At 70.0% G+C, this 57,671-nt stretch carries 45 protein-coding genes and 2 pseudogenes (2 of these 47 running past the window's edge); 20 read left to right on the forward strand and 27 right to left on the reverse strand.

From position 1 onward, the window contains the following. Window positions 1-1,911, reverse strand: partial view of an MMPL family transporter gene (locus tag ACRSBM_RS32710; RefSeq protein WP_434449398.1) — the 5' portion only. 291 nt of this gene lie to the left of the window's left edge; only the first 1,911 of its 2,202 coding nucleotides appear in the window; it begins with the start codon at window positions 1,909-1,911; the stop codon falls past the left edge of the window. 211 nt (window positions 1,912-2,122) lie between these two features. Here ACRSBM_RS32710 and ACRSBM_RS32715 point away from each other — a divergent pair, with 211 nt between their 5' ends. The 4 genes from ACRSBM_RS32715 to ACRSBM_RS32730 are packed head-to-tail and all read left to right on the forward strand — an operon-like array spanning window position 2,123 to window position 6,519. Continuing rightward, a complete protein-coding gene (locus tag ACRSBM_RS32715; RefSeq protein ID WP_434449401.1) occupies window positions 2,123-3,106 on the forward strand; it encodes a TauD/TfdA family dioxygenase in 984 nt (327 codons plus the stop codon). 44 nt (window positions 3,107-3,150) lie between these two features. Then, a complete protein-coding gene (locus ACRSBM_RS32720; protein WP_434449404.1) occupies window positions 3,151-4,746 on the forward strand; it encodes a tryptophan halogenase family protein in 1,596 nt (531 codons plus the stop codon). A 7-nt stretch (window positions 4,747-4,753) separates the two neighbouring features. Continuing rightward, window positions 4,754-6,019: a cation:proton antiporter gene (locus ACRSBM_RS32725; RefSeq protein WP_434449407.1), complete on the forward strand. Its 1,266-nt coding sequence runs from the start codon at window positions 4,754-4,756 to the stop codon at window positions 6,017-6,019. Continuing rightward, window positions 6,016-6,519 carry a flavin reductase family protein gene (locus ACRSBM_RS32730; protein ID WP_434449410.1) on the forward strand — a complete coding sequence of 168 codons (504 nt, stop codon included), beginning with the start codon at window positions 6,016-6,018 and terminating at the stop codon, window positions 6,517-6,519. Before ACRSBM_RS32725 ends, ACRSBM_RS32730 begins: the two co-directional genes overlap by 4 nt. Here ACRSBM_RS32730 and ACRSBM_RS32735 read toward each other — a convergent pair whose 3' ends face one another. From ACRSBM_RS32735 to ACRSBM_RS32785, 11 genes and pseudogenes are all read right to left on the reverse strand, one after another. Further along, on the reverse strand, window positions 6,520-7,398 hold the full coding sequence (locus tag ACRSBM_RS32735) for an ArsR/SmtB family transcription factor (protein WP_434449413.1): 879 nt from the start codon (window positions 7,396-7,398) through the stop codon (window positions 6,520-6,522). Window positions 7,399-7,402: 4 nt separating this feature from the next. Next, window positions 7,403-8,341, reverse strand: coding sequence for an ATP-binding cassette domain-containing protein (locus ACRSBM_RS32740; protein ID WP_434449416.1), 939 nt, complete (start codon window positions 8,339-8,341; stop codon window positions 7,403-7,405). A 4-nt stretch (window positions 8,342-8,345) separates the two neighbouring features. Further along, window positions 8,346-8,543 (reverse strand): MbtH family protein, encoded by a 198-nt coding sequence (locus ACRSBM_RS32745; RefSeq protein ID WP_434449419.1) that lies wholly within the window; start codon window positions 8,541-8,543, stop codon window positions 8,346-8,348. After that, a complete protein-coding gene (locus ACRSBM_RS32750) occupies window positions 8,540-9,748 on the reverse strand; it encodes a cytochrome P450 (RefSeq protein WP_434449422.1) in 1,209 nt (402 codons plus the stop codon). The genes ACRSBM_RS32745 and ACRSBM_RS32750 overlap by 4 nt, the downstream gene beginning before the upstream one ends. 19 nt (window positions 9,749-9,767) lie before the next feature. Beyond that, window positions 9,768-10,526 carry an ABC transporter permease gene (locus ACRSBM_RS32755; protein WP_434449425.1) on the reverse strand — a complete coding sequence of 253 codons (759 nt, stop codon included), beginning with the start codon at window positions 10,524-10,526 and terminating at the stop codon, window positions 9,768-9,770. Next, the gene (locus ACRSBM_RS32760) at window positions 10,523-17,674 is read right to left on the reverse strand and encodes an amino acid adenylation domain-containing protein (protein WP_434453309.1); all 7,152 of its coding nucleotides are present in this window, start codon (window positions 17,672-17,674) and stop codon (window positions 10,523-10,525) included. Before ACRSBM_RS32760 ends, ACRSBM_RS32755 begins: the two co-directional genes overlap by 4 nt. Beyond that, window positions 17,657-18,982, reverse strand: a pseudogene (locus ACRSBM_RS32765) (condensation domain-containing protein); the annotation flags it as partial. The gene ACRSBM_RS32760 and the pseudogene ACRSBM_RS32765, both read right to left, overlap by 18 nt. Before the next feature lie 21 nt (window positions 18,983-19,003). Beyond that, window positions 19,004-22,018, reverse strand: a pseudogene (locus tag ACRSBM_RS32770) (amino acid adenylation domain-containing protein); the annotation flags it as partial. Between the two features lie 436 nt (window positions 22,019-22,454). Then, window positions 22,455-23,705, reverse strand: coding sequence for a purine-cytosine permease family protein (locus ACRSBM_RS32775; RefSeq protein ID WP_434449428.1), 1,251 nt, complete (start codon window positions 23,703-23,705; stop codon window positions 22,455-22,457). A gap of 183 nt (window positions 23,706-23,888) precedes the next feature. Then, window positions 23,889-24,521 carry a hypothetical protein gene (locus tag ACRSBM_RS32780; RefSeq protein ID WP_434449431.1) on the reverse strand — a complete coding sequence of 211 codons (633 nt, stop codon included), beginning with the start codon at window positions 24,519-24,521 and terminating at the stop codon, window positions 23,889-23,891. 62 nt (window positions 24,522-24,583) lie between these two features. After that, window positions 24,584-24,976, reverse strand: coding sequence for a hypothetical protein (locus ACRSBM_RS32785; RefSeq protein WP_434449433.1), 393 nt, complete (start codon window positions 24,974-24,976; stop codon window positions 24,584-24,586). 124 nt (window positions 24,977-25,100) lie between these two features. Here ACRSBM_RS32785 and ACRSBM_RS32790 point away from each other — a divergent pair, with 124 nt between their 5' ends. From ACRSBM_RS32790 to ACRSBM_RS32815, 6 genes are all read left to right on the forward strand, one after another. Further along, entirely contained in the window at window positions 25,101-25,292 is a 192-nt protein-coding gene (locus ACRSBM_RS32790; RefSeq protein WP_434449436.1) for a hypothetical protein, read from the forward strand. A gap of 77 nt (window positions 25,293-25,369) precedes the next feature. Next, a complete protein-coding gene (locus ACRSBM_RS32795; protein ID WP_434449438.1) occupies window positions 25,370-25,606 on the forward strand; it encodes a hypothetical protein in 237 nt (78 codons plus the stop codon). After that, a complete protein-coding gene (locus ACRSBM_RS32800) occupies window positions 25,603-25,674 on the forward strand; it encodes a hypothetical protein (RefSeq protein ID WP_434453311.1) in 72 nt (23 codons plus the stop codon). The genes ACRSBM_RS32795 and ACRSBM_RS32800 overlap by 4 nt, the downstream gene beginning before the upstream one ends. A 55-nt stretch (window positions 25,675-25,729) precedes the next feature. Continuing rightward, complete coding sequence (locus ACRSBM_RS32805; RefSeq protein WP_434449441.1) at window positions 25,730-27,124, forward strand: TIGR02677 family protein; 1,395 nt, start codon at window positions 25,730-25,732, stop codon at window positions 27,122-27,124. After that, the gene (locus ACRSBM_RS32810) at window positions 27,121-28,197 is read left to right on the forward strand and encodes a TIGR02678 family protein (protein WP_434449443.1); all 1,077 of its coding nucleotides are present in this window, start codon (window positions 27,121-27,123) and stop codon (window positions 28,195-28,197) included. The genes ACRSBM_RS32805 and ACRSBM_RS32810 overlap by 4 nt, the downstream gene beginning before the upstream one ends. Continuing rightward, window positions 28,190-31,960, forward strand: a complete 3,771-nt coding sequence (locus ACRSBM_RS32815; RefSeq protein WP_434449446.1) for a TIGR02680 family protein — start codon at window positions 28,190-28,192, stop codon at window positions 31,958-31,960. Before ACRSBM_RS32810 ends, ACRSBM_RS32815 begins: the two co-directional genes overlap by 8 nt. Here the strand turns inward: ACRSBM_RS32815 and ACRSBM_RS32820 are convergent. Next, entirely contained in the window at window positions 31,944-34,220 is a 2,277-nt protein-coding gene (locus ACRSBM_RS32820; RefSeq protein ID WP_434449449.1) for a LuxR C-terminal-related transcriptional regulator, read from the reverse strand. The genes ACRSBM_RS32815 and ACRSBM_RS32820 overlap by 17 nt on opposite strands. 99 nt (window positions 34,221-34,319) lie before the next feature. On the opposite strand from ACRSBM_RS32820, the gene ACRSBM_RS32825 reads away from it, so the two are divergent. Continuing rightward, entirely contained in the window at window positions 34,320-35,372 is a 1,053-nt protein-coding gene (locus ACRSBM_RS32825; RefSeq protein ID WP_434449452.1) for a cytochrome P450 family protein, read from the forward strand. Here the strand turns inward: ACRSBM_RS32825 and ACRSBM_RS32830 are convergent. From ACRSBM_RS32830 to folP, 3 genes are read right to left on the reverse strand one after another with little or no spacing between them, the layout of a single operon-like run. Beyond that, entirely contained in the window at window positions 35,329-35,613 is a 285-nt protein-coding gene (locus ACRSBM_RS32830; protein WP_434449455.1) for a hypothetical protein, read from the reverse strand. The two genes, ACRSBM_RS32825 and ACRSBM_RS32830, sit on opposite strands and share 44 nt — an antisense overlap. Window positions 35,614-35,661: 48 nt before the next feature. After that, on the reverse strand, window positions 35,662-36,600 hold the full coding sequence (locus tag ACRSBM_RS32835) for a hypothetical protein (protein ID WP_434449457.1): 939 nt from the start codon (window positions 36,598-36,600) through the stop codon (window positions 35,662-35,664). A gap of 14 nt (window positions 36,601-36,614) precedes the next feature. Then, window positions 36,615-37,439 (reverse strand): dihydropteroate synthase, encoded by an 825-nt coding sequence (gene folP, locus ACRSBM_RS32840; RefSeq protein WP_434449460.1) that lies wholly within the window; start codon window positions 37,437-37,439, stop codon window positions 36,615-36,617. 62 nt (window positions 37,440-37,501) lie between these two features. Here folP and ACRSBM_RS32845 point away from each other — a divergent pair, with 62 nt between their 5' ends. From ACRSBM_RS32845 to ACRSBM_RS32855, 3 genes are all read left to right on the forward strand, one after another. Continuing rightward, the gene (locus ACRSBM_RS32845) at window positions 37,502-38,548 is read left to right on the forward strand and encodes a DUF2786 domain-containing protein (protein WP_434449463.1); all 1,047 of its coding nucleotides are present in this window, start codon (window positions 37,502-37,504) and stop codon (window positions 38,546-38,548) included. A gap of 99 nt (window positions 38,549-38,647) precedes the next feature. After that, window positions 38,648-39,130 (forward strand): hypothetical protein, encoded by a 483-nt coding sequence (locus ACRSBM_RS32850; RefSeq protein WP_434449466.1) that lies wholly within the window; start codon window positions 38,648-38,650, stop codon window positions 39,128-39,130. A gap of 832 nt (window positions 39,131-39,962) precedes the next feature. Then, on the forward strand, window positions 39,963-42,149 hold the full coding sequence (locus ACRSBM_RS32855) for an esterase-like activity of phytase family protein (RefSeq protein WP_434449469.1): 2,187 nt from the start codon (window positions 39,963-39,965) through the stop codon (window positions 42,147-42,149). Between the two features lie 204 nt (window positions 42,150-42,353). Here ACRSBM_RS32855 and ACRSBM_RS32860 read toward each other — a convergent pair whose 3' ends face one another. Next, window positions 42,354-43,181 (reverse strand): SWIM zinc finger family protein, encoded by an 828-nt coding sequence (locus tag ACRSBM_RS32860; RefSeq protein WP_434449472.1) that lies wholly within the window; start codon window positions 43,179-43,181, stop codon window positions 42,354-42,356. Then, window positions 43,174-46,149, reverse strand: a complete 2,976-nt coding sequence (locus ACRSBM_RS32865; RefSeq protein WP_434449475.1) for a DEAD/DEAH box helicase — start codon at window positions 46,147-46,149, stop codon at window positions 43,174-43,176. Before ACRSBM_RS32865 ends, ACRSBM_RS32860 begins: the two co-directional genes overlap by 8 nt. 30 nt (window positions 46,150-46,179) lie before the next feature. Here ACRSBM_RS32865 and ACRSBM_RS32870 point away from each other — a divergent pair, with 30 nt between their 5' ends. Continuing rightward, a complete protein-coding gene (locus ACRSBM_RS32870) occupies window positions 46,180-47,646 on the forward strand; it encodes an aromatic amino acid ammonia-lyase (protein ID WP_434449478.1) in 1,467 nt (488 codons plus the stop codon). A gap of 109 nt (window positions 47,647-47,755) precedes the next feature. Continuing rightward, entirely contained in the window at window positions 47,756-48,772 is a 1,017-nt protein-coding gene (locus ACRSBM_RS32875; protein WP_434449481.1) for a zinc-binding dehydrogenase, read from the forward strand. Window positions 48,773-49,171: 399 nt separating this feature from the next. Here ACRSBM_RS32875 and ACRSBM_RS32880 read toward each other — a convergent pair whose 3' ends face one another. From ACRSBM_RS32880 to ACRSBM_RS32890, 3 genes are read right to left on the reverse strand one after another with little or no spacing between them, the layout of a single operon-like run. After that, on the reverse strand, window positions 49,172-49,456 hold the full coding sequence (locus ACRSBM_RS32880) for a MoaD/ThiS family protein (protein ID WP_434449483.1): 285 nt from the start codon (window positions 49,454-49,456) through the stop codon (window positions 49,172-49,174). Continuing rightward, on the reverse strand, window positions 49,453-49,689 hold the full coding sequence (locus tag ACRSBM_RS32885; RefSeq protein WP_434449486.1) for a hypothetical protein: 237 nt from the start codon (window positions 49,687-49,689) through the stop codon (window positions 49,453-49,455). Before ACRSBM_RS32885 ends, ACRSBM_RS32880 begins: the two co-directional genes overlap by 4 nt. Beyond that, window positions 49,686-50,765 (reverse strand): WD40/YVTN/BNR-like repeat-containing protein, encoded by a 1,080-nt coding sequence (locus tag ACRSBM_RS32890; RefSeq protein WP_434449488.1) that lies wholly within the window; start codon window positions 50,763-50,765, stop codon window positions 49,686-49,688. Before ACRSBM_RS32890 ends, ACRSBM_RS32885 begins: the two co-directional genes overlap by 4 nt. A gap of 146 nt (window positions 50,766-50,911) precedes the next feature. On the opposite strand from ACRSBM_RS32890, the gene ACRSBM_RS32895 reads away from it, so the two are divergent. Further along, on the forward strand, window positions 50,912-52,594 hold the full coding sequence (locus ACRSBM_RS32895) for an acyl-CoA dehydrogenase family protein (RefSeq protein WP_434449491.1): 1,683 nt from the start codon (window positions 50,912-50,914) through the stop codon (window positions 52,592-52,594). On the opposite strand, the gene ACRSBM_RS32900 is transcribed toward ACRSBM_RS32895, so the two are convergent. Beyond that, window positions 52,591-53,220, reverse strand: coding sequence for a TetR/AcrR family transcriptional regulator C-terminal domain-containing protein (locus ACRSBM_RS32900; protein ID WP_434449493.1), 630 nt, complete (start codon window positions 53,218-53,220; stop codon window positions 52,591-52,593). The two genes, ACRSBM_RS32895 and ACRSBM_RS32900, sit on opposite strands and share 4 nt — an antisense overlap. 68 nt (window positions 53,221-53,288) lie before the next feature. Here ACRSBM_RS32900 and ACRSBM_RS32905 point away from each other — a divergent pair, with 68 nt between their 5' ends. Then, window positions 53,289-53,729 carry an ester cyclase gene (locus tag ACRSBM_RS32905; protein WP_434449496.1) on the forward strand — a complete coding sequence of 147 codons (441 nt, stop codon included), beginning with the start codon at window positions 53,289-53,291 and terminating at the stop codon, window positions 53,727-53,729. On the opposite strand, the gene ACRSBM_RS32910 is transcribed toward ACRSBM_RS32905, so the two are convergent. The 5 genes from ACRSBM_RS32910 to ACRSBM_RS32930 form a co-directional block, all read right to left on the reverse strand. Next, a complete protein-coding gene (locus tag ACRSBM_RS32910; protein ID WP_434449499.1) occupies window positions 53,726-54,625 on the reverse strand; it encodes an asparaginase in 900 nt (299 codons plus the stop codon). The two genes, ACRSBM_RS32905 and ACRSBM_RS32910, sit on opposite strands and share 4 nt — an antisense overlap. Then, complete coding sequence (locus tag ACRSBM_RS32915) at window positions 54,606-55,373, reverse strand: amino acid ABC transporter permease (RefSeq protein ID WP_434449502.1); 768 nt, start codon at window positions 55,371-55,373, stop codon at window positions 54,606-54,608. Before ACRSBM_RS32915 ends, ACRSBM_RS32910 begins: the two co-directional genes overlap by 20 nt. Next, the gene (locus tag ACRSBM_RS32920; RefSeq protein WP_434449504.1) at window positions 55,373-55,987 is read right to left on the reverse strand and encodes an amino acid ABC transporter permease; all 615 of its coding nucleotides are present in this window, start codon (window positions 55,985-55,987) and stop codon (window positions 55,373-55,375) included. Before ACRSBM_RS32920 ends, ACRSBM_RS32915 begins: the two co-directional genes overlap by 1 nt. Further along, window positions 55,984-56,865: a glutamate ABC transporter substrate-binding protein gene (locus ACRSBM_RS32925; RefSeq protein WP_434449506.1), complete on the reverse strand. Its 882-nt coding sequence runs from the start codon at window positions 56,863-56,865 to the stop codon at window positions 55,984-55,986. Before ACRSBM_RS32925 ends, ACRSBM_RS32920 begins: the two co-directional genes overlap by 4 nt. A 107-nt stretch (window positions 56,866-56,972) precedes the next feature. Next, window positions 56,973-57,179, reverse strand: coding sequence for a cold-shock protein (locus ACRSBM_RS32930; RefSeq protein ID WP_030468404.1), 207 nt, complete (start codon window positions 57,177-57,179; stop codon window positions 56,973-56,975). A gap of 238 nt (window positions 57,180-57,417) precedes the next feature. On the opposite strand from ACRSBM_RS32930, the gene ACRSBM_RS32935 reads away from it, so the two are divergent. Beyond that, complete coding sequence (locus ACRSBM_RS32935; RefSeq protein ID WP_434449509.1) at window positions 57,418-57,636, forward strand: hypothetical protein; 219 nt, start codon at window positions 57,418-57,420, stop codon at window positions 57,634-57,636. Window positions 57,637-57,667: 31 nt separating this feature from the next. Beyond that, on the forward strand, window positions 57,668-57,671 hold the beginning of the coding sequence (locus ACRSBM_RS32940; protein ID WP_434449510.1) for a hypothetical protein. It continues 734 nt past the right edge of the window; 4 of the gene's 738 nt are visible here — the first part of the coding sequence; the start codon lies at window positions 57,668-57,670; its stop codon lies beyond the right edge, outside the window.

Here is a 57,671-nt window from a genome sequence, read left to right on the forward strand (position 1 = left end):
CGTGACGGCCTCCCGCGTGGACGCGCCTCGCTGGACCGCCTCCCTGATCCGGCTGACCACGAAGATCTGGTAGTCGATCGACAGGCCGAACAGGATCACGACCAGGAACAGCGGCACACGCGACCCGATGAACCCGACGGACGAGAACCCGAACAGGCCCTCGGCCCAGGTGCCCTGGAACACCAGCACCAGCGCGCCGAACGCACCCGCCGCGGACAGCACGGTGAGCAGCGTGCCGATGAAGGCGATCACCAGCGAACGCAACGCGATCGCGGTCATCACGAACGTCACCAGCAGCACGAATCCCAGCACCAGGGGGAGCTTCCCGTTCTGGTGCGTGACGTAGTCCCTGTTCTGCGCGACGTCACCGGACACCGCGTACTCGGCCCCCGGCAGCCCGGCGAACGCCTGCGGCACCAGGTCGGCACGCAGCCGGTCCAGCGCCTGCGCCGCCTCTGGGGAGCTGACCTTGTTCGGCGTGCCGAGGTCGAGCGTGCCCGTGTGCCCGTCCGCGGAGAGCTTGATCTCGGGCTTGTCGTTGCCCGCGAACAACGGGTCCGCGCCTGCCTTGTCCGCCAGGCCTTCCAGTGCCGCGCGGATGTCAGCGGACGACGCCGAGGCCGAGCGCACCGCGATCGAGTTGTTCGCCCGCTCGGTCGGGAACGCCTCCGAGACGCGGTCGGCGACCTGCAGTGCCGGGACGCTCCGCGAGTACGTGTCGTTGCCGGGCACGCCGAGCTTCAGTCCCAGCGCGGGCAGCGACAGCAGCAGCATGAACAGCAACGACACCAGCAGTGTCAGGCCGGGCTTGCGCATCGCCGGACGCAGCAACTTCTCCCACATCCTGCCCTGCGCACCCGCGTCGGACCGCCGCCGCAGGAACCGCACCTGCTTGTCGACCCGGTTGCCGAGCTTCGCGAGCAGCGCCGGCAACACGGTCAGCGAGCTCACCACCGCCACCGCGATGACGATGATCGTGCCGGCCGCCAGCGACGAGAAGATCACGTCGTCGGCCAGGAACAGGCACGCCGTGGAGAGGATCACGGCGAGGCCCGACATCACGATCGCCCGGCCGGACGTGGCCGCCGCGAGCTCGATGGCCGCCGTCGTGCTGATCCTGCCGCCGGACGCCTCGCGTTCCTCCCGTTCTCGCTTGAGATAGAACAGGGCGTAGTCGACGCCGACCGCCATTCCCATCATCACGATCACCTGGCTGCCCACGCCCGCGTCCGGGAACAGGTACGACGCGAGGCCGTACAGCCCGGTGGCACCCGCGATCGACGTGATGGCGAGCAGCACCGGCACGCCGGCCGCGAGCAGCGAGCCGAAGACGACGAACAGGATCAGCAACGTGATCGGCAGCGTGATCCCCTCGGACAGCGCGAGGTCCGCCGACCGCTGGTCCGAGAGTCCCTTGCCGGTCGAGCCCTTGCCGGTCTCCTCGACGACCAGGTCCGGGTTCGCCTTCTGCACCTCGGCCGTCTGCGCCTGCAGTGGCTCGACGAACTGGCTCGCGTACCGCTGGTCGCCCTTCATGGTGACCTTGACCATCACCGCCTGACCGTTCGGTGAGACCACCGGCTCGGCCACGGACGACACCTCGGGCAACACCCGCATCCGCGCACTCACGTCCGCGGCCGCCCGGTCGGCGGCCGCGCGGTCCAGGGACCCGGACCGGGCTGTGATCAGCACCTTCTCGATCGCGGCGGGCGCGAGACCTCCGTCGTCGGCGATCTGCTCCATCCGGCCGGCCTCACCGACCCGGAAGTCCGCGCTGGTCGCGTCCTTGCCGCCGGCGAAGCTGCCGGCCATGACGCACAGCACCACGAACAGGATCCATCCGATGATCGCTTTCCAGGGGTTACCGGCACTCCAGCCGGCCACCCGCACGATCAGTGCACGCTTGCGCACGCCTTCCATCCCCTCACCAGCCACTGTCCGAGCTACCCTCCACCTGTAAGACGAGACTGACAGATGGCAGGACGACGTGTCAACGCGGGTTCCGCAGGGGCCATGCTGACCAGGGAATTTCATCCTGCGCTTAAGCAGGTGGTCAGTCGAGATGGTGAAACCTAGGCTCGAAAGCGCGTCGCATCGCCTGTTGTTCAGTGGGGGGAAATGGATGCCCGCTCTCTTTGACGCCGAGGTTCCGCCCGACGTCTTCACGTTGGGATCAATCGAGACGAAAGCCATGGAGCAGGTCGCCAACGACTTTCTCGCGGTCGCCGGTGACGAGGTCGGTTCACCCGCGTGGACGACCGCGTCGAGCGATTTCTGGCACGACGTTCCGGCTTCGGTCCGCAAACGCATCGCTCGGTTCCGGCGCGACTCCGGCGAGTCCGGGGCATTGCTGGTCCAAGCATTACCGGTTGATGAGCTGCTGATTCCCGACACGCCGGCGCACAGCGGTTCCGTACAGCGCGAGGCGACCGTGCCCGCCGCACTGCTGTCGCTGTTCACGAGCGGACTCGGCGACCCGGTGGCGTTCCTCGCCGAGAAGTCCGGCGCGCTCGTGCAGGACGTGGTGCCGGTACCCGGCAGCGAGAGCTTCCAGGGCAACGAAGGCTCGGTGATGCTGTCGTTCCACAACGAGAACGCCTTTCACCCGCACCGGCCCGACTACGTGCTGCTGCTGTGCCTGCGGGCTGACCACGAACGTGTGGCCGGACTGCGCATCGCCAGCATCCGCCGGGCGTTTCCGCGGCTCAGTACCGAGTGCCGGGAGGCGCTGTTCCGCGCCGACTTCGTGACCGCGCCACCCCCGTCGTTCGGCGGAGGTGACGCCACCGAGCCGCACGCGGTGTGCAGCGGCGATCCGGAGGACCCGGACATCGTGGTCGACTTCGCCGCGACGACCCCGTTGCACGACGCCGCGGGCAAGGCGCTGCAGGAGCTCGGAGCGGCGCTGGAGGAAACGTCGGTGGCGTTCTGCCTCGCGCCCGGCGACATGGCGGTGGTGGACAACCGCATCTCGCTGCACGGCCGCACGGCGTTCGTCCCCCGCTACGACGGACGGGACCGCTGGCTGCAGCGCAGTTTCTCGCTGCGCGATCTGCGAGCTTCCCGGCGCTATCGGCCAAACGACGGCCACGTTCTCGTCAAATGACCTTCCACTCCCACGAGTGGTAACCGACTTGGAGCTTCGTAGCGATGACAGGCAACCAAATCAGGAACATCGTCGTTCTCGGTGGCGGAACAGCGGGCTGGATGAGCGCGTCCTATCTCGGCAAAGCGCTCGGACCGGCCGTGAACATCACGGTACTGGAAGCACCCGCCATTCCTAAGATCGGCGTCGGCGAGGCCACCATTCCCAATCTGCACAAGGTGTTCTTCGACTTCCTCGGCCTGTCCGAGGAGGAGTGGATGCGTGAGTGCAACGCCAGTTTCAAGATGGGTATCAGGTTCGTCAACTGGCGCACTCCCGGAGCGGGCGAGGCCACCGCGCGACCGCACGGTGAGGGCCGCAAGGACCACTTCGACCACCTCTTCGGCCTGCTGCCGGAGCACGGCAACCTGCCGCTGTCGCACTACTGGGCGAACAAGAAGCTGGCCGGCGAGACGGACGAGCCGTTCGACTACGCCTGCTACCGCCAGCCCCCGGTGTTCGACAGGAAGCTGTCGCCGCGTTACCTCGACGGCACCCGCTGGGCCAGCTACGCCTGGCACTTCGACGCCAACCTGGTCGCCGACTTCCTGCGCCGCTTCGCCACCGAGAAGCAGGGCGCGGTGCACATCCAGGACAAGTTCACCGAGGCCGAGGTCGACCACGGCGGGTACATCACCGCGATCAGGACCGAGACGGGCCGCCGGCTCGAGGCCGACTTGTTCGTCGACTGCTCAGGGTTCCGCAGCCTGCTGATCAACCAGGTGATGAAGGAACCGTTCCTGGACATGAGCGACCACCTGCTCAACGATCGCGCCGTCGCCACGGCCGTGCCGCACGACGACGAGGCCGACGGAGTCGAGCCGTACACCTCGGCGATCGCGATGTCGTCCGGCTGGACGTGGAAGATCCCGATGCTCGGCCGGTTCGGCACCGGTTACGTGTACTCCAGCCGGTTCGCCTCCCAGGACGAGGCCACCGAGGAGTTCTGCCGGATGTGGGGACTGGACCCGGAGACGCAGAAGCTCAACCACGTGAAGTTCCGCGTCGGCCGCAACCGGCGGGCGTGGGTGAAGAACGTCGTCGGCATCGGGCTGTCCTCGTGCTTCCTGGAACCGCTCGAGTCCACCGGTATCTACTTCGTCTACGCGGCGCTGTACCAGCTGGTGAAGCACTTCCCGGACAAGAACTTCGAGCCGATCCTGCTCGACCAGTTCAACCGCGAGATCGAGACGATGTTCGACGACACGCGGGACTTCATCCAGGGCCACTTCAGCTTCGCCCCGCGCGACGACACGCCGTTCTGGCGTGCCTGCAAGGAACTGGAACTCGCGAGCGACTTCCGCGAGAAGGTCGCGATGTACAAGGCGGGTCTCGCGGTGAACATGCCGGTGACCGACGAGGGCAACTACTACGGCAACTTCGAGGCCGAGTTCCGGAACTTCTGGAGCAACGCCAACTACTACTGCGTGTTCTCCGGCCTCGACTTCCTGCCGGAGCACCCGTTGCCCGCGCTGGGTTTCCGCCAGGAGACGGTGGAGTCGGCCGAGGCGGTGTTCGCCAGAGTCAAGAAGGAACAGGAAGAACTGGTTCGCACCCTGCCGAGCACCTACGAGTACCTCCGCCAGCTGCACGGGAGGTGACGGAACCTTGACCGCATGGGATGTCCTGCACGTCGCGGGCGTCGCAGGCGTCGCGGTGGTGATCGCCGCGGGCGGGCGGTACGTCGCCGGCCGCGCTCGCCAACCGGCGGTCATCGGTGAGATCACGGCCGGGCTGCTCGCCGGTCCGGCCGTGATCTGGCTGGCCGGGGACGACGTGTTCCACACCGTGTTCCCCGCCCACGTCCAGTCCGCACTGGGCATCGTCGCGAAGCTGGGGCTGGCGCTGTTCCTCGTCGGGGTCGCGCACGAACTGCGGCCGCACCACCGGTTCACGTCGCCGGCGCTGGGCTGGATGACGGCGGGTGCCCTGCTGCCCGCGCTCGTCGCCGGCGCGTTGCTGGCGGGGTGGGTGCTCGTCGCCGGTGACCCGCTGGTGCGGGGCACCGCCTCCGCCCCGGCCTTCGTGCTGATGACCGCGGTGTCGCTGTCGATCACGGCCGTGCCGGTGCTGGCCAGGATCCTGGACGACCGCGGCATGACCGGCACCAGGATCGGGCAGCTCGCGCTGACCGCCGCGATCGTCATCGACGCGATCTCGTGGCTGCTGCTCACCGTCGCGGTGGGACTGGCGTCCGGCAGGGTGGACGGGTTCGTCCGCACCGCGCTCGTGCTGGCCGTGGGCGCCGTGGCCGCGTGGTCGATGCGGTCGCTGGCCCGCACCGCCGCCGCGAGCCGCGTCTCCGGCCGGTGGCCGGTCGTCGCCGCGATCGTGATCGGTGGTGTGGCCGTAGGCATGGCGGCGGGCGCCGAGCACTTCGGCATGACCGCGATCTTCGGTGCCGTGCTGGCGGGATTCGCCGTGCCCACCGGCAAGGAGTGGGAGGCGCCGGTCGCCGCGGTCACCGCGGTGGGCAGGCACGCCGTACCCGTGTTCTTCGTCGCCACCGGGATCACCGTGTTCACCAAGGCGTTCGCCGCGATCCCGGTCACCCTGGTGGCGCTGGCCGTCGTCCTCGGCGTCGCGGGCAAGGTGGCGGGTGGCTACGCGGGCGCCCGGCTGGGCGGACTGTCCAAATGGGACTCGATGCGGGCGGCCTCGCTGGTGAACACCCGCGGGCTGACCGAACTCGTCGTACTGCAGATCGGGTACAGCATGGGAGTCCTGACCGCACCGATGTTCCTCGCGCTCGTCGTGATGGCACTGGTGACCACCGCGATGACCGGGCCGATCCTGCTGGTGCTCGACCGCGCCGAACTGCGTCGCCGCCCACCGGTGCAAGCCCGCCAGGAGAACAGGGACGGTGTGCTGTGACCGACTCGACGACCGCGCTCGGCACCGTCTCGGCGACGGGGTTCCGCGCACTGATGTCGGAGTTCCCCAGCGGTATCGCGATCGTGACGGCGACGGACGACGAGGGCGGACCGTGGGGCATGACCTGCTCCTCGTTGTGCAGCCTGAGCGTCTCCCCGCCGATGTTGCTGGTCTGTCTGCGGGCAGGGAGCCCGACGCTGGCGGCGATCGTGAAGCGGGGAGCGTTCGCGGTCAACCTGCTGCACGACGGTGCCCGGTCCGCCGCCGAGCTGTTCGCCTCCGGGCGGCCGGGGCGGTTCGACCAGGTGCGCTGGAACAACGGTCAGAGCGGGCCGCATCTGCTCGACGCCGCGCATGCCATCGCGGACTGCCGGGTCAGCCGCACCGAGCACGCCGGCAGCCACGTCATCGTGATGGGAACCGTCCTCGACGTGACGCATCAGGATGGTCACGTGCCGTTGCTGTACGGCCGGCGGCGGTACAGCTCGTGGCCGGAGTGATCAGCGCCCGCCGTCGAGCGGGTCACCGCCGAGCAGTGCGGCGCCCAGCGGGGTCACGGTGTGCAACGCGGTGTTGCGGACCCGTCTCGTGGTGATGAGCCCGTTCTGCCGCAGCACCGCGGTGTGCTGGCTCGCCCCCGCGCAGGAGATGCCGAGCCGCTCAGCGAGCTGCCCGGTGGTGCAGGTGTCGGTGAGCACCCGCAGCGCGGCTGCCCTCGTCATGCCGACGAGGGCGGCCAGTGCACGGCCGGAGTGCTGCGGTGCCTGCCAGATCCGTTCCGAGATCGCGCGGTCGGGGGGTGCGGCGAACACCAGGGCCGGGCGGCCGCTGAGACGTTCGGCGCCGAGCACGACACCAGGCCTGGTCACCAGGAACAGCGACGGGCTCAGCACCAGGCCGTTGCCGTCCAGGCGGAGCTCCTCCCCCGCCGGTCCGCCGGGCACGTCGAGCACGGGAGGGTCCCACCGGATCCGGGGATGCAAAGTGGACAGCAGTGACTCGACGCCCTCGGTGAGCGCCGCCCGGCCGCGGGCATCGCACTCGGCGTCGAGATAGGTGAACATGCGGCCCCAGTAGGGCGCGATGGCGATCCGCCAGATCTCCAGCAGGTCGGCGCTCGACGACGTGTCCTTCTTCGGTGCCCGGCGAGAGCGGTCCACGTGGTGCAGCAGGTCGTCAGCGGACGAACGCGGCAGCAACCGTGCCAGTGCCGGGTCGGCGCGCAGCCGGGTGTGCACGCGTTCGCGCCAGCCCTCGTGCGCGCCACCGCCCGCGCGGCGCAGGTCGCGCAGCGCGAACACCGTCTCCGCCGCCGGGCCCAGGCTGATCTTCATTCGCAGCCTGACCAGGTCCCGGCCCGTGAACACGATCCGTGTCACCCGCTCACCCCAGCGCCCGCCGGCCGATCAGGTCGAGGAAGACGTCGTCGAGGCTGGGACGGCGCAACGCGAAGTCGGTGACGTCCACCCCGGCGGCCCGTAACGCCGTCGCGGCCGACGCGATCCCGTCGAGCGTGCCGGCGAGCTTCAGCGAGATCCTCCCGCCCTCGCCGACGACGGGCGGCTCGGCCGCGAGACGTGCGAGAGCCGCCGAAGCCACTGGGACGTCACGGGGTTCGACCGCGACCTCCAGCCGTTCGCCACCCACCTTGCGCTTGAGCTCGTCGGGGGTACCGTCCGCGATCACCCTGCCCCCCGCGATCACCGCGACCCGGTCGGCGAGCTGGTCGGCCTCCTCCAGGTACTGGGTGGTCAGCAGCAACGTCACGCCACCCCGCACGAGCTCGCGCACGGTCGCCCACAGCTCGATCCGGCTCGCCGGGTCGAGCCCGGTGGTCGGCTCGTCGAGGAACAGCACCTCGGGCGTGACCACCAGGCACGACGCGATGTCGAGGCGGCGGCGCATGCCGCCGGAGTACGTCCGCACCGGCCGGTTCGCCGCGCCGGTCAGGCCGAACTGCTCGAGCAGCTCGGCCGCGCGCCGACGGGCACCACGTCCGCCCAGGTGCAGCAGTCTCCCGAGCAGCACCAGGTTCTCGGCACCGCTCAGCAGTTCGTCGACGGCCGCGTACTGGCCGGCGAGACCGATCCGCGCCCGCACCTCCCGGGGACTGCGTACCACGTCGAAGCCGGCGACCTTCGCGGTACCGGCGTCCGGCCGCAGCAACGTCGCCAGCACCCGCACCGTCGTCGTCTTGCCCGCGCCGTTGGGCCCGAGCAGGCCGAGCACCGTGCCGGCGGGCACCGCGAGGTCCACCCCGCACAGCGCCTCGGAGTCCCGATATCGCTTGCGCAGACCGGTTACCTCGATCGCCTGGGTCACGGGGTCAGCTCCGCAGGCGGAGCGGACGCAGGTCGGTCCAGTTCTCCTCGACGTGGGCCAGCGCGGCGGCCCGCGGGCTCGCGCCCAGCGACACCGTCCAGCCGTGGGGCACCTCGGCGAACGAGGGCCACAGGCTGTACTGGTCCTCGTCGTTCACGAGCACCAGGAACGTGCCGTTCTCGTCGTCGAACGGGTTGGTCATCGCAGGTTCTCCTTGGTCCGCAAGGGAGTCAGCTCCACCGGCAGGTTGATGTGGCCATAGACGAAGTTCGAGTGGATCTGCCGCGGCTCACCCGCGAGCCGGAACTCGGCCACCTGGTCGCGCAGCCCCTCCAGCACCGCCTCGACGTGCGCCCGGCCGAGGAACGCGCCGATGCAGAAGTGCGGGCCGTACCCGAACGTCAGGTGCCGGTTCGGGGTACGGGCGAGGTCGAACCGGCCGGGCTCGGGGAACGCCTCCTCGTCGAAGTTCGCGGAGATGTTCCACAACGTGACGATGTCGCCCGCACGGACGAGCTGGTCGCCGATCGTCACGTCGACGATCGCGCGGCGGCCGAAATGCATCGCCGGAGTGGTCCAGCGCAGCACCTCCTCCACCGCGGAGTCGAGACCGGCTGTGCCGTCCTTGAGCGCCCGCCACTGCTCGGGGTGCTCGGCCAGGGCCACGAGCGCGCCCGTCGCGGACAGCCTGCTCGACTCGTCCCCGCCGAGGATCAGGCTGTAGCAGTTGAGCACGATCTCCTCGTCGGTGAGCGGCTCACCGTCGATGGTGCCGGTGGCCAGCGCGCTGATCACATCCTCGCCGGGGGTGCGCCTGCGGTGCGCGGCGAGGTCCTGGAAGTACAGCAGGATCTCGTTGCGGGCCAGGATCTCGTCGAACTCCGTGCCGCCACCGTCACGGCTGCCGAGCGTCTCCGTGTTCCACGCGACGAGCTGGGCACGGTCCGCGTCCGGCACGCCCATCAGGTCGCCCATCGTGTTGATCGGCACGTGGTCGACGATCTCGGTCGCGAAGTCGAACCGCTCCTGCTCCATGGCTCTGGCGAACAGGCCGGCCGTACGATCCCTGGCCGCGTCCCGCATGCGTCCCACGACCCGCGGGGAGAAGGATCTGAGCATCAGCTTGCGGATCTCCCGGTGGCGGTGCCCGTCGGTGACCGCGAGCATCCGCCCGGCGGCGGAGTCCCCGCCCTGCAACAACGTCGTGAGCACGTTGCCGCGCTCGGAGGTGAACCGCTCGTTGTCGCGGTAGACCGCCATGACGTCGGAGTGGCGGCACACGGCCCAGAACTCGGGCCCGCGTGGTCCCGCCGGATGCCGGTACACCGGCTCGTTCTCACGGAACCATCGCCACATGGCGTTCACGTCGGTGCCGATGTAGGTCAGGGGGTCGGTCAGGTCGTACATCTCACACTCCACAATGGACTCACCCGGCGGTCGCGAACCTGCGCACGCCGACCGCCAGGCTCGCGGCCAGCAGGACCAGCAGGGTCGCGCCCGCGACCAGGTAGGGCGACCCGGACACGGGTGCCGCCCCGTTGCCCCACAGGTCGCGGCACAGCGTCATCACCGCACTGATCGGGTTCCACTCCGCGATCGGCCGGACCAGCGCGGGCAGGCTCGACACAGGCAGGAAGGCGTTGGAGAAGAAGGGAAGGACGACGACGAGGAACTGCGTCACCGAGCTGATCGACTCGAGGTTGCCCATGATCGAGCCGAACAGCACGCCCACCCAGAGCATCACGTAGCTGAAGACGACCACCACCGCGAACCCCTGCAGCGTCGGCACGAGCCCGGTGTGCGAATGCCAGCCGAGCAGGGTGCCGACGACCACGACGATGCCGAGCGCGAACAGTGACAGCAGGAAGTCGCCCGCGGTGTGCCCGAGCGGTACCGCGACCCTGCTGATCGGCAGCGACCGGTACCTGTCGAACGCGCCGGTGCGCAGGTCCGTGGCGACCGCGATGGCGGTCGGGCCGACCCCGGCGAGACCGACCTGGATCGCCGCGCCCGCGAACAGGTACTCCTGATAGTTCCCGCCCCCCACCGAGATCGTGTCCCGGAACAGGTAACCGAGCACGACCAGCGACACGAGCGGGCTCAGCGTGACCCCGAGCAGCCGCCCGGGGCTGCGCCGCAGCTGGCGCAGCCGCCGGCCGGCCATGGCGAGCACCTCTACCGTCACGACGTCGTCCGATCGAGCTCGGCGGTGACGACCACACCGACCTGGGCCAGTGGTTCCGGGCTCATCATGTCGTCGTGCGCGCAGTTGATCCGGTAGGTGGCGATCTGTCCATCCACGAAGGACGACCAGCGCCCGGCCTTCTCCTCGACGGCCTCCGGCGTCTGGCCGGCGACCGCGGTGAACAGCAGCATCCGGCCGCGGTACGGGCTGGGCTCGTAGTTCTTCAGCAGCACGTCGTGGTTGCGCATCCCCTCGACCATGGCCGCCACACGTTGTTCACCGAGCGCGGCGAGCGGGTTGTTGTCCGCGCGCAGCACGGCGAGGACGTCCGACGGGGTGACCTCGCGGCCGGCGAACTCCTCCCGGCTGTGCCCGACGAGCTCCAGCAGCCAGCCGAACATCACCTGCTCGTCGTCGCGCTGTTCGAGATCGGTGCGGGGGTAGGCGTCCAGATTGGCCAGCAGGCCCACCTCGTCGCCCGCGGCCTGCAACCGTGCCGCGATCTCGTACGCGACGATGCCGCCGAACGACCAGCCGAGCAGGTGGTACGGGCCCTCCGGCTGGACCTGCTTCATCCGCCGGACGTAGTCGTCCGCCATCGCCGCGATCGAGTGCGGCACCGGGGCCAGCTCGGTGACCGACGGGTCCTGAATGCCATAGAGCGGGTACTCGGGACCGAGGTGTTTGGCCAGACCCAGGTACGGCAGGGCGAACCCGACTCCACTGTGGACACAGAACAACGGCGCCCGGTCCCCGGTGTGCTTCATCCGCAGCAGCACGCCGAACGGGTCGAACTCGTCCTGTGCCTCCAGCTCCTCCAGCGCGCCGGCCATGACCGTGCCGCTGCTGGCCGCCTTCGGCCGGGCTTCGGCCGGCGCGAGCGTCCCGGCGAGTGCCCGCGCGCTCTGGTGCACGAACACGTCCGCGATCGTGATCATCAGGCCCGCCTTGCGGGCGCGGCTCACGACCTTGACCACCCGGACGCTGTCGCCGCCTGAGTCGAAGAAGTTGTCCTCCGCGCCGATCCGCGGCACTCCCAGCACCTCAGCCATGATCGAGCACAACGTCCGCTCCTCGGGCGTCTTCGCCGGAGTGGGGTCGCCACCGTGCGGGACGTCCGGTGCCGGGAGTGCCCGCCGGTCCAGCTTTCCGTTGGCGGTCAACGGCAAGACGGGCAGCATCACGACGGCGGACGGGACCATGTACTCCGGCAGCGCGGTCTCGGCGTACCGGATCAGCGTGCCGGGGTCGAGGTCCCCCACCACATAGGCGACGAGGCGGCGTCCCTCGCTGTCCTGGCGGGCGGCGACGGCCACCTGCCGGACCGACTCGTGCCGAGCCAGCACCGACTCGACCTCACCGAGCTCGACCCGGAACCCGCGGATCTTGACCTGGTCGTCGGCCCGGCCCGCGAACCGCAGCTCGCCGCCGTCGTCCCAGCGCACGAGGTCGCCGGTGCGGTACAGGCGCTCACCGGGCCCGCCGAACGGGTCGGCCACGAACCGCTCGGCCGTCAGCCCCGGCCGGCCCACGTAGCCGCGAGCGACGTTCGCCCCGGCGACGTAAAGCTCCCCGACGACCCCGGCCGGCACCGGGCGCAGGTGGCCGTCGAGCACGTAGACCCGTGTGTTCCACAGCGGCCTGCCGATCGACAGAACCTCCGCGGGTACCTCGTCACCAGGCTCGATCGCGAACGACGTGCAGCCGACCGTGGTCTCGGTGGGCCCGTACTCGTTGACGACCCGGACTCCCGGATGCGCCCGCCGCCACACGTCAAGGTGGTCACCGGGCAGCGGTTCACCGCCGAGCACCAGCTCACGGCGCGGTGAGTACGCGTCCGGCAGCACCTGCAGCAGCGCCAGGTGACTCGGGGTGGCCTTGAGAAAGTCCACCCCGGCGACGGCAGCCGCGCTGCCCTCGGCCAGACCGTGCTCCGACAGTTCCGCGAGGTGCACACAACCGCCGGAGATCAGCGGTCCGTGCAGCCCCGTCACGGTGAGGTCGAACGACAACGGCGAGTGCAGCAACGCTCCGGAGGTCAGCGACGGGTACGCGTCCAGGGACCAGGCCAAGTAGTTGACCGCGGACCGATGCTCGACCACGGTGCCCTTGGGCCGTCCGGTGGAACCGGAGGTGTAGACGAGGTAGGCCGCGTTCCCGCCCTCGATGTCCACATCGGACAGATCGCCGGACGGCAGCGCGGCGATCGCAGGGTCGCCGGGGAGCACGACCGGCAGCCCCTGCGCCACCTTGGCCGCCGTCGCGGACGTGGTGATGACGCACACCGGCTCGGTCTCGGCGAACATCCCGGCGATCCGCTCCGCCGGGTGCTCCGCGTCGACCGGCAGGTACGCGGCACCCGACTTGAGCACCGCCTGCACGGCCACGACCAGATCAGTCGTCCTCGGCAACGCGATCGCGACGACCCGTTCCGGGCCGGCGCCCAGCCGCCGCAGGTACCGCGCCAGCCGGTTCGCCCGCGCGTTCAGCTCCATATAGGACAGTTCGTCCGTACCGGCCGCGACCGCACACGCGTCAGGCGTGCGGCGGACCTGCGCCTCGAACAACGCGGGCAGCGTCGCGTCCGGCACCTCCCGCACGGTGTCGTTCCAGGACACCAGCATCCGCTGCCGTTCGTCCGGTTCGAGCACGTCCACCTGGCTGAGCCGCAGCCCGGGATCGGCGACGACGGCGCGCAGCACCCGCACCAGCCGCCCTGCGATGCGCTCGACGGTCGCCGCGGTGAACAGGTCCGCGCGGTAGTCGATCAGGCCGGTCATGCCGGTCTCGGTGGTGGCCGACCCGTCGTCGACCGGTTCGAGGAACTGGACGATCAGGTCGAACTTGGTGGTGGCCGACGGCACGAACTCGCCGCGCACGGTCAGCCCCGGTAGCACGACGGGTGCGCCGTGCCCGGTCTGCAGCGCCAGCATCACCTGGAACAACGCCTGCCTGCTCAGGGACCGCACCGGGTTCAGGGCCTCGACCACGTCGTCGAACGGCAGGTCCTGGTGGGCGTAGGCGGACAGGTCGCGCTCCCGGACCCGCTCGACAAGCTCACCGAAAGCCGGGTCGCCCGCCGTGTCCGTGCGCAGCACCAGGGTGTTCACGAAGTATCCGACCAGGTCGTGCAGCGCCTCGTCGGTGCGACCGGCGATCGGGCTGCCCAGCGGGATGTCCGTGCCGGCGCCGAGGCGCGTCAGCAGACCGGCCAGCGCGGCCTGCAGGACCATGAACAGGCTTGCGCCGGACGTGCGGGCCAGCCGCAACAGGCCGCGGTGCAGCTCCGGTTCGACGGTGAACGCGACCTGACCGCCGCGGTCGTCGCCGACAGCGGGCCGGGCGAAGTCCGTCGGCAGGGCGATCTCGTCGGGCAGTCCGGCGAGCGCGGTCCGCCAGTACTCGAGCTGGGCGGTGTACGTCCCGGTCGGCTCCTCCCTGGTGCCGAGCAGTTCCCGTTGCCACGCCGTGTAGTCCGCGTAGGTGACCGGCAACGGCCGCCACTTCGGGGCCCGCCCGGCGCAGCGGGCGCGGTAGGCCGTCATCAGGTCGGTGGTCAACGGCGTGATCGACCAGCCGTCGAACACGATGTGGTGGAACACCAGCAGCAACAGGTGTTCGTCGGAACCGAGCACGAGCAGCGTGGCGCGCAACGGTGGTGCGGCGGCGAGGTCGAACCTGCGCACGGACTCGGCGGAGACAACGGCGGCAAGCTCGTCCTCACGCACGTTCACCGCGCACAGCAAGGGTTGTCCGGCGGGCTCGGCCAGCACGCGCTGGCACGGCTCGCCATCGGTCTCCGGGAACACCGACCGCAGCACCTCGTGCCGTTCCACCAGGTCCCGCAGCGCCGCCTGCAGCGCGTCGGTGTCGAGCCTGCCGGACATGCGCAGCGCCAACGGCACGTTGTAGGTGGACGCCTCGTCGTGCAGCCGGTTGACGAACCACAGCCTGCGCTGCGCGGCCGACAACGGCTCGATCCGGTCGCCGTCGGGAAGCTCCGCGGTACGCGGCCGCAGTGCCGGACGTGCCTGCCCGGCGGTCTCGACCCGACCGGCGAGGGCGGCCACCGTACGGGCCTCGAACAGGGCACGGATCGGCACCTCGGCGCCGAGTGCGGAGCGGATCCTCGCGATGGCCCTGGTCGCGTGCAGCGAATGGCCACCGGAGTCGAAGAAGTCGTCGTCGAGACCGACCTCGGGCACCCCCAGCACCTCGGCGAAGATCCCGCACAGGATCTCCTGGACCGGGGTGCGCGGTGCCCGGCCGCGCGCACCGGCCCGGTCGGGTGCCGGCAGCGCGGCACGGTCCAGCTTGCCCCGGCTGGTCAGCGGGAGCTCCGGCAGGACGACCCACGCCGACGGCAGCATGTAGGCGGGCAGCGACTCGGCCGCGTGGTCGCGCAGATCCGGTGGCAGCGCGCCGTCCGTGGTCACGACGTAGGCCACGAGCCGCGGGTCGTCGGGGTCGTCGTCGCGGACGATCACCGCCGCCCGCGCCACGAGGTCGTGGGAGGTCAGCACCGACTCGATCTCCGGCAGCTCGATGCGGAACCCACGCAGCTGCACCTGGTCGTCGATCCGGCCCACGTAGTCGAGGTCACCATCGGGCAGCCACCGCACCAGGTCCCCGGTGCGGTACATGCGTTCCCCCGCACCGGCGAACGGGTCGGCGACGAACCTCAGCGCGGTCAGCCCGGCCCGGTTCAGGTAGCCGACCGCGAGGTGCTGGCTGACGTACAGCTCCCCGACCACCCCCTCCGGAACCGGCTGCAGGCTCGGGTCCAGCACGTACACGCGGTGCGCGGAGGTCGGCCGCCCGATCGGCGGACGTCCCTCGCCGGACAGCGGCGCGCTGACCGTCGCGCCGACCACGGTCTCCGTGGGGCCGTAGCCGTTGAACATCCGGTACCTCGGCGCCCACCGCCCCGCTACCGCGGGTGCGAGCGCCTCACCGGCGGTCACGAGCGTCATGCCGTGCGGCAGCTCGGTGTGCTCCGGCAGGGCGGCGACGACCGCGGGCGGCAGACCGGCCAGTGTGACGCGGCGGTCGTTGAGCAGCTCTACGAGCGCCGGCCCGGGCGCGCGGGCCTCATCCCCGGCGATCACCGCCGTGCCGCCCTTCAGCAGCGCGACCCCCATCTCCCACACCGAGAAGTCGAAGCTGTAGGACGCGAACTGCAGCACCCGCGTCGAGGCGTCCACGCTGAAGCACTCGGCGAGGCTGTCGATCATCGCGACGAACCCGGAGTGGTCCACGACCACGCCCTTCGGCTTGCCGGTCGACCCGGAGGTGTAGATGACGTACGCCGGGTGGCCAGGACGCGACGGCGCGGACCGGTCCGCGTCGGTGAGGTCGGTGCCGGCGAACGAGGCCAGCTTCCGCACGATCTCGGGGTCGTCGAGCTTCAGCACCGCACCCGGCACCGCGACCTCGACGTCCACTGTGGACAGGGTGATGACCGGCGCGGAGTCCGCCAGCAGGAAGCCGATGCGGTTCTCCGGGTACGACGGGTCGATCGGCAGGTAGGCGCCACCGGCCTTGAGCACGGCCAGTGCGGCGACGATCATCTCGACCGACCGGCCGAACATCAGCGCGACCAGCTCGCCGGGCCCGACGCCGTGCCGGACCAGCAGGCGGGCCAGGCGGTTCGCCCGCTCGTTCAGCTCACCGTAGCCGACGACGGCCGGGCCGAAGTCCACCGCCGGGGCGTCCGGCGCCTCCCGCACCCTCGCCTGGAACACCTCGGGTACGAGGACGTCCGCACCGACGACCGGACGCCCTGCCCACGGCCCGAGGATCAGCTCACGTTCGTCACCGGCGAGCACGCCCGCCCGGCCGAGCGGGACGTCCGGCGCGGTGACGAGCTGGTCGAGCAGGCGCACGAACCGTTCGACCAAGGAGTCCACAAAGGACTTCTCGAACACGTCCGGGCGGTACTGCGCCTGCAGCCGGACGCGGTCGCCGGGGAAGACGCCGAGTGCCAGCGGGTACTCCGAGATCACCCTGGCCTGCCAGCCCAGCACGGTGACGCCGGGCAGCACGCCCGCCAGGCGGTCCACGTCGTCGACCGGATAGTTGTGGTAGCTGACGACGGTGTCGAACAGCTCGCCGACACCGGTGGCGCGCTGCACCTCGGCGAGCCCCAGGTGCTGGTGCTCCTCCATGGCGGCCAGGCGTTCCTGCAGATCGGTCAGCATCGCGGCGAACGGCTGCCACGGGTCCAGCCGCACCCGCACCGGCAGGGTGTGCATGAACACCCCGACCATGGACTCCATTCCCGGCAGCTCCGGCGGCCGGCCCGAGCTGACCGTGCCGAACACGACGTCGTCGCGTCCGGTCAACCGGCCGAGCAGCACCGCCCAGCAGCCCTCCATCACCGTGTTCAGCGTGAGGCCGTGCCCGCGGGCGAAGCGGTGCAGCCGTTCGGTGAGGTGGTCGGGCAGGTCGGTGGTCAGCACCTCCGGCAGCAGGTGGACGCGGCCGCGGTCCGCCGGGCCGAGCCTCGTCGCCTCCGTCACACCGGCCAGCTCGGCCTCCCACGCCTCCCGCGCGCCCTGCTCGTCCTGGACGGCGAGCCAGTCGTGGTAGTCGCGGTACGGCACGGCGGCGGGCAGTGCCGAGGTGTTCGCCCCGTTGGCGAGCAACGTGAGCAACTCGCGCCCGAGGATCGCGGACATCGACCAGCCGTCCACCAGGATGTGATGGGCCGTGATCACCAGACGGAACCGCTCGCCGCCGAGCCGCACCACGGTGAACCGCAGCAACGGCGGGCGGGTGACGTCGAACCGGCGCAGCCACTCGTCGTCGGTGAACCGGTCGGCTTCGGCCTCGGTCAGCGAGACCTCGCCGACCTCGGGCTCGGCCTGCGCGGCGATCACCTGCACGGCGTCACCCGACGTGCGGTACCGGAAGCTCGCCCGCAGGCTGGGGTGGCGCCTCATCAGCGCGCCGGCGGCGGCGCGGAGCCGGTCGACGTCCAGCGGTCCCTCGGCGTCCATGGTGATCTGCAGCGTGTAGACGTCGACGCCGTCGTCGTCGAACTCGGCCTGGAACAGCAGGCCTTTCTGCAACGGGGACAGCGGCAGCACGTCCGCCACCGCGCCGGCGGCCTCGTACTCCTCGATCTCCGCCTGGCCGATCGGCACCAGCGGAAAGTCCGCCGGGGTGTGCCCGCCCGCGTGCCCGGCGAGCTCGCCCAGCACCCGCGCCCAGATCGTGGTCAGGCCCCGCACGTCCTCTTCGGACAGCAGCTCACCCGCCCACACGACGTCGGCGGACAGCACCGGGACGCCGTCGCGGTCCGTCGTGACGGCGGTCACCTCGACGACGTGCCGCAGCGGGAGACCGGGATCAGCCGCCACGCCCCCGGAACGCACCACCCCGCCGGCGAAGCGGCCGAGATGGTTGAACGCGAGCTGGGGCGCCGGGAAACGGGCGAGGACGGCCTGGGTCTGCGGGTTGCCGTACCGCAGCAGGCCGAAGCCCAGCCGGTCCTCCGGCAGTGCCCGCAGCTGTTCCTTGAGCCGCTTCACCGCGGCGCCGAGGTCCGCGCGGTCGCCGGCGGTCAGCGCGACGGGGTGGAAGCTCGTGAACCAGCCGGCCGAGCGGGACGGGTCCACGTCGTCCGCGAGGTGTTCGCGGCCATGCCGTTCCACCTCGACGCGCACGGGTGACGCGGTGCCACGCCACTCCGTGACGGCGATCGCCAGTGCGGACAACAGGATGTCGTCGACGCCGGCGTGGAAGGCCGCTGCCACACCGGCCACGTCGGGCAGTTCGGCCGTGAGCCGCCGCGCCGTGGCGTGTGTGTCCCGCTCCGGGTCGAGCGGCCGGTTGCCGAGTGGGGCGTCGTCACCGCGCAGCTGGTCCAGCCACACCGGCAGTTCCGTCATCCGGGATCGCGACCGCGACTGCTCGGCCAGCAGCCGGGCCCAGCGGCGCACGGAGGTGCCCACCGGCTCCAGCGTGCCGCCCTGGCAGGCCGCCAGCAGGTCGCCGAGCAGGATCCGCCACGACACGCCGTCGACGACGAGGTGATGCGCGACGAGACCCAGCGTGTCACCGTCGTGGATCACCTGGAGCATCACCCCCTGGGCGGGCCGCAGCCTCGCGCGGGCGGCAGCCAGCGCTTTCTCGTCCACAGTGGACACACTGTGGACGAGCGCGGCGGCGTCCACGGCGTCACGCGGCAGGACCTCCAGTGCCCACACGCCCTCCACCGGAATGCGCAGGCACGTGCGCAGGGCGTCGTGCCGGTCGAGCACGGCCCGCACCGCGCGCACGAGGCCGGTCTCGTGCAGCCCGGCCGGTGCATCGAGCACGACGTGCTGGCTGTACCCCGTGATCAGGTCGAGCCGCCCGCCCGCGATCTCCCTCAGCTGGTGGACGACCGGCGTCAGCTCGACCTCGCCCACGCCGTCGTCGGCCGGCCTGGGTGGCGCGGTCGTCAGCATGGTCGCCACGGTCGCGAGCTCGCGGACGGACTTGCGCCGGAACACGTCGCGCGGGGCGAGTCGCAGCCCGGCCGCCCGCGCACGGGCCACGACCTGGATCGCGCTGATGCTGTCGCCGCCGAGTGCGAAGAAGCTGTCCTCCGCGCCGACCGACGGCACGCCAAGCACCTCGGCGACGACCGTGCACAGGACATGCTCGACCGGGTTGAGCGCCGTGCGTGCCGCCGCACTGACCGCCTCCGGCCGTGGCAACGCCTTGCGGTCGACCTTGCCCGCGGTGGTGAGCGGTAACGCGTCGAGCACGACGAACGCCGCCGGCACCATGTGTTCGGGCAACGCCTTCGCGAGCTCACGCGGCAGCGCGCCGGTGTCCAGTCCCGCATCCGGGACGACATACCCGACGAGCCGCGGGCGTCCGCCGGCCTCGTCGGCGACCACGACCCCGTCCCGGACCCCAGGCACCGCGCGCACCGCGGCCTCGACCTCGCCGAGCTCGACCCGGTGGCCGCGGATCTTGACCTGATGATCGCGCCGTTCCACGAACTCCAGCCGGCCGTCCTGGCGGAGCACCACCCGGTCGCCAGTGCGGTACATGCGCTCTCCCCGCTCGCCGAACGGGTCCGGCAGGAACGCGAGCGCCGTGCGGCCACGGTCGCCGAGGTATCCCCGCCCGACCCCGGACCCGCCGACGTAGAGCTCGCCGATCGAGCCGGCGGGCACGGGCCGCAGCTCGTCGCCCAGCACGTAGAGCCGTGTGTTGCGGACCGGGCAACCGATCGGCGCGCGATGCCCGTCGACGTCGCCGGGCCTGATCACCGCGTGCGTCACGTCGTCCGAGCACTCCGTCGGCCCGTACGCGTTCACGATCGGCACTGCGGGAAAGCGTTCGTGCCAACGGTGACACAGCGACACGGGCAACGGCTCACCGGTCACCACCAGGCTGCGCAGCCTCGGCAGTTCCGGTGCGGTGCCGATGTCCCACGCGTCCAGTGCGGCGCGCAGCAACGACGGCACGACCTCCAGCACGGTGGCAGGCATCGCGAACAACGCGTCGGGATCGGCGGCGACGTCGTCGTCGGCCACCCGCACGTGCGCTCCTGCCAGCAGTGGCGCCAGCATCTGCCACACCGAGATGTCGAACGTGACCGGCGCGTTGAACACGACCGTGTCCTTTGAGGACAGGTCGAGGTCCTCCACCTTCGCCAGCAGGTGGTTCATCATGCCGCCGTGGTGCACCATCGCGCCTTTGGGCTTTCCGGTCGACCCGGACGTGAAGATCACGTACGCGAGATCGTCACGGTCGCATCCCCTTACCGGGACCAGCTCTTCGTCCTTCTCGACACCCAGCACCACGATCCCGGCCCTCGGCGCGATCTCCCGCGCCAGCCCCTCGTGCTCCACGGTGGTCACGACCCGAGCCACCCCGGCGTCGGCGACGAGCGACTCCAGCCGCGTCACCGGCGAGGCGACATCCAGCGGCAGGTACGCCGCACCCGCACCGAGCACGCCGAGAACCGCGGTGACGAACTCTTCCCCGCGTCCGGCGAGCACGGCCACGACCTCGCCCGGCTGGTGCCTGCGGGACAAGGCACTCGCCCTGGCCACCAGCTCGGCGTACGTCAGCTCGCCGACCGCGGCGGCATCCGGCTGACGCACGGCGACCTCGCGCACCCGCGTGACGACATCCCTGTCGTCCTGGTCGCGCCGCGGCCCGTCCAGCAACGACAGGACCTCGCCGGGCCCTGTCACCGGCAACCGCCCGAGCGGCAGGTCGTCGCCGGCCTTCACGAACCCTTCCGTGAAAGCCAGGAACCTGCCGAGGTGGGCGTCCATCTCTCCGGCCGAGTACAGCGCGACGTTGCCGCTGACGTTGACCTGGATGCCTGCGGTCCCGGTGTCCGCGACCGTGACCTCGAAGTCGTCCACCAGCCCCGTCGACGGGCTGTGCGCGAAAACCTCGCACTCACCGATAGTTAGCTCACTGACCTGCGGGATGATGTTGACAAACGGCCCGAACGGCCGGCGGTCGTCGCTGGCGAGCCCCATCTGCCGGCGAATGCGGCTGATCCGGTGCCGCTGATGCCTGAGCACCGCGGTGAACTCACGCGCGACCTCCCCGAGCAGCTCGGCCCTGGTCTGCTCCGGGTTCGTACGCACCCTCACCGGCAGATAGTTGTTGACCATGCCGGGCACGGCCTGCATCCGCGCACCGGCCCGCGCGTGCACCGGCAACGACAGCAACACCTCGCGCGTGCCCGCCAGGCGTGCCGTGTAGGTGGCGACCGCCGCCAGCACGACGACCTGCCAGTTGACCCTGGCCTCCCAGGCCCTGGCCCGCAGCAACTCGGCCACACTCTCGGGCAGCATCCCGTCCCTGCGCAGGAACTCCGCCGCGGGAACCGCGTCACGCACGGAGAGGCTCACCGGCTCGACCTCGCCGCCCCGCTCCTCCCAGAACCGCCGGTCGCGCTCGGCGCGCTCGGACCCGCGGTAGTCGTTCTCGGCCTCCAGCAAGGTGTCCAACCGCGGGAAAGCGCCCTCGTCGAGCGACGCGCCAGCACTCATCGCCTCGTAGATCGCGGCCAGGCGCTGCCAGTAGATGACGTAGCTGAAGCCGTCCGACATCAGGTGGTGGTTGCACATGTAGAACACCACGCGGTCGTCCGCCAGGCGCAGCAACGCGAACCGGAACAGCGGGAAGTCCTCGATCGAGAACGGCTCCCGCAGGTCGGCCGCGACCCACTCCGCCACCGCCGCGTCCGGATCCTCGTGGCCGCTCAGATCGTGCTCGGCCATGGGCACCACCGGCAGCGGCTCGACGACCTGCCACGGCTCGCCTTCATCCTCCACGAACCGGGCCCGCGCGCACTCCGCCTCGTCCACCAGCCGCCGCACGGCGGACCGGAAGAGCCCCGCGTCCAGCGGTCCGCGGATGTCCCAGTAGGCCGCCGTGTTGTAGGCCGGTCCCCCACCGGTCAGCTTCTCGTCGAACCAGATGTCCTTCTGGCCGTCGGTCAGCGGCAGACGTGCAGTCATGAGGCACTCCCGGTGGGACACATCGACACGGCGCCGCTGATGATTGCCGACCGATCTGACCGTGGACTGACCTCGCTCTGACAGCAGTGCCACCGGACGAGGCCTGTTCCCTCACCCGCGAGAAGCAACCGGTGACGTGAAGGAACATCATCAACCGACCCGTGTCGATCAGGCGTCGACGGCCTGACGTCCGATCAGGATGTCCGCGCGGTCGTCGGCTGCCCGGCCCACGTCCCATCCGGCACCGTTGGTGACCGACGCCGATCTCCGGCCGCTGCCGCCCCGAGGCCGACCGAGCGGACATCCGGCATCCGCAGGTTCGTGCGCACGCCGCTGATGAGCACCTCGGACGACGCCTCGCGCGGGAAACCGTTGTGAGCATGCCGATGTCGTCGTCGTGCCGCCGACGTCGATACCGATGTGTGCGTGTCCGTACTCAGGCGGCCGCTGCTTCCTCGGCCACCTTACGGTTGGTGGCCCGGCGCGTCCTCATGCGGAGCAGGTCCAGCCGCCCGGCGCAGACGTACAGCGCGAACGCGAGCACGAGTGAGTTCACACTGGACTGTCCGAACGCCACGAACTCGCCGGCGACGGCCGAAGCGGGCCAGATGACCACCGTGGCGGGCACCCACGAGGGCGCCGAGCGCGGCACGTACGGCCGTGTGGAGATGATCTCGTTGCGCCACCGCCGCACGACGAAGTACTCGGCGATCATGATCCCGGCGACGGGCGGGAACACCACGCCCAGCAACACCAGGAAGTGGCTGAACTGGTGCACGATCCCCGCCGCCGAGAGAACACTGCCGGCGCACCCGACGATGACGGTCACCTGCGCCCGGCTGATGCGGAGCGCGAACACGGCGTCGAAGAAGTTCACGAGCCCGAGCGAGGCCGAGTAGAGGTTCCATTCGTTGATCTTCAGCGCCGCCGTGACCACGATCAGCGCGCCGATCCACCCGCCGGACGCGCTGATGACGCCCAGGACGTCCGTCGTGCCGAGCCCGTGCGCGAGAAGCACCCCGGCGAGGCTGATGACCCACTCGCCGAGCGTGATCCCGAGAACCGTCTGCTTGACGACGTCCCGCTCGTTGCGGTTGAAGCGCGTCATGTCCGGCGCGATCGCCGCCCCGACGATGAAACTGCCGGTGACCAGCGTGATCGCCGTCAGCATCCCGATCGAGGGCCCCGGCGCGGGACCACTGAGCGCGGCGCTGACATCGTTGACGTTGGTCAGCACGAGCCAGCCGAGCAACAGCAGGAACGCGGGCACCGCCACGTACGCCGTCCACGCCATCCACCGCACGCCATAGGCCGCGATGACCGTCACGGCGATTCCGAAGAGCAACGACCACACAGGCGCCGGCAACCCCCCGGCGACGGTGGCGAGCGTCATCCCCGCCAGCCCGGTCTGCACCCCGAACCACCCGGTGCACGACAGGGCGATGATCAGCCCGAGCACCGCCGACCCGGCGTGCCCGAACCCGGTCCACCGGCTCAGAATCGCCGTCGAGAGGCCTTCCCGCTGTCCGATGACCCCGACCGTGATCGCCACGGCATTGAGCAGCACGGCCCCGATCGTGAGCGCGAGGAACGCGTCCCAGAACGTCATGCCGAAGCCAAGTGTCGCGCCCAGCAGCAACTGGCTCAGCGCGGTCGTCTGCCCGAAGCGCTGGGTCGCGACTGACAACCACGGGTGCCGCGCCTGGTCAGGGACACGACTGAGGGCCTGATCATCACGCCCGAGAAGAGCGGCCACGACCATCCCTCCGTCCTGTGATCGACATCCCGGACAGTAGTAGGCCACCCACGTTCGAGCTACAGACAATGTGCACAGTCGGATGAATCACCACGTTGCGATTCGCGCAGGCACCTAATCCATCGCGAGTGCGATTCGCCTTCGCGCGACCAACCGGGTCTGGTGCACGTCCGTGCTCACCCCGAGCCCAGGCCGCCGCTCGAACCGGTCGTAGCTGCGGCTGAGCAGCCAGTGAGCCGCCACCGGCGTGATCAGCTCCAACCGCATCTCGTCCCGCAACCGAGCCAGCGCCTCCTCCACCTGCCGCGTCAGAAACGCGTGCCGCGTGAGGCTCCCACTGATTTCGTCGATCATGAAAACCATGGCATGAGGCGCGTCACCGTACGAATAACTGCACAGCAGCGCCAGGTATCCCGCGTCGATCGACCGGTCACCGATCCAGCACTCCCCGAATGTGAGCGCTCCCAGATCCCACTTCGGTGCGGACTGACGGCGCGCGGCCTCCTGCGCCCACACCCCGGGCAGCCCAGGCAACAGATGCCCCAGCGCCGTCAGCAACGCCGCACTGCGCCGGCTCGGCACCTCCCCCAGGTGCCGGACGACGACCTCCCACAACTCCTCGTTGTCAGCGAACGGCCCCACGAAAGCACTGACCTGGAGCTCGACCTCCAGCGGATCGATGAGCTGCGGCAACGCGCGCCCGGCATCCACCACCGCCTGCTGCATCGGGGTCAGCCTCGTCCGCATGGCGGGAGATTAGGCCGATCGGCGCGACGCAGCCCGTTCGTTGCTCGGCGCCACCACGCGGATCACCCCATCGTGATCACTTCGCGCAGCCCGTCGACGAGCAGATCGCCCGGTACCTCGAACTGAACTCCGCCCTGCGCGGTCACCAGCACCGTGACAGGCCGCTCCAGCGCGTCCAGGACCACAGCCGGCTCCACCCCGCGAAACCGGTGCCAATGCCGCGGCCAGCCACGCGGCCGCGTGCGTTCCGACGCGAAGACGTCCACAACGTCCTTGCGCATGACGAGATGCTTTCTCGGTTCGCGAGTAAGATCGGCGGGCAGCACGAGTTCGGCTGCCAGTACCCCGTCGACCAGTTCCGCCTTGTCCGTGTACCCGCGGTGCGCGAGGTACATCAACGACTCGAGGTCGTTGTCGAAGGTGATTTCCTGCGCCTGATGTCGGGGATTCGGCACGTACTGATCAACGCCTGTCCCCACACGACTTCGTCCCCGCACGCACGTCGTTCACTCCCGCGCCCTGGCCCATGATGGGTGCCGTCGGCGTTATCGCTCTCGGCCTGCTCGGCACCGGAATCCTGTGGCAGAACAGCCGCTCCCGCCGCCCACCCACGCACCGAAGCGCGCCGTCTCCGCAAGCAGGCCTCCTGGTACGTCGGCCGAGGACGACAAGGCGATGCTGCTCGGCTGGCAGGACGTTGTCGAGGGCATGTTCGAGATCGAGGCACGTGACGGCGAAACACTCGCGCGCTCAACCTGGCCGATGAACTGACCTACCGGATTCGTTCGAACAACTGCCTTTGGATGTTCAAGCGCATGCCCGAGCGCTCCTTCCTGTAGACGCGCATCGTGCCGATAGCCGACGAGTGGCTGCTCAGCGGAGCCTGCCGGCCGTTTCCGGCCTCGATGCGCCATGACGTGTACCAGGCCGTCCTGAGCACGTTCGCAACCAACAAGGCCGCCGTCTTCCGCAACAAGGAGAAACTGGAGCTCGCCTGGAAACCGCAGCGCGACGACGGTGAGTGCTTCGTGGCGTTCTTCGGTAACGACCAGTCCGCTGGGATCCCATCCTGGCACCGACGATGAGCAGCGCCGGCCGTCACGTCGAGGAGGAATTGGTGCTCGATGACCTCCTGGCGGATTTGCTGGCCTGATGGCCGTCCGCCCTGTCGCCCGAAAGCCCCACTACGACCAGCTACGGTGACACAGGTGACGACGTTCCCACCGGTGCCCGCGGACCTGTTCCGCTTCACCACGACCGACCACGCGGAGCTGCACACCGCAGTGATCCGCGCGTTCGGGGTGGCGAACGAGCACCTGGAGACGGTCCTGAGTGCCGACGACGTGCAGCAACGGCTCCGCGGCGTCGGCTGGTCCGAGCAGGTGACCGACGACGAGCTGCAGGCGTCGCTCACCGCTCTGCGTCAGTGGGGCCTGCTCGACGCGACGCAGCACCGGTACGGGCTCACCAAGCTCGGCGAGGCCGCGTACGTCGGCATCCAGCACGCGGTCCACTCCCTCACGAGCAGCGGCTCGTTGCAGACGGCCGTGCTCGACGCCATAGCGGACCGGCTCGACGAGCTGACCAACCCTCGAAACGACCGGCACGCGTTCACCACGCTGATGGAGCTCGAAGGCCACCTGGAAGCCCTCAAGACGGGCACCACCCGGTTCAACGCCGACCTGCAGAGGCTCCTGCGGGACGAGGAGACCGACCTCGCCACCTTCCAGGACGTCAAGCGCACGACGATCACCTACCTGCGCGACTTCATCGCGGACCTCGACGCGCGCAAGCAGGGCATTCGCAAGACCATCGGCAAGATCGACCCCGCTGAGCTGCACGAACGCGCCCGCAACGGCGCCGACCTCTACCAGAGCCACGAGCTGTGGCTGCGGCAGAGAACAGCGAACTGGAACAGCCTCAAGGCCTGGTTCGACAACGTGGACGAGCTGCAGGACGTGTCGCGCAAGGCGATCGTGCAGCTGTTGCGGGTGCTCGACCGCATCAGCGAGCAGCGCAAGAAGCCGACGAACACCGCGGCCGACTTCAGGGCGCTGGCCAGGTGGTTCGCGAGCACGGAGACCGAGGACGAGGCGCACGAGCTGTTCAACGCCGCGTTCGGGCTCTGGCCGGCGCGGCACGCCCACCTCGCGCACGCCGACGGGGAGTTGATCCCGAGCGGCGAGCCGTGGCACAACACGCCGCCGGTGCCGGTGTCGCCGCAGCTGCGCAAGACCGGCAAGCAGGAGCACATCGGCAGCGCCGGCAAGGTTCGCAACGTCGACGAGGTGCGTCGCAACCGCCGCATCCAGGCGCAGCAGGAACGCGAAGAGCTCGAGTACGCGTGGCGGCAGATCCAGACGGACGGGCCGGTCAGGATCTCGACCCTCACCACCCTCGACCACGACACGTTTCACCGGCTGATCGACCTGGTCGGGCGGGCGCTGGGCAGCGATCCGGACAGCACGGGCACGCGCACGGCCGGCACCAGCGACGGGCGGATGCAGATCAACCTGCGCAACGCGCGCGGCTGGGCGACCATGACCACCCAGAAGGGCACTTTGAGCGGGCCCGACTACGTGATCGACGTGCAGAGCCGATGAGCCGCACGGGGAACCAGCTCGCACGGCTGGAGAGTGAGGAGGTCGCGCGTGGCGTCCGGCTGCTGCTCGCACGCCCGTTGCTCACCGCCGTGCAGGACCACGACAGCTTCGACCTCATCAGAAGGCGCCGCGAACCGATCGTGAAGTGGTTCGACTACTACTGCGGCTGGCGTGTGCACGTCGAGCCACGCGCGGGATACGCGCGTTTGTTCAAGACGACGCAACGGCCTGACCGCACGCGACCTGCGTTGGATCGGCGGCGGTACGTCTTGCTGTGTCTCGTGTGCGCGGAATTGCTGGCCACGCCGACGACGACGCTGGACGCGCTGACGGCTCGCACGAAGCAGGCCGCGGCGGAGGACGGAATCCCGCCGTTCGACCCGAGCCGGCGCAGTGACCGGAACGCGTTCAACGACGTCCTGAGCTTCCTCGAAGACCATGGCGCCGTCGAGGTGACCGAGCAGGTTCGCGCGGACCCGACGCTGATCACGCGTCTGCTGGCCGCACCGGTGCCGCCCTCCACTGTGGACACAATCGAGGACCTCACCCGCGAGAACCGCTACGACAACGCGCACCGCAGCCTGTGGCAACGGCACTCGGTCATGCGCAGGCTCATCGACGATCCGGTGGTCTACCGGGAGGATCTGACCGCGAGCCAGCTCTCGTTCCTGACGTCTCCCGCCGGGCGCAAGGTCGTCCAGACGGGCATCGGGCTCGCTGGCTGCACGCTGGAGGAACGCGCCGAGGGCTATCTCGTGGTCGACGCCGACGCGATCGCCACGGACATGAGGTTTCCGGACGACGACAGCAACGCGAAGGTCACCGCGTTGCTGCTACTCGACCGGTTGGCACTGGGCCCGGCGACCACCGAGGACCTGGTGGAGGAGGTACGCGAGCTGCTCACCAAGTTCCGGAACTGGGCCACGGCCTACCAGTCGGACGGCGGTGCGGGCAGGCTCGCGGCGGACGGGCTCGAACTGCTGGAGGCGTTCGGGCTCGCGCGCACGGAGAACGGCACCGTTCGCAGGCTGCCCGCGGCAGCCCGGTACGCGGTCGAGGAGCTGCATGACTGAGCGGTGGCAACCCAGCCGCGCCGGGATCATCAACGTCTGGCGCTACTACGACGAGATCTTCTCGTTCTACCAGGGCAGACTGCTGCTCAGAGGTCCCAACGGCACGGGCAAGTCGAAGGCGCTCGAGCTGCTGCTGCCGTACCTCTTCGACGCGAACCTGCGCCCGCACCGGCTGTCGACGTTCGGCAGTGCGGACCGGACGATGCACTGGAACCTGATGGGCGAGGGCAACCAGGGCAGCAGCACGCGCGTTGGTTACGTCTGGCTGGAGTTCCAGCACGGCGAGCAGTGGTTCACGTGCGGTGCGCGGCTCCAGGCCACCACGAACACGTCCAATGTCAGCGCCACGTACTTCACGACGTCACTGCGCGTCGGCGACCTGGCACTCGTGAACGAGGCCGGGCGACCGTTGGCCAAGACCGATCTCGTCGAGGCGATTGGCGAGCACGGCGTAGTGCATGCCTCACCGGCTGACTACCGCCACACCGTGCGCACGACGTTGTTCCCCGGTGTGAGCGAGCAGCGGTACGACTCGTTGATCACCGCGTTGTTGCAGCTGCGCACGCCGAAGCTGTCCGAGCGGCTCGACCCGGGCGTGCTGTCGTCGTTGCTGTCCAAGGCACTTCCGCCGCTGGACCAGTCCGATCTCACCGAGATCGCCGAGGGGTTCGAACGGCTCGACCGCCAGCGCGAGGAACTCCGGCGGCTGGACGAGGAGATCACCACCGCCGAACGGCTCGCGGACGTCCAACGCGCCTATGCGCAGCGCGTTCTCGGAGCGTCCTCCTGGGCGTTGGAGACGTCGTCGGAGCAGCTGGAGGACCTCACGCGGGCCGCGCGGATGAGCGAGCGGCGCTATCAGCGGCAGATCTCGCTGACCGACGAGGCGTTCGAGCAGCTCGCGGCGCTGGGGCGGGAGGCGAGCGCGGTCGACGCGGAGATCGCCGGCATCTCCGACCTGCCCGCGTACCAGGAGGGCAAGCAGCTCGACCTGTTGCGGCAGCAGCTTTCCGCCGCGACCCTGCGTGCTGCGGAGGCGGCCGCGCACGCCGCGAAACTCCGCGCGCGTGCCGTTTCCGACGACGAACAGGCCGAGCAGGCGAAGTCCGAAGCGGCCGCTCGCGCCGACGACGTGCGACGGTCGGCGGTGGCGGCGCGCGAGGCCGCTGAGCGAGCCGGTATGCCGTCGGTGTTCGAGGAGCTCGACGCGAGCACCGACGCGCGTGCGGGCCGTCAGCTGCTCACCGCCGCCATCGACTCACGCTCCGCCGAGGTCAGCTCCATCATGCGTGCCGTTGCGACACACGAGAGGGCGGTCGACGCACGGGACGCCGCACGCCAACGGCTGGAAGAGACCCGTGAGGAGCTCGATCTCGCCACGGAAACGGAGATCGCGGCGCAGCAGGCGTTCGAGCAAGCGTTTGCGAAGTTCGGTGCGGACTTCGACACGTGGGCGCGCGGCTGCTCCGAGCTGCGCGTTGGCGAGCACGGCGAGGTGATCGAGGCCGCCGCCCTCGCCCGCGAGGAGTTCAGCCGGATCGAGGCGCAGCTGCACGAGACGCGCAGGGCGTTGAACGGCCAGCTCTCGCAGTACAACGCCATCCGCGAGAAGCTCGCCAACCAGGTCGACGTGCCGCCGCCCGCGCCGTACACGCGTGACGACGACTACCGCGCTTCTGCCGTTGGCGCCCCTCTGTGGCGCCTGGTCGAGTTCCGCCCCGGCACGCCACCGTCCGTATGTGGCGCGGTCGAGGCGGCGCTGGAGGCGTCGGGCCTGCTGGACGCGTGGCTCACGCCGGACAACTCGTTCGGCCTCTCCGACCGGGACCGCTTCGCCGAACCACTGCTCGCCTCGCCCGCTCCCGGCCGCACGCTGCTGGAGGTGCTCGTCACCGACGACGAGCGCTGCTACCGGTTCCTGGAGGGCATCGCGTTCGGCGAGACGGCGAACGGCCACACCGCCGCGATCGGCGCGGACGGGACGTGGCGCCTGGCCGCCGCCCACGGCCGCTGGACCAAGCCCGCCCCCGCCTATATCGGCGCGGCGTCGCGCCAACGCGCCCGTGCGAACCGGATCGCCGAGCTCACCGGCCTGATCGAGCAGCTGGCCACCGATCTGTCCGGTGTGGACGCGGCGCTGAACCAGATCGCCGTGCGCCGTGCGACCCTGGCCGGCGAACTGGCACGGCAACCGTCGACCGACCCGATCGAGATCGCCGAGGACCAGCGCACCAAGGCGCAGTTGCGTTGTGCGGCACGGAAAGACGCTGTCGCGTCCGCCGCCCGGCAGGTGTCCGAGGCGGAGGCTGCCGTCCGTGCCGTCGGCACCGAGGTGCCCGACCTGGCCGCCCTGTCGGCGTTCGGCACGGCCGGACACCGGTGGCTCGACGACCGCCACGACGCTTTCGCCGCGGAGGCGCGTTCGGTCGACGCGGGCAGCCGCGCCTCGGTGAGCAGCGCCCTGGCCGACGAAGCCGAGGAGACCTCCGCGGCCCGTCAGCAGGAGGCCGCCGACCTCGCCATCACCCTGGAGACCGTCGAACGGTCCGCCGGCTCCGAGTTCCAGGCGCTCGACCAGCAGCTCATCTCGTTGCGCGCCAAAGCACTCGCGTTGGCCGAGGAACGCGAACTGTTGCAGGACAAGCAAACAGGGCTGGCGCGCACACTCGGCACGTTGGAGGAGAAGCGCAAGACAGACACCGCACGCGCCGCGGAAGCCACCGTCGTCCGTGACGCGGCCGAGGCGCGCCACCGCCACCTGATCAGCGGCCACCTGCCCGCCGACGCCGGCGAGGTGCCCGAGGGCCCGGTGGACGTGCGGCTGATCCGCGACGCCGAGTCGCGTCTCAGCCTGGCCGTGCACGAGGCCCAGCAACGGCTGGCAGGCCGCATCGGCCTGTCACTCGACCCCGACGACGACGTCACCGTCCTGAGCGCAACGCTGGACGGCGCGCGCATGGGCGCACACGCCCTGCTTCAGGCGTTGCTGACCGAACGCGACCGCATGCGCACGCACATCACGGATGCCGAACGCGACCTCTTCGACCAAACCCTCACCGGCGACACCCGCAGGCACATCGCCCAGCGCATCCAGGGCGCTTCCGAACTCGTCGCCACCATGAACCAACGGTTGGAGCGCGTCCAAACCGCGTCCGGCATCCGCGTCCAACTCGACTGGCAGGTGGACCCCCAGCTACCGCCGGGAACCCGCGAAGCCCGCGATCTCCTGCTCCGCACCGACCTGGATGCCGATGAACGCGCGTTGCTGCACCAGTTCTTCCGCGAGCGCGTAGAAGAAGCACGCGCTCACGACACCGCAACGGGCTGGGAACAACAACTCGCCCAGGTGCTGGACTACACGACGTGGCACCAGTTCGTCGTGAAGGTGGACCGAGGCGAAGGCTGGATGCCGGTCACCAAACGCGTCCACGGCGCCCTGTCCGGCGGCGAGAAGGCCATCGTGCTGCACCTTCCGCTGTTCGCCGCGGCCGCCGCGCACTACCACGCCAGCCCGCACTCACCCCGGTTGATCCTGCTGGACGAGGTCTTCGTGGGCGTCGACGCCACCAACCGCGGCCAGCTGCTGGAGCTGCTGGTCAACTTCGACCTGGACCTGGTGCTCACGTCGGACCACGAGTGGTGCGACTACCGGGAGCTGACCGGCATCGCCATCCACCAGCTCACCACGGGCACCGACGGGGACGACGCGGTGACGACCGTGCGCTTCACGTGGGACGGGCACAGCCTCACGGCCGATGACTGATGCCGCCGAGATCATCAGTAAGGACCAACGCGAGTTCGCCGCGGCTCGCGATACCGAGCTTCGAGTAGGCGTTCGAGAGGTGGTTGTCGACCGTCCGCACGGAGATCACCAGTGACTCGGCGATCTCCTTGTTGGTCAGCCCCCGCGCGGCCAGCACGGCGACCTCCCGCTCCCGCTGGGTGAGCGGCGCCAAGGTCATCCGCGCCAACGCCGGCGTCCGCGCCCCTTCGCACAGGCCGATCAGCCGCCCGAACAACGCACGGTTGCCCGACTCGGCGGCGGCTTCGGCGGCGTGCAGCATGAATCCGGCCTCCTCGAACCGCGCGGCCACCTCCACAAGCGCGGCCGAGTCGTTGCGCACCAACGCTTCCGCGTGTGCGGCGTACACCGGCACCAGCAGTCCTGTGGTCGTCGAGGCGAGTTCGCGCAGCCGTTCAAGCGCATCGGCCGCGTGGCCTAGCCGTACCGCATCGTGCAGCAGCAGCGTCTCAGCGGCGAACTCACCGTGCGCACGGAACTCCTCCGCCGCCTCGAACGGGGACGCGCCGCCCACCCGGATCCGCGCTGCCCACAAGCCATGCCGGTACGGCCGCATCCCTTGGGGCACGCGCTTTTCCGCGTCGGCGAGCAGCTCACGCGCGTCGTTGCCCAGCAACGCCTCCACGTGGGCGAGCTCGCACAGTTGCACGAACCGCTGTGCGGGCCGTGCCTCCCGCAGCAGCCGCCGGGCTTCGAGCAGCCGTCCACCGGCCCGTGCCAGCCCGGCGCACGACACCGCCCAGCTCGACCGCATGGAATCCCACTCGGCCTTCTCCCGATGCGCTCGCACGGCAAGACGTTCCGCACGGGCCAGATCACCGTGCAGGGAGTACACGAACACCTCGGAGAACGCGTTCATCTCGGCACCCAGCCCGACGTCGGGGTTCGGCGGGATGACCGGGAACGGCCCGGTGTACCGGCCCTGCACCACGTCGATCATCGCGAGGACCGCCGCCTCACCGGGTTCGGAGTCCGACAGCAGCGCCCGCGCCTCGTCGTACTTGCCCGCGTGGAACAACATCACGGCTCGTCCCGCCGGCATCACGATCATCGCCGCGGCCTCCTCGCTGCGCCCGAGCCCCCAGCCGAGGTTCATCGCGCGCATGGTGCGGACCTCGATCGGGTCGTCGTCGGCCGCGACCATCGCGAAGATCTCCTCGGCCTCCTCCGCTCGGTCCGTGAACACCAGCACGTAGGCCAACAGTCGTGCGGCTTCCACACCACCACCGACGGACCATGCAGCACGTGCGAGTCGCTCTGCCAGTACGACACCGCCTGTCGCGCTCGCCAGGTGTGCGGCCTTCAGCAGCTCAGCAGGGTCATCGGCCGTACCGCTGTCGAGCCGCAGCACGGCGACACGTGGCGGATCGTCGAGCACAGAAGCCAAGTGCCGCTGGTGGTTGCGCTTACGCAGCGGAGGGCACTGTGCGCGCAACACCTCGCCGTACAACGGATGCGCGAGCCGCAGCCCTTCGGGGGTCACAGTGACAAGCCCGTCCAACGCCTCCGAAGCGGCCAGGTCCAGCGGCTCGCCGAACGCGAGCAGTTCCAGCACCCGGCGTTCCTCACCGGCCACTGACGCGAGGTGCGCCTCGATCAGCTCGACCAGCCGCGGCGACAGAGGCAGAGGGCCGTCCAACGACCAGACACCGCCGTGCGACACCCACTGTGCGGCGAAGTGCATCTCCCGCAGCAGCAACATGTTTCCGGCAGACGCCGTCCACAGCCGTTCGGCCGTAGCGCTGTCCAGCGCACCGCCGAGCACGGTCTCCAGCACCTCGACCACCGCGGCACGTCCGAGTGGAGCCAGCTCGATGCGCGGCAGCAGCTCGTCCTTCCACAACGCCACGACGGGGTCCGGCGCCCGTTCGCCCGAACGCAACGTCGCCACCACCACGGCTTCGCGGTGCTGAACGAGCTGGTGCAACAGACCTGCTGAAGCGTCATCGAGCAGATGAACGTCATCGACCACCACGACCCGACCGCGCAACGCGGCTCGTGCGGCGGTCAACATGGCCAACGGCGAGGGGTCTACCGACGGCAAGAAGGGCACCACCACGCCGAGTGGGATTTCCGACATCGCCGCCGTCGCGCGCAAACGGACGTCACAGGCGACTTCGTCCAACAGCCGTGTCTTGCCCACGCCGGCAGGGCCCGCCACGATCAGTCCGGTACCGCGCACCGCGCGGCGGACAGCGGCGAGTTCGGCGTCCCTCCCCACGAACGGCCACCCCACCCCGTCAGGCTAGGTGATCCGGCCCCGGAACATGGGTGATCGCCTACTCATGCCTCTGAACAGCGCGAACACCACGATGAGGCCATGAGCTTCTTCACCGATCCGACCCCGTACTTCGACGAGTGGCTCGCACGGCGTCCCGCCCTCATCGAGACGCCGGACGGTCAGACGTCATGGATGATCAGCCGCTACGACGACGTCGTGCAGGCGCTCAGCCATCCTGGCCTCAGCAGCGCCATCATCCCCGGCGGCATGCTGAACCACACGGACCCGCCGGAGCACACACGGCTGCGCAAGCCCATCGCGCGCGCGTTCTCCACACGCCGCATGGAAGCTCTACGACCGCGCATCGAGCAGATCACCAACGAGCTGCTCGACGCGTGGGAGGGCGCGGACGAGGTGGACGTGATCGAGTCGTTCGCCTACCCGCTGCCGATCACGGTCATCTGTGAGCTGCTGGGTGTGCCCGAAGAGGACAGGAACGAGGTCCGCACACTCACCGCGGAGCTGCTCGCGCCGGAGACCATGGCTGAGGCGTTCGGCAGGTTCGCGGCGTACGTGCAGCGTCTGGTGGAGATCAAAGAGCCCGGCGACGACGTCATCACCGAGCTCCGTGACGAACCGAACCTCGTGCAGACCGTTGTGCTGCTCATCACAGCAGGGCACGAAACGACCGTGCAGCTCATCGGCAACGGGCTGCTCGCACTGCTGCGAGACCCCACCATGAAGGAGAAGCTGATCAACGATCCGCTCCTGCTGCCGGAAGCCGTCGAGGAGCTCCTACGCTACGACGGTCCGTTCGCCGCAGGGCTGACCCGAGTCGCCACCGCGGACGTGGTCATCGGAGGTGTCGCGATTCCGCGATCTTCCCAGGTCACCATCTCACTGGGAGCGGCGAACCGGGATCCGTCCCGGTTTTCCGATCCGGGCGTGTTGCAGCTGGGTCGAGACCCACACGTCGGGTTCGGGTACGGGATCCACTACTGCGTGGGAGCGCGGCTGGCGCGGATCGAGACGGAGATCGCGTTCGGAACGCTCCTGGGACGTTTCCCGGAACTCGCGCTCGTCGCTGAGCCCGAGTGGCGGGAGTCATTCATCCGAGGCTTGGCATCATTTCGCGTGCGACCGAAGCCCTGACGGCGGCACGGGCCGCCGACAGGTCGTCGACGGCGTAAATCTCCGGACAGGACGCGATCACCAGGTCCTTGTCCGACGCTACGTTCAGCAAAGACACTTTCTCAGTCAACGACTTGGCTTGCCGGACAACTCCCTTGGCATCAACGCGGATCAACGTGACCCACGTCTCTGACCAGGGAAAGTCCGCGACGGCGCTGGATTTCCTCAGGCCTTCCACATCGAACTCGGCAAATCTGGGCATGACACCAAGATAACGAGTGCAGGTTGCGGAAAGTCAAAGATCACCCTTTCACCGCAATGCAGCCAGCAGATGGGACAGGTTGACACCAACGGCCTCCGCCAACCGGCGCACGACTTCCGGGGCGGGCGCCAGCGGGTGTGTCTCACGGGTGAACGGCAGTCCTTCACCGCCCGAAAACTTGGATTGCGGGGTAACGGGCGCGAGGATCGGGTAGACGCGCCAGCGCGGCACCTTCGAGTCCGCCATGGCGAGCGTGTTCTCGTGCCACAACATCACGGCGGACTGCCGCACGTTGCGTGCGAGAACGCAGCCGTGGCCCGTCAGGGTGATCGCGCGCGCAGCGGCCCGTACCGCGTTGCGGAAGTCGCCCTCCACGACCCACACGCCGTTCATGAACTCGGCGGTGAAGCCCTCCGCCTCCAGCACGGCGATCGTCTCGGCGTGCTGGTCGTCCGCGGCGGCCGTGGCCAGTTCGACGACCTCCTGGACCTCGGACGCCGTCACGACGCGCGCGCCGGCCTCCGTGGAGGCGTACAGGAGCCGTTCGACATGACGGTCCTCCGCGTAGGCCGCCCACTCCTGCGCCTTCTCCCAGGCCGACCGTGCGATCACGTCGGCCTCGGACCCGCCGCGCAGCCGTGCGTCCTGCAGCAACTGTGCGAGCACCACGGCGATGACAGAGCTCAACAGGGCGTCATCGCGCTGCTCGTCGTCGTCGGGCACGAGAGAGACCACCAGGTCGCGCAGTTCCGCACGCCAGCTCTCGTCGCCTGCCCACACGCCGATGGCGAGCAGGTTCAGGTAATGGTCCGCAAGTGCCATCCGCACGAGCAACGGCTGGCCCGCCGCCTCACGCGCGTCGCGGCGCGCGGTCGCCTTCATCTGCTGCCGTTCCGCGGGATCCACCACGCTCACGCGGATCTTGTCGAGTTCGTCGAGGAAGTCGTCCCACCGGTCATCCGAAAACCGGGCGAAGACGTCGTCCACCTGATACCTCCAGCTCACAGTCGAGCGACGGACTCGAGTACTCGTCTGGTGCGCGCCACCTCGTGCGCGCGGAAGACCGCGGCGCCCGCCAACGCCGCGATCGCGGTCGCGACGAGGGTGCCCTCGACGCGCTCGTGCAGTTCCACGCCGAGGGTCTCCCCGACGAAGTCCTTGTTGGACAGAGCCATCAGCACCGGCCACCCGGTCGCGACCAGCGCGTCCGTGTGCCGCACCAGCGCGAGGCTGTGCCATGTGTTCTTGCCGAAGTCGTGTGTGGGGTCGATCAGCACGCCCTTGCGCGGCACACCGAGCGCGACCACCTTCTCCGCGCGGGTCGTCGTCTCCGTGATGACGTCCCGCACGAGGTTCGGGTAACTCACCCTATGCGGACGCGTGCGGGGCACCGCGCCGCCCGTGTGCGAACAGACGTAGCCGGCGCCGTACTCCGCGGCGACCTCGGCCAGCTGGGGGTCCGCGCCCGCCCACGTGTCGTTGAGCAGGTCGGCACCGGCCTCGCAGACGAGGCGGCCGACGTCCGCGCGCCACGTGTCGCTGCTGATGACGAGGTCCGGGTAGGCCTCGCGCACGCGGGCGATGAACGGCACGACGCGGCGCACTTCCTCCATGGAGTCGACGAGGTCACCGGGGCCCGCCTTCACCCCGCCGATGTCGACGATGTCCGCGCCCTCGTCGACGACGCGGTGCACGGCCTCCATCGCCACGTCCTCGGCGTAGGTGGCGCCCTTGTCGTAGAACGAGTCGGGGGTGCGGTTGATGATCGCCATCACCAGCGCGTGGTCGCGGACGACGGTCCGGCCGCGGAACTGGAGTTCGATCACATCCCGTGTCTACCAGGTGGTCCCCGACCTTTGCACATGGCGGACGTCTCATACTGCCTGGCGTGGAACTGGTGAAAGCGGTCGACGCACTCTGGCAGCGGGGCTGGCTGCCGTACGACGTCCGCGAGATCGTGTCGCGTTCGCTCGACGAGTCGGCCACCTCTCTCGTGGTGGACGTGATCGCTTTGTCCTGCTCGCCTCACGTCGAGGCGACGGTGCACCCGCGGTGGCGGAGTCAACTCGACGAGATCGGCGCCTCGGTGTGGTGGGAGGGCCCACTGCTGGAGGCGTGGGCGACGCGTCACATCGAGACACGGTCGTACGCGACGCGGACGGCTTCCGAGCTGTTGAAGTTCCTCGGGAGGTTGCCTTCGTTGCCCCAGATCCTGCCGCTGCCGGGCGACGCGTTGATGTCGGCCGTGCGCGCGGGCGTGGACCCGAAGGTGCTCAACCGGGTGCGCGGGCTGCTCGCGAAGGCCGAGTCGACGGCGTTCCCCGAGGAGGCGGAGGCGCTGTCGGCCAAGGCACAGGAGCTGATGAACCGGCACGCCCTGGAACGGGCGATGCTCGACGCGGACCTGCCGGCCCAGGCGACGTCGCGGCGGATGTGGCTGGACAAGAGCTACTTCAAGGAGAAGTCGCAGCTCGTGCACGTGGTGGCGGAGGCGTTCCGGTCGCGGGCGGTCGCCTACGACGGGTTCGGGTTCGTCGCGCTCGTGGGCGACGAGGTGGATCTGGAGAGCGTGGAGCTGCTGTCGACGTCTCTGCTCGTGCAGGCGACACGCGCGATGGTCGCTATCGGCGGCCAGGCGGGGAAGGGCAGTGAGGCGCGCTCACGGCCGTTCCGGAAGTCGTTCCTGGTGGCCTACGCGTCCCGGATCGGTGAGCGGCTGGCGGCGGTGCCGGAGGTCCCGGTCGCCTCCGACGAGCGACTGCTGCCGGTGCTCGCGGACCGCAAGAAGGCCGTCGACACGTTGTTCGACGAGATGTTCACGCGCACGCGCACCTCACGCGTGACGGTGCGGTCAGCTGCGGGTTGGGGTGCGGGACGTGCTGCCGCGGACGTCGCCGACATCGGCACCGGCCGGAGTTCCGTGACCTCGGGTTAGGCCTGCGGCCCACCCCTTCGGGTGAACCCCTCCTCCACAAAGGCATCCGAAGGCCCCAAGGCCGAAAAACCGTCAGACCCCCTCCCTAACGTCGACCCCATGACATCCACCTTCCAGAACGAGATCAAGCTCGGCCAGGTCAACTACCGGCTGAGCGCGACGACGGACTCCGAGGAGTCCCTGGTGCTCGACCTGCTGGGGTCGCTCGACTCCGGCGAGGTGATCGCCGACGGCCGCCTCCGCCTGCCGGTCGAGGGCGGCGCCACGATCGGCAAGCTCCTCTCCCGCGTCCTGGGCGCCCACACGCGTCTGCGCAGCCGCCCGACCCGCCACGCGAACGCCAACCAGCCCTGGACCGAGTCTCTCGACACCGAACTGCGCACCGCCTGGCTCAGCCCGGCGGACTCCACGGCGCCCGAGCTGATCCGGTCGCTGGCCGACGCCATGCAGCGCTCCGCCACCGCCATCCGGGCCCGCCTGCCCAGGGTGGGCTGCGATCCGGACGTCCCCGGCCGCGAACTCTCCCCGGTGGCCGCCGTGCTGCTCGGCGGGAAGTCAGCGGCCGATCAAGGCGAAACCTGACCCTCCCGGCCCAGCCCAGCAGAAACTGCTCCGCCGACCCAACCGGCCACAGGCGGCCCCAGCACTGTCCACCAGGCCGCAGACCCGAGCCCGCCGTGCCCTCCGCGCCCATCACCGCGCCGGACCGCACCGCCACCAACGGGTCCCGCGGCCGCCCCGGCCCGAGCAGCCCGCGGCTTCTCCTCGCCGGCTAGTGCCAGGCCCGCGCGGCGCGCCCCAACTCGCCACCCTCTGGGCCCAAGTCCCCTACAGGACCTCGGGTGGCCCCATCACGCCTGCCGGACCCACCACGTCCGACGGGGTCCCGCAGCCAGCAACGACTCAGGCAACCACCGTTCCGCTCGCCGACAAGCCCCACACCCGCCGCCCCACAGTCTGACGGGGTCCGCAGCCACCAACGACACAGGCACCACCGTTCCGCTCACCGACAAGGCCCCACACCCACGCAGCGCGACCCGACTCGCCACCCGCTAAGCCCGCGTTCCCCACCACACCGGACCCACCACGTCCAACGAGGTCCCCGCAACCACCGATCCGCTCGCCACCAAGCGCCACGCGCACGCGCGGCCCTCTCCCCGCCAACCACTCGGAACCGAAGGTCCCCCATGCCCCAACCCGACACGGGCGGCCCCACCACGCCCGCCACCACGCCCGCCACCGCGCCCTCCGCCCACCACCACGCCGGACCCCACCACGCCCAACGGGCCCCGCGGCCACCCGCCATCCGAACAGCCACCCCGCCTGCCCGCCGCCCCAGAACATCAGCATCCGTTCATCCGCCGGACGACTTGATCAGCCACACTGCGCGCCGCCGAGCTCTCGAGGAGGATCCGTGGTCCGGTTGTGCACAGGCCTGATGGCCTTGATGGTGGTCCTGTCGGCCGCACCCGCCTCGGCGGCGGCGCCGTCGCGGTTCCAGCGGTTCGACACGATGTCGGTGTTCCGCAACAGTTCGGTGAGTGAGCACACGGCCGCCGAGATCGCCGCCGCCACCGCGGACGGCAAGCTCGTCGTCTACACCGACTCGCCCGCGCGCCGGATCGGGTTCGCCAGGACCGGCCGGAAGCTCACGCCGGACGGCGTGCTGCCGATGCCCGGCGAGCCGACGTCCGTCGACATCGTCGGCGACCTCGCGCTGGTCGCGGTCAACACCTCGAAGTCACACGCCGAGCCGTCGGGCGTACTGGTGGTCGTCGACCTGCGCACGCGCACGGTCGTGGCGGAACACGACCTGGGCGGCCAGCCGGATTCGATCGACATCTCCAAGAACGGCCGGTACGCGGCAATCGCGATCGAGAACGAGCGCGACGAGGACGTCAACGAAGGTGAGCTCCCCCAGGCACCGGCCGGGTACCTGACCATCGTCGACCTGGCCAGCCGGGCACCGGCGGCGTGGCAGCTGCGCCGGGTCGAGCTGACCGGGATCGCACAGGTCGCGCCGAGCGATCCGGAGCCGGAGTACGTCAGCATCAACGGCCGCGACCAGGTGGCCGTCACGCTGCAGGAGAACAACCACGTCGCGGTCGTGGACCTGCGGTCCGGCCGGATCGTGCGGCACTTCTCGGCGGGCACGGCCACGGTCGGGGGCGTCGACACCGAGGACGACGGCAAGTTCTCGCCCACCGAGAGCATCACCGCCGCCCGCGAGCCGGATGCCGTGGCGTGGCTGGACGACCGCACGCTCGGCACCGCGGACGAGGGTGACTACCTCGGCGGCTCGCGCACGTGGACGGTCTTCGACGCCGACTCCGGCAAGGTCGTGTTCTCCTCGGGCAACGAGCTCCAGCAGATCGCCGTCGAGCAGGGCCAGTACCCGGACGGCCGGTCGGACAACAAGGGCGTCGAGCCGGAAGGACTGGCGGTCGCCAGCTTCGGGCGCGACAGGTACGCGTTCGTCGGCATGGAACGTGCCAACCTCGTCGCCGTGTACGACGTGAACAACCCGCGCGAGCCGCGCTTCCTGCAGGCGCTGCCGACCGGCGTCGGGCCGGAGGGCCTGCTGCCGATTCCCGCCACGGGCACGCTCGTGGTTGCCGCGGAAGAGGATTCGGCCGAGGACGGCATCCGCTCGTCGCTGAGCGGCTACCGCCTCACCCGCACGCCGCTGGCGGTGTCGTTGGCGCACAACCAGGGCACGCCGTCGATCGTGTCGAACGGCATCGGATTCGGTGCGCTGTCGGGACTTTCCGGCATTCCGGGCAACCATCGCGACGTCGTCGCCGTGACGGACGCCGCCTACGACCCGACACGGATCCTGACCGTCGACACCCTGGCGGCGCCCGCGAAGATCCGCACAGAGCTGACCATCACCAAGGACGGCAAGCCCGTCGGCTATGACGGCGAAGGCATCGCCGCGCGCATGGGCGGCGGCTACTGGCTCGCGGCGGAGGGTGATGGCAAGCAGAAGCCGAACCTGCTCGTGGAAGTGGCGTCGAGCGGCGCGGTCGTCCGCGAGGTCCCGTTACCCGAGTCCGTCGCGAGAACCGCGACCGGCAACGGGTTCGAAGGTGTGACGGTGATCGGTGACGGTGAGTCCGAGCAGGTGTGGCTCGCCGTGCAGCGGGAGTGGAAGGCCGACAAGCCCGGGCAGGCCACGCTGGTGCGGTTCACCCCGTCGACCGGCGAGTGGGCGTTCGCCGCGTACCCGCTCGACGCGGCTCGGGCCGGTGCGTGGATCGGCCTGTCCGAGATCACCGCGCTGAACGACCGCACCCTGCTGGTCCTGGAACGCGACAACCAGCGCGGTGACGCGGCCAGGACGAAGAAGGTCTACCGCGTCGACATCGGCGGTGTCACACCGGTGCCCGCGGGCGCCGAGAAGCCGCTGGTGTCGAAGAAGCCTGCCAAGGACCTCCTGCCGGTGCTCAAGGCGGACGGTGCGGCCACGCACGACAAGCCGGAGGGCCTTGCCGTGATCGGTAGTGGGCCGGTCAAGCGGCTGGTCGGCGTGGTGGACAACGACGGCCTGGACGATGCCCCAGGCGAGTCGGTGTTCCTGCGCCTCGGCTGGATCTTCTGACACGGCCGGACGGCGCTAGGACCTCGGCGATCACCTTGAGTTCACCCCATCACGCCGAGGTCCGAGCGCCACCACGGGGCATGGCCGACCACCGCCCGGACGACGACCAGGTGGAGGCTGCGGCCGTCCTCACCCTTGCCAGTGAACGCTCAGCGGTCCTGGAACACCGTGCCGGCTCACCCCTGAAGCACGCGGCGAGCTGTTCTAGTCCGCGGGCTTCAGCGACAGGTACGCCGGCCGCAACAGGTCGACGAGGGAAGACCGCCCCACGGTGATCGGCACGGCGTCGAGCTCGTCGAGCAAGGCGTCCGCCCGCACGTCTGCCGTCGGGTCCCCCAGGCCGAAGCTGGTCGTGGTCTGCTTCTGCCAGAACGTGTCGAGGCACTTCGTCAGCGGTGGCGCCTCCTCGCGGGCCGCCACCGCACGGGTGGTGCCGCGCAAGGTGCGGAGGCGTTCGAGCAGGTCCTCGCGGCTGCGGCCGCGCCAGGCGAGGATCTCGAACGGGTCGTTGTCGAACGACTCGGCCAGCAGGTAGCAGGCGGCGGCGAGGTGTTTGCAGGGCACCTCCCAGTCCGGGCAGGTGCAGTCCATCGTCAGCTCCCGCTGCGTCGCGGGGAAGAGCTGCAACCCGAGGGAGGCGAACAGGGTCTCGATGTCGCCGGGCATCTCGCCGGCCAGCAGTTTGGCGGCGTAGAGGGCTTTGCCGGCCAGGGCGTGTTCGATGCGCTGCCATTCCTGCGTCGTGAAGGCCTTGATGGCGATGCGCGTCTTGTAGGGCGTGGGTCGCGAGCCCTGCACGAGAGCGATGACCATGCTGGTGGACAACGAAAGCGAGAGCACCTGGCCTTGACGGGCGTAGTTGCGGCCACGAGTCAGACGGCCGCCCATGCCGAACGACTCGAGCACCTCGATGAAGCGGCGCGACCACCAGGTGGCGCCGATGTCACCGCGCTTGCTCTTGGCCCTCAGGCCGTTGTCGACCTTGATGGTCTTGCCGTAGCGCGGGCGTTCGCCGGACCAGTGCTCACTCACCGACGGCCTCCCCTGACAGCGTCAGCAGGTCGCGCAGCTGCGCGGTGGACAGGTCGGTCAGCCAGTTCTCGCCGGCGCCGACCACGAGCTGGGCCAGGGCGCGCTTCTCCTCGATCATGGCGTCGATGCGCTCCTCCAGCGTGCCGATGCAGACGAACTTGCGCACCTGCACGTTGCGGCGCTGGCCGATCCGGAACGCGCGGTCGGTCGCCTGGTCCTCCACGGCCGGGTTCCACCAGCGGTCGAGGTGGATCACGTGGTTGGCGGCGGTGAGGTTGAGGCCGGTGCCGCCTGCCTTGAGCGACAACAGGAACAGCGACGGACCCTTGCTGTCCTGGAAGCGCTCGACCATCCGGTCGCGCGCGGCCTTGTTCGTGCCGCCGTGCAGGAACATCACCTCGGTGTCGAAGCGCGCGGCCAGGTAGGGCACGAGCATGCTGCCGAACTCGGTGAACTGCGTGAAGCACAGCGCCTTGTCGCCCTCGGCGAGCACTTCCTCCAGCACCTCCTCCAGGCGTGCGAGCTTGCCGGAGCGGCCTGCCACGCGGGAGCCGTCGCCGAGGAAGTGGGCCGGGTGGTTGCAGACCTGCTTGAGCTTCGACATGGTCGCGAGCACCAGGCCCTTGCGGCCGATGCCCTCGGCTTCCTCGATCTTCTCCAGCATGTCGTTCACGACGGCCTGGTAGAGCGAGGCCTGCTCGGTGGTCAGGTTGCACAGCTGGCGCATCTCGACCTTGTCCGGCAGGTCGCTGATGATGCGCGGGTCGGTCTTCACGCGCCGCAGCACGAACGGGTTCGTGATCTTGCGCAGGCGAGCGGCGGCGTCCTGGTCGTTGTGGCGCTCCACCGGGACGGCGAAGCGGGCGCGGAACGTGTTGATCGTGCCGAGCACGCCGGGGTTGGCGAAGTCCATGATCGACCAGAGTTCGGCCAGGCGGTTCTCGACCGGGGTACCGGTCAGCGCGACGCGGTGGCGTGCGTTGAGCCGGCGCACGGCCTGCGACTGGCGGGTCGCGCTGTTCTTGATGTTCTGCGCCTCGTCGAGCACCACCCGGTCGAAGGTGAGGTCGCTCAGCGCGTCGGTGTCGCGGGCGGCCAGCGCGTAGGTGGTGAGCACGAGGTCGTGGCTCTCGACGGCTTCGCGTAACGCGTCGCCGTCGAGGCGGTCCGCGCCGTGGTGCACGTGCACCGAGAGTTCCGGGGTGAACCGGGCTGCCTCGCGCTGCCAGTTGCCGACGACCGACATCGGGCAGACCAGCAACGTCGGGGGCCGCTTGCCGTGGGCGCGGTTCAGGGCTTCGAGGGCCAGCAGTTGCACGGTCTTGCCGAGGCCCATGTCGTCGGCCAGGCACGCGCCCAGGCCGATCTTGTCGAGGAACGCGAGCCACGCCAGGCCGCGCTGCTGGTACGGCCGCAGCCGCGCGCCGAAGTTCTCCGGCGGCTCAACGGGTTCGAGCTGTTCGTCGGCCTTGCCGGACAGCAGGTCGCCGAGCCAGCCGTCGGCCTCCACCGAGGTCAGCGGGAGCGGGAGGCTCTCGTCCTCCTCGGTGAGTCCGCTGTGGAGCATGACCTCGGCGGCCGTCATCTGGCCGCCGCCGCGTTTGAGGAACGCGAGCCCCGCGGCGAGGCGCTTCTGGTCGACCTGCACCCACTGGCCGCGCACCTTCACCAGCGGCACCTTCGCCCTCGCGAGCTCGGCGAGCTCGGCGTCGGTGAGCGTGTCCTCGCCGAGGGCGAGCTCCCACTTGTAGTCCACGATGGACTTGAGGCCGATCTCGCTCTCCTTGGCGACGGTTCCGGCCGTGCCGCGGCTCTTCGTGGCGAGTTTCAGGCCCAGCCTCGTCGTCTGCTGCCACCACGACGGCAGCAGCACGCCGAATCCAGCCTGGGCCAGCAGGGGTGCGGCGGTCAGGAACCGGTACGCGCCCTCCGCGCCGACCTCCATCTCGGCCGGGTGTGGGCCGCGCAACGCCTCGTCGAGGTCGGGGTGCAGCTTGCTCGCCCGTCCGAGGTCGGCCAGCAGGTGCTCCTGCGGTGCGGGGATCCAGCGGCGCAGCACGCCGTCGTCGGCGAACCACACCTGGTGCGCGGGCACCAGGACGCTCGGCTCGTCGACCGCCTGCAGCAGGAACTCGACGGCCCACTCGTCGTCGTCGCGCTGCTCGGGCGAGCGCAGCCGGAAGCAGGTGCGCACCGGGCTCTCGTTGCCCGCGCTGTCGCGCCACCGGTCCAGCTGCTCGCGCAGCTCGTAGAGCTCGACCGGGTCGGAGTCGAACGCGGGCTCGCCGGTGAGCGCGGCGAGCCACGCTTCCGCCGTCGTCGCGCGGCCACGTCGTTTCGGCGCGAGATCAGTGCCGGTCAGGCGGCTCCGCACCTGCTCGTCGACCGCGGTCGTGAGCGCCGCGCGCACCAGCTCGGCCGGGTCGCTGACGACCTCTTCGCAACGGCAGGCGGGCGGCATCGAGGCCTGCAGCGCCGCGAACCGCGCCGAGTCCGTGCCCGACAGCACCGGCACCCACCGGGCGACGGCCTGGTCCGGCGCGACTGAGGGCAGCACGCGGCCGCGGTCGACCAGGTCTTCGGCGAACCGCGCCACGTCGAGCACGAACCGCGCGGAGTCGCTCAACCGCGTCTCGGCACCGAGCTCCAGCGCGCCGGCGAGACGGATCGTGGGCACGCCCCACTGCCGCAGCTGCACCTTGCCGCGCGGTGCCCGTCCCGCCGTCAGCGGGTCGCGCACCAGTTCCGGCGACGCCATCGGACCCGACGAGAATGACGGCAGCAACAACGCCCGCGTGATCGTTTTCACCGGTTCCTGCGCGAGCGCGGCACCCAGCGATTCCGCCGTCGCGGCGAACGGGTGCGGCGCGTCCCGACGCGTGCTCTCGCTGCGTGCGGGCAGCCGGGAGTCCTCGGCCCACAGCGCGAGGACGCCATCGGTCGTGCACAGGCCATGCAGTACGAGCACCGTTGAACCCTATGTGCTCACATTGGCGCCATGGTCGAAGACTCCCCTGTCGTGCTGGACGGTCAGTCCCTCAGCGCCGACGACGTGGTGCGCGTCGCGCGCTATCACGCCCCGGTGGCTCTGCACGCTGATGGTCTCGCCCGCCTCGACGCGTCGTGGCGGGCCAGCCAGCGCCTCGTGGTGCGTCGGCAGGTCTACGGCCGCACGACCGGCGTCGGCGCGAACCGCGACCAGATCGTCAGCACGGAAGGCTGGGCCGAGCATGGCCTGCGCCTGCTGCGCAGCCACGCGGGCGGGCTCGGCGGCATGCTCCCCGAAGAACAGGTGCGCGCGATGATGGCCGTGCGCCTCAACCAGCTCCTCGCAGGTGGCGCGGGCGTGCGCGGAGCCGTGGCCGACGCCCTGCTCGCCGCTCTGAACAGCAGTTGCTACCCCGGCGTGCACGAGTACGGCGCCATCGGCACGGGCGACCTGACCGCACTCGCCGAAACCGGGCTGACCCTCCTCGGCGAGCGCTACTGGCTCGGCTCCACGCAGACCCCGGATCCGATCGAGCTCGACTCGGGCGACGCGCTGGCGTTGATCAGCAGCAACGCCCTGACGATCGGCATGGCGGGCCTCGCCTGGCAGGACGCGCACCATCTCCTGAAAGCCACGAACGTCGTCGCCGCACTGTCGCTCCTGGCTGTCGACGGCGCCGTCGAGGCCTACGACGAACGCGTCCACCTGGGCCGTCCGCACCCAGGTCAGGTAGCGGTCGCCGCCGAGATGCGCCGCCTGCTGGACGAGCCCTCCCGGCCGCCCGCCCGCATCCAGGACCCGTTCGGCTACCGCTGCTTCCCGCAGATCCACGGCCCGGCCGTCGACGCCGCCACCGACCTCGCCCGCGTCCTCGACGTCGAGTTCAACGCCGCCGCCGAGAACCCGCTGATCGTCGCCGACCACTTCGGCCCGGAAGACGACGCCGCCTACCACCACGGCGCCTTCCACAGCGCGTATTTGGGCCAGGCGCTCGACCGCCTGAGGCTGTCGATGCTGCACACCGGCCACCTGTCGACCGCGCGCCTCGCCACCCTGGTCGAGCCGAACTTCACCGGCCTGCGCCCGTTCCTGGCGGAGGGCGTGCGCGGCAGCTCCGGCGTCATGATCCTCGAATACAGCGCCAACTCCGCGCTGGCCGAGGTCCGCACCCTCGCCGAACCCGCGAGCATCGGCAACGCCGTGGTGTCGCGCGGCCAGGAGGAGAACTCGAGCTTCGCCTTCCAGTCCGCCTCCCAGGCCCTGCGCTCACTGGGCGCGTTCCGCCTGGTGCTGGCATGCGAGGTCGTCGCCGCCGTTCGTGCTCTGCGGTTGCGCGGGATCGTCCCGGAGACGCCCGCGTTGCGCGCGGCGTTCGAGGCCGCGGAGGCGAAGCTCAACCCGGACATGTCCGACCGCCAGCTCAGCCCGGACGTGGAGGTGGCCTCGGCGCTACTGGACGACTTCGCCACCTTCTAGCTTTCCAAGCGCGTTGCGGGAGAGGCACATCCCAGCCTTGATCTCCACCATGCTGGAGCTTTTACGGTGGAGCAGACGGAGATGATCTAGGCAGGGGATGTGGGTTGTGATGCGTGCTGTGCGCGTGCACGAGTTCGGTGGACCGGAGACGCTCCGCGCTGAGGAGGTGCCCGAGCCGGTAACCGGTCCGGGGCAGGTCCTCGTCGGGCTGGACGTCGCCGACGTGATCTTCCTCGACACGTTGTTGCGGGGCGGCTGGGGTGGCGAGTTCTTCCCGCTGGACCCTCCCTACGTGCCAGGCGGAGGCGGCGCGGGTGAGGTGCTGTCGGTCGGCGAGGGCGTGAACCGGTCCTGGCTCGGCCGTCGCGTCGCCGGCCGCGGGTCCGGGGGCTACGCGGAGCGGATGGTGCTCTCGGCCGAGGAGATCGTCCCGATCCCGGACGGCCTGGGGTCGGCGGAGGCGGCCGCGATGGTGCACGACGGGGTCACCGCGCTGTCGCTCGCCCACCGGGTGAGGATCGAGGAGGGCCAGTGGGTGCTGGTCGCGGCCGCCACGGGCGGTGCGGGTTCGCTGCTCGTGCAACTGCTGCGTGACGCCGGTGCACGGGTCGCCGCCGCGGCCAGGGGTGAGCGCAAGCTCGCGTTGAGCCGCGAACTGGGCGCGGAGGTGACCGTCGACTACTCGCTCGACGGCTGGCAGCAGCAGGTCCGCGACGCGGTCGGCGGCGACGGCGTCGCCCTGGCCTTCGACGGCGCGGGAGGAGAACTCGGCAGGGCCGTGTTCGAGACCGTCGCCGAAGGCGGCCGCTTCGTCACCTACGGCACCTCGGGCGGGTTCGCCGACATCGACCCGGAGGTGGCGGACCGGCGGCAGGTGCACGTCGACAACGTGCTGGAGGCCGGGCCGCCCGCCCCGGAGACCGTGCGCGAGCTCCTCGCGGAGGCGCTCGCGCTCGTCGCGCAGGGCCGCATCCGCCCGGTGATCGGCGCGACGTACCCGCTGGCGCAGGCCGAGAGGGCACACAGGTCGCTCGAGGAACGCACCACTCTCGGCAAGTCGCTGTTGCTCGTGCAGGACGGTGGATCGGTGAGCAGCCGCCGGGACGGGGCCGGTTCGGCGGGGTAGCCGGGTGGGGCGGCTGCCGGCGGCACGGTGCGACCCCAGGGCGGGTCCGGTCCGGCCTCGGTAGCCGGGCCGCCATCCCGTACGACGCAGCTTCAGGGCGGGTCCGGTTCGGCTGGGTAACAGGGCGGGTCGCCATCCCCGGCGCGGCGCAATCCCAGGGCGACTCCGGTTCGGCCCGAAGGCTGACTGGGCTGCCGCTCAGGGCACGGCACGCTCCGGTCCGGCCGAATAGCCAGGTTGAGCCGCCAATCCAGGCACGGCACAACCGCAGAGCGGCTCCGGTCCGGCCAAGCAGCCGAGCCGCGTTCCCGGCACGGTGCAGCACCAGGACGGCTCCGGTCCCGCCCGGTAGCCGGGCTGCGCCGCCAACCCCGGTGCGGCGCAACCCGGCTCGGACGGTCAGCCGCCCGCCACCGACGGCAGGATCTGGATCTCGGCGCCCGGTGAGAGCGGGGTGGCCGGGCCGGAGAGGCGGCGGCACTCCTCGCCGTCGACGTAGAAGTTCACGTAGCGGCGCAGTCCGGCTCGTTCGTCTCGCAGCCGCCGGTCCAGGCCGGGGTAGGTGTCCGCCAGGACGTCCAGCGCGGCGGCGAGGGTGGCGGGTTCGGGAACGTCGACGTCGAGGTGGGAGGCGCCGCCGGTGGCGTTGCGGAGGACCCCCGGGATGAGGACGGTGACCTTCACGCCGGCACCTCCCCTGGTGCTGGCACCGGAAACCCGGAGGGCACGACCGCTGATGCCAGCGGCACCTCCCGTGGTGCTGGCACCGGAAGCTCGGTCGGCACCGCTGGCGCTTCGAGCGCTGGAAGCCCGGTGGGCACCACCGCGGCGGACGACGCGTCGGGCAGCCGCGGCGCGGCCCGCGCGGTCAGCGTGGGCGGCGCGGAACGCGCGGGCAGCGTGGGTGGCGCGGTCACGTGGGGAGCACCGCCGCTCGTACCGACATCACGTCCGGCAGGTGGGCGGCCACCTGGTGCCAGGTCTCGCCCTCGTCCGGGCTCGCGTAGACCTCGCCCGAGCGGGAGCCGAAGTAGACGCCGGCGGTCGGGGCGGTGTCGGTGCACATGGCGTCGCGCATCACCGCGGTCCAGAAGTTGTCCGGCAGGCCGGTGCCCAGGGGCTGCCACGACTCGCCGGCGTCCTGGGAGCGGTAGACGCGGCACTTGCCCTCCGGCGGGAAGCGGCGGCCGTCGGCCTCGATCGGGAACGTGAAGATCGTGTCCGGGTCGTGGGGGTGGACGACCATGGCGAAGCCGAAGTCCGTCGGCAGGCCGGCGGCGATGGACTGCCAGGTGTCGCCGCCGTCGTCGCTGCGGTAGACGCCGTGGTGGTTCTGGGCGTAGAAGCGCGAGGGTGACGCGGGGTGTTGCGCGACCTTGTGGACGCACTGGCCGAACTCGGGCCACGGGTCCGGGAAGAAGTACGCCTTGATGCCCTTGTTGCGGGCCTCCCAGGACTTGCCGCCGTCGGCCGTGCGGTAGACGCCGCCGGTCGACATCGCCACCAGCATGCGGTCCGGGTCGACCGGGTCGGGGACGATGGTGTGGACGGCCTGGCCGCCGAAGCCCGCGTCCCACTCCGGGCGGTGCGGGTGGTTCCAGAGGCCCTCGACGAACTCGAACGAGCGGCCGCCGTCGGTCGACTTGAACAACGCGGACGGCTGGGTGCCCGCCCAGACCACGCCCGGCTGGGAGGCCGGGGCCGGTTGGAGCTGCCACACGCGTTCCAGGGCGGCGTCCTCCACCGGGAACGCGATCGGCGGCGAGGACGACTCCTCCCACGACGCGCCGAGATCGTCCGAGATGGACACGCCCGGCCCGAAGTGCGGTGAGGCCACCCCGGCCAGCAGCCGCACACCGGAGCGGGTGTCGAACGCGACCGCGTACACCTCCTGCATCGCGTGGTGCGGCCCGTCGACCTCCCACGTGACCCGATCCTCGCTGCGGGCGAGCCACAGCCCCTTGCGCGTACCGATCGCCACGACCACCGTCATCGCAACGCAGCCTCCTGAGTTGAAGATGTGACGCGCAGCACGTTACGCCGGGGGTCTGACAATTTTAGGAGGAGCGGGGAAACCCCACGTAGACCCACAAGTTACTCACTGGTAGCGTCCGAAAGAGGAGACGCAAGGAGGCGCCAGTGCTGCTCGACCCGAACCACTACGACCCCGCCCACCTCGACGACGAGACCCGCCGCCTGCTCAGGGCGACCGTCGACTGGTTCGAGGCCCGCGGCAAGCGGCAGCTGATCGCGGACGCGCAGGACAGGGTCTGGTACACCGAGTTCCTCGACTTCGTGAAGCGCGAGAAGCTCTTCGCCACCTTCTGCACGCCGCGGAGCGTCGACCCCGCCAAGCGCTGGGACGCCGCCCGCAACGCCGCCTTCAGCGAGGTGCTCGGCTTCTACGGCCTGCAGTACTGGTACGCCTGGCAGGTCACGGTGCTGGGCCTCGGCCCGATCTGGATGAGCGGCAACGAGGAGGCCAAGCAGAAGGCCGCGGCCCTCCTCGACGGCGGCGCGGTGTTCGCGTTCGGCCTCTCCGAGAAGGAGCACGGCGCCGACGTCTACAGCACCGACATGATCGTCACGAAGACAGAGACCGGCTACAAAGCCAACGGCAGCAAGTACTACATCGGCAACGGCAACGTCGCCGGCATGGTCAGCGTCTTCGGCAGGATCGGCGACGAGTACCTCTTCTTCGCCGTCGACAGCCGGCACGAGAACTTCAAGCTGGTCAAGAACGTCGTCGACAGCCAGATGTTCGTCAGCGAGTTCCGCCTCGAGGACTACCCGCTGACCGACGCCGACATCCTGCACCGCGGCCCCGACGCCTTCTCCGCCGCGCTCAACACCGTCAACGTCGGCAAGTTCAACCTCTGCACCGCCAGCATCGGCATCTGCGAGCACTCCTTCCACGAGGCGATCACCCACGCCCACAACCGGATCCTCTACGGCAACCCGGTCACGGACTTCCCGCACGTGCGCCAGAACTTCGTCGACGCCTATGCGCGCCTCACCGCGATGAAGCTCTTCGCGGACCGCAGCGTCGACTACTTCCGCAGCGCCGGTGAGAACGACCGCCGCTACCTGCTCTTCAACCCCATCACGAAGATGAAGGTGACGAGCGAGGGCGAGCGCGTCATCGACCTGCTCTGGGACGTCATCGCCGCCAAGGGCTTCGAGAAGGACACCTACTTCACCCGCGCCACGGCCGACATCCGCGCGCTGCCCAAGCTCGAAGGCACCGTGCACGTGAACCTGGCCCTCGTGCTCAAGTTCATGCCGAACTACCTCTTCAACCCCAAGGCCTACGACGACGTCCCGACGCGGCACGACGCGGCCGACGACGACTTCTTCTGGCACCAGGGTCCCGCGCGCGGCCTCGGCAAGATCCAGTTCCACGACTGGGAGCCGATCTACACCGAGCACGCCCACCTGCCGAACGTCGCCCTCTTCCACGAGCAGGCCAAGGCGCTCAAGACCCTCCTCGCCACCGCCGCGCCCGACGAGGACCAGCAGAAGGACCTCGACTTCCTGCTCAACCTCGGCCACCTGTTCACGCTCGTCGTCTACGGCCAGCTGGTCCTGGAGCAGGCCAAGATCACGAAGACGGACGAGAACGTGCTCGACCAGATCTTCGACGTCCTGGTCCGCGACTTCGCCGGCTACGCGACCGCGTTGCACGGCAAGGCGAGCAGCACCGAGGCCCAGCAGCGGTGGGCCGTGGCGCAGATCCGCAAGCCGCACGCCGGCCAGGCCCGCTTCGACGCCGTGTGGCGGCAGGTCGAGGCGCTCTCCGGCCAGTACGAGATGCGCCCCTAGGACTGGTAGCGCTCCAACGCCGCGATCAGGAGCTCGAGCCCGAACTCGAACTCCTGGTCGTGGTCGAAGGTGCCCAGCTCGTCCATCACCTCGGCGGACAACGGGAACCGCGAGGTGTCGACGTCCTCGAACGGCGACAGCGCGATCCCGCCGAGCTCGGGAGACGTGGCGACCTCCCGCATCAACGTGCCCAGCAGGTACGACACCATCGCCCGCATCATCCCGACGGCGATCTTGCCGCGGAACCCGGCCCGCGCGAAGTTCGCCAGCGCGGCCTCGATCGTCCGGAACCCGGCATCGGAGCTCAACCGGCGCGTCGCCAGCATCACGAACGCCCGCGGGTGCTGCTTCGCGAGCTCCCGCACGGCCCGCGCGTGCGCCCGGATGTGGTCACGCCAGTCGTCGCTCTCGACGTGGTACGGCCGCGCCTGAGCCATGATCCGCTCGGCCGCGAGGTCGACCAGCACGGCCTTGTTCGGCACGTGGTTGTACAGCGACATCGTGCCGGCGCCCAGTTCGGCGGCGAGGCGCCGCATCGAGACGGCCTCCACACCCTCACGTTCGATCAACCGCACCGCCGCATCCACGATGCGGGCACGGGTCAGCGGTTCACGTGATGAGGACACTGGCGGAGACCATACGACGTGGAGTAGCTTCCGTGCGACGTACGGCGTACGTAGGAGGGTCTCCCCGCATGACCGAGTCCAAGGCGCTCAGAGCGCTACGCGAAGCGATCGTCTTGGAGCACATGGAGTCGCAGAACGACGACGACTTCGACACCTCGCTGAACACGTTCCCCCACCCCCGTTACGAGATCATGGCGTCCGGCCAGGTCTTCGACGGTGTGGACGAGGTCCGCACGTACTGGCGGCGCACCCGCGCGGCGTTCCCCGACCAGCGCAACAAGGTCATCGACCTCCACCACGCGGACGACGCCGTCGTCGTCGAGTTCGAGCTCCAGGGCACGCACCTCGGCAGCCTCGTCGGCGAGGCGGTGACCGGCCGGTCCTTCAAGTTGAGGATGGTCGGTTTCTTCCTGTTCGACAAGGACGTCCTCGTCTGCGAACGGGTCTACGGCGACACCGCGACCGTGTTGAGCCAGCTCGGCATGCTCAGCCTCCCCACGGAGTTCTAGAGGACCACGCGGACCTCTCCCACGACCTGGTCACCGCCGAGCACAGGCACGGACAGGTGCTCCTTGGCAGGCGACACGTCGTGACCCAGGGCCGCGAGCACCGTGAGCCCGATCGCCGTGGTGGCACGGGGATTCCCGTCGAGCACCTTCACCGCCACCGCGTGCCCGGCCGCCGTCGCGAGCACCAGCACACCCTCCGCGCCGCCCTTGGCCACCACGCCCGGCAGCAGCCGCATGATCACGGTGTTGACGTGCCCCGTTCCCCCGACGTACTCGGGGAACCCGCGCATGGCATCGGCGACCGGTGTGCGCACGAGGCCCTGCATCGCGCGCGCCAAGCCGTGCAACGACAGTCCGTACACGGGCGCGCCACAGCCGTCGATCGCCGTGTGCGAAACGGACTCACCGGACAGTTCCTCCACCGTCCGCAACACCGACCGCTGCAACGGATGCTCCGGCTCCAGGTAGGTCTGCGCCGGCCACCCCGCCGCCACGCACGCCGCCAGCATCGCCGCGTGCTTGCCGGAGCAGTTCATCCGCACCCGTGAGGGTTCTGTCAGACGTTGACGCGTCTCCTCGTCCTCCGGCCACGCGGCTGGACACCGCAGCAACTCCACCGGCAACCCGCCGAGCAGCCGCGTCACCAGCTCGACGTGCCGGTCCTCCCCCGTGTGCGACCCGGCCGCGATCGCCAGCGCGGGCCCCGCGAGAGGCGCACCGGCGGACAGGCACGCGAGCGCCTGGAACGGCTTCATGCACGACCGCGGCAGCACCGGGCCCTCCACGGCGCCAACGGAAACGCCCACGGCACCGGACGGCAGCAGGCCGACGACGCTGCCGTGGTGCAGGCTCTCCACGAACCCGGACCGGGTGACCTCAGCGAGCAACGCGGGCACTACGAGCCTCCAGGCGGTGGGCCAGCCGCGACAGCGCGAGGTTGACCACCAGATAGACGAAAGCGACGACGATGAACGTCTGGATCAGCAGACCGTTGTAGTTCGCGAGCACCCTCCCGTTGAACAACAACTCCGTGTAGGACACGACATATCCCAGCGAGGTGTCCTTCAACAGACTGACAGCCTGGGTCACGAGCAACGGCGTCATGTGCCGCACGGCCTGTGGCAGCACCACGAACCGCGTCACCACCCCGTCCGGCATGCCCAGGGACAACCCCGCCTCGCGCTGGCCCGGATCGACCGCCGAGACGCCCGCCCGGAAGATCACCGCGTAGGAGGCCGCGTGCGACAACGCCAGCGGCACCACGAGCTTCCAGAACAACGGCAGGTTCACGCCGAACGACGGCAGCACGAACAGCATCACGTACACGAGCAGCAGCACCGGAACCGTGCGCATGACCTCGGCGTACGCACGCGTGAACCGGTTGGGCCGCAACGCGAGCAGCAACCCGCCCGCCATCGCCAGCACGCCCGTCGCGCACGCCGCCACCACCGTCGACCACAGGCCGCCGAGCAGGTAACGCCACACGGGCCAGGTCAGGTAGGGCCGCCACCGGACCAGGTCCAGCTGCCCGTTCGCCGCGAACTGCCGCAACCCCAGCGCGACCAGGCCCGCCAGCACGCAGGCGGACACCACCGAGACCCAGAGGACCCGGCGCCGGGTCCGGGGGCCAGGAGCGTCGAACATCAGGCCAGCCGCCGTTCCAGCACCCGCGCGCCGAACCCGATGGCGGCGGCCATCACCAGGTAGCAGAGCCCGACGCCGGTGAAGACCAGCAACGGCTGCGCGAGCTCCAGGTTGATCCGTTGCGCCGCACGGGTCATGTCCACCACGCCGACGACACCGGCCAGTGCCGTCGCCATCGTCAACGCGATCGCGATGTTCGCCAACGGCTGCACGACGCGACGGCCGGCCTGGGGCAGGACCACGTGCCGCAACGACTGCCGGAACGTCAGCCCCAACGCCCGTGCCGCCTCGCCCTGCCCGGACGCCACCGAGCTCACGCCCGAGCGCAGCGCCTCCGCCACGAAAGCGGCCTCGTACAGCGCGATCGCCGTGAAGGCCGTCCAGAACAACGGCATCTTCACCCCCACCTCGGGCAGCCCGAACACGAACAGCACCAGCCACGCGAGCAACGGGATGTTCCGCCACACCTCGACGTACACCGCGCCGACGCCGCGCAGCAGCGGCACCGGCACGATCCGCAGCACCGCGACGACGAGTCCGACGAGCAACGCCCCGGCGAACGACAGCAGGGTGAGCGCGACGGTGTTCAGGAAGCCCTCGAGGACCAGGTTCATGAGGCGATCGCGGGTGGCGCCGGCGCGTCGCCGGTGACCACGGTGCCGATCGTCTGCTTCCAGACCTCCTGCCACAGCCCCGATCCGCCGATCTCGCGCAGCCAGTCGTCGACGAACGCCGTGAACTCCGCGTCGCCGTGCTTGATGCCGATGCCGTAAGGGTCCTCGGTGAACGGCTCGCCGACGAGCTGGAGCTCGCCGTCCTTCGACGCATCGGCCACCAGGATCGCCTGGTCCTGCACGTAGGCGTCGCCACGACCCTGCTTCAACGCGGTCACGCACTCGGGGTCGGAGCCGAACTCGACGATCTTCGCGGTGGGTGCCGCGTCCTGGACCGCCTTCACCCCAGGGGTGTTCGCGCCGACGATGACGGTCCTGCCCGCGAGATCGGACGGCTTGGTGATGCCGGACGTGCCCTTGCGCACCGCGATCGACTGGCCGGACTGGTAGTACGGGCCGGCGAACGCCACGCGCTCCTTGCGTGCGGGCGTGATCGTGTAGGTCTGGATGATCACGTCGACCGTGCCGTTGGCGAGCAACGGTTCGCGGGTCTCCGAGGTGGCGCTGAGCAGCTCGGTCTCCGGCTTGCCGACGATGTAGTGGGCGAGCAGCTTGCCCAGGTAGGCGTCGAAGCCGGTGAGCTCACCGCTGATCGGGTCGAGCTGCGAGAGCAGCGGCGCGTCCTGGGAGCCGCCGATCACGAGCTCGCCGCGCTTCCTGATGCGGTCGACAGCCGAGCCAGGGGTCACCTGACCTGTGTAAACGGGTGCTTTCGCCAGCAGGGCGCCGATCTTGCCGCCACCGCCGGGAACCGCGTTCTCACCGCCGGAGCACCCGGCCACGAAGAGCAACAGCGCCGCTACGAACAGTCTCCCCATGCCGCGACGCTACGATCGCGATCAATCGGGCACAAGATACGACAAAGCCGCTTGTCCGATAGCGGACAGGCGGCTTGTCTTTCAGATCAGATGCTGACCAGTCGGACTCAGACGGCGCGAACGCCCTGAGCCTGCGGGCCCTTCTGGCCCTGACCGATCTCGAACTCGACCCGCTGGTTCTCCTCGAGAGCCTTGTAGCCGTTCATCTGGATCTCAGAGTAGTGGACGAACACGTCGGCGCCACCGTTGTCAGGGGAGATGAAGCCGAAGCCCTTCTCCGCGTTGAACCACTTGACGGTGCCCTGTACTGCCATCTTGCTACTTCTCCTCTAACAGGTGCCGGATCGCGCTCGCGACCACCGGGTCAAGTCACAGCGGCGCCTTCTCCGGAGCCTGGAGAAACCACACGCTCGCGACCTCGTTCCGCGAGCGGGGTAATCCACGAACACGAAACGTACGACCATCGACAGTCAACCACGCCTCCCCGCTTCCAGTCGAGCCATCGATCTCGCTGCTACCGTGAGATCCTGAACGACCCAGGCGGAGGTGCTCGTGCCCGAGCAGGCGATGATGTCGATCACGGTCACGGTCGCACCGCGGCTCGCGGGCGGCCTCGACGCGCTCGCCGCGAAACACCTCTCCGGGGGGCCCTCCAGCGAGCGCGACAGGCCCGCGAGGACCATCATCAACAACACCTCCACCGGCGACGTCCACGGCACCCTGTTCCAGATCGGGAACGTGGGCAGCATCAACACCTACGACGGCCGGTAACCTGGAGGGTCGTTGACCCAGGGGGCCGTGCTTGA

Origin of the sequence: Lentzea xerophila, assembly GCF_051094245.1 — a bacterium.
In the GTDB taxonomy this organism is placed as follows: Bacteria; Actinomycetota; Actinomycetes; order Mycobacteriales; family Pseudonocardiaceae; genus Lentzea; species Lentzea xerophila.

Coding starts and splice junctions, on each gene's coding strand:
- ACRSBM_RS32715 (WP_434449401.1), top strand. CDS start 2,123: ATGCCCGCTCTCTTTGACGCCGAGGTTCCGCCCGACGTCTTCACGTTG.
- ACRSBM_RS32720 (WP_434449404.1), top strand. CDS start 3,151: ATGACAGGCAACCAAATCAGGAACATCGTCGTTCTCGGTGGCGGAACA.
- ACRSBM_RS32745 (WP_434449419.1), bottom strand. CDS start 8,543: ATGACCAACCCGTTCGACGACGAGAACGGCACGTTCCTGGTGCTCGTG.
- ACRSBM_RS32750 (WP_434449422.1), bottom strand. CDS start 9,748: ATGTACGACCTGACCGACCCCCTGACCTACATCGGCACCGACGTGAAC.
- ACRSBM_RS32780 (WP_434449431.1), bottom strand. CDS start 24,521: ATGCGGACGAGGCTGACCCCGATGCAGCAGGCGGTGGTGGATGCCGGG.
- ACRSBM_RS32810 (WP_434449443.1), top strand. CDS start 27,121: ATGAGCCGCACGGGGAACCAGCTCGCACGGCTGGAGAGTGAGGAGGTC.
- ACRSBM_RS32815 (WP_434449446.1), top strand. CDS start 28,190: ATGACTGAGCGGTGGCAACCCAGCCGCGCCGGGATCATCAACGTCTGG.
- ACRSBM_RS32825 (WP_434449452.1), top strand. CDS start 34,320: ATGAGCTTCTTCACCGATCCGACCCCGTACTTCGACGAGTGGCTCGCA.
- ACRSBM_RS32830 (WP_434449455.1), bottom strand. CDS start 35,613: ATGCCCAGATTTGCCGAGTTCGATGTGGAAGGCCTGAGGAAATCCAGC.
- ACRSBM_RS32850 (WP_434449466.1), top strand. CDS start 38,648: ATGACATCCACCTTCCAGAACGAGATCAAGCTCGGCCAGGTCAACTAC.
- ACRSBM_RS32870 (WP_434449478.1), top strand. CDS start 46,180: ATGGTCGAAGACTCCCCTGTCGTGCTGGACGGTCAGTCCCTCAGCGCC.
- ACRSBM_RS32875 (WP_434449481.1), top strand. CDS start 47,756: ATGCGTGCTGTGCGCGTGCACGAGTTCGGTGGACCGGAGACGCTCCGC.
- ACRSBM_RS32890 (WP_434449488.1), bottom strand. CDS start 50,765: ATGACGGTGGTCGTGGCGATCGGTACGCGCAAGGGGCTGTGGCTCGCC.
- ACRSBM_RS32905 (WP_434449496.1), top strand. CDS start 53,289: ATGACCGAGTCCAAGGCGCTCAGAGCGCTACGCGAAGCGATCGTCTTG.
- ACRSBM_RS32915 (WP_434449502.1), bottom strand. CDS start 55,373: ATGTTCGACGCTCCTGGCCCCCGGACCCGGCGCCGGGTCCTCTGGGTC.
- ACRSBM_RS32920 (WP_434449504.1), bottom strand. CDS start 55,987: ATGAACCTGGTCCTCGAGGGCTTCCTGAACACCGTCGCGCTCACCCTG.
- ACRSBM_RS32925 (WP_434449506.1), bottom strand. CDS start 56,865: ATGGGGAGACTGTTCGTAGCGGCGCTGTTGCTCTTCGTGGCCGGGTGC.
- ACRSBM_RS32930 (WP_030468404.1), bottom strand. CDS start 57,179: ATGGCAGTACAGGGCACCGTCAAGTGGTTCAACGCGGAGAAGGGCTTC.